General features: G+C 74.8%; 35 protein-coding genes. 16 read left to right on the top strand and 19 right to left on the bottom strand.

Features of this window, described 5'->3' with window-relative positions; translation table 11 throughout:
- Positions 1-21: 21 nt before the first annotated feature.
- From RNC47_RS27425 to RNC47_RS27415, 3 genes are all read right to left on the bottom strand, one after another.
- The gene (locus RNC47_RS27425) at positions 22-1185 is read right to left on the bottom strand and encodes a DUF5685 family protein (protein ID WP_311602484.1); all 1164 of its coding nucleotides are present in this window, start codon (positions 1183-1185) and stop codon (positions 22-24) included.
- A 34-nt stretch (positions 1186-1219) separates the two neighbouring features.
- Entirely contained in the window at positions 1220-3727 is a 2508-nt protein-coding gene (locus RNC47_RS27420; RefSeq protein ID WP_311602482.1) for a TPR repeat region-containing protein, read from the bottom strand.
- Positions 3728-4335: 608 nt separating this feature from the next.
- Positions 4336-5355, bottom strand: coding sequence for a threonine ammonia-lyase (locus RNC47_RS27415; RefSeq protein WP_311602480.1), 1020 nt, complete (start codon positions 5353-5355; stop codon positions 4336-4338).
- 81 nt (positions 5356-5436) lie between these two features.
- Between RNC47_RS27415 and RNC47_RS27410 the strand changes: the two genes are divergently transcribed.
- Complete coding sequence (locus RNC47_RS27410; protein ID WP_311602477.1) at positions 5437-6333, top strand: LysR family transcriptional regulator; 897 nt, start codon at positions 5437-5439, stop codon at positions 6331-6333.
- A gap of 69 nt (positions 6334-6402) precedes the next feature.
- On the opposite strand, the gene RNC47_RS27405 is transcribed toward RNC47_RS27410, so the two are convergent.
- Together RNC47_RS27405 and RNC47_RS27400 are read right to left on the bottom strand one after the other, a co-directional pair.
- Entirely contained in the window at positions 6403-7953 is a 1551-nt protein-coding gene (locus tag RNC47_RS27405; protein WP_311602475.1) for an HtaA domain-containing protein, read from the bottom strand.
- Complete coding sequence (locus RNC47_RS27400) at positions 7950-9434, bottom strand: HtaA domain-containing protein (protein ID WP_394814895.1); 1485 nt, start codon at positions 9432-9434, stop codon at positions 7950-7952. The genes RNC47_RS27405 and RNC47_RS27400 overlap by 4 nt, the downstream gene beginning before the upstream one ends.
- A gap of 105 nt (positions 9435-9539) precedes the next feature.
- On the opposite strand from RNC47_RS27400, the gene RNC47_RS27395 reads away from it, so the two are divergent.
- The 4 genes from RNC47_RS27395 (at position 9540) to RNC47_RS27380 (ending at position 14604) form a co-directional block, all read left to right on the top strand.
- Positions 9540-10559, top strand: coding sequence for a heme/hemin ABC transporter substrate-binding protein (locus RNC47_RS27395; protein WP_311602474.1), 1020 nt, complete (start codon positions 9540-9542; stop codon positions 10557-10559).
- A gap of 491 nt (positions 10560-11050) precedes the next feature.
- Positions 11051-12049, top strand: a complete 999-nt coding sequence (locus RNC47_RS27390; protein WP_311602472.1) for a FecCD family ABC transporter permease — start codon at positions 11051-11053, stop codon at positions 12047-12049.
- On the top strand, positions 12046-12891 hold the full coding sequence (locus tag RNC47_RS27385; RefSeq protein ID WP_394814894.1) for a heme ABC transporter ATP-binding protein: 846 nt from the start codon (positions 12046-12048) through the stop codon (positions 12889-12891). Before RNC47_RS27390 ends, RNC47_RS27385 begins: the two co-directional genes overlap by 4 nt.
- 204 nt (positions 12892-13095) lie before the next feature.
- On the top strand, positions 13096-14604 hold the full coding sequence (locus RNC47_RS27380) for a sugar transferase (RefSeq protein ID WP_311602470.1): 1509 nt from the start codon (positions 13096-13098) through the stop codon (positions 14602-14604).
- Here the strand turns inward: RNC47_RS27380 and RNC47_RS27375 are convergent.
- Entirely contained in the window at positions 14598-15596 is a 999-nt protein-coding gene (locus tag RNC47_RS27375; protein WP_311602469.1) for a GDP-L-fucose synthase family protein, read from the bottom strand. The genes RNC47_RS27380 and RNC47_RS27375 overlap by 7 nt on opposite strands.
- 67 nt (positions 15597-15663) lie before the next feature.
- Here RNC47_RS27375 and gmd point away from each other — a divergent pair, with 67 nt between their 5' ends.
- From gmd to RNC47_RS27350, 5 genes are all read left to right on the top strand, one after another.
- Positions 15664-16686, top strand: coding sequence for a GDP-mannose 4,6-dehydratase (gene gmd / locus RNC47_RS27370; RefSeq protein WP_311602467.1), 1023 nt, complete (start codon positions 15664-15666; stop codon positions 16684-16686).
- Between the two features lie 150 nt (positions 16687-16836).
- Positions 16837-19614 (top strand): CBM96 family carbohydrate-binding protein, encoded by a 2778-nt coding sequence (locus RNC47_RS27365; RefSeq protein WP_311602465.1) that lies wholly within the window; start codon positions 16837-16839, stop codon positions 19612-19614.
- Positions 19614-20102: a hypothetical protein gene (locus RNC47_RS27360; RefSeq protein WP_311602463.1), complete on the top strand. Its 489-nt coding sequence runs from the start codon at positions 19614-19616 to the stop codon at positions 20100-20102. Before RNC47_RS27365 ends, RNC47_RS27360 begins: the two co-directional genes overlap by 1 nt.
- Positions 20103-20121: 19 nt before the next feature.
- On the top strand, positions 20122-20964 hold the full coding sequence (locus RNC47_RS27355) for a glycosyltransferase family 2 protein (RefSeq protein ID WP_311602461.1): 843 nt from the start codon (positions 20122-20124) through the stop codon (positions 20962-20964).
- 55 nt (positions 20965-21019) lie between these two features.
- Complete coding sequence (locus RNC47_RS27350; protein WP_394814893.1) at positions 21020-22393, top strand: glycosyltransferase 87 family protein; 1374 nt, start codon at positions 21020-21022, stop codon at positions 22391-22393.
- Here the strand turns inward: RNC47_RS27350 and RNC47_RS27345 are convergent.
- Genes RNC47_RS27345 through RNC47_RS27315 form a run of 7 tightly spaced genes read right to left on the bottom strand, consistent with a single transcriptional unit; the run spans position 22344 to position 30969 of the window.
- On the bottom strand, positions 22344-23507 hold the full coding sequence (locus tag RNC47_RS27345) for a glycosyltransferase (protein ID WP_311602459.1): 1164 nt from the start codon (positions 23505-23507) through the stop codon (positions 22344-22346). The two genes, RNC47_RS27350 and RNC47_RS27345, sit on opposite strands and share 50 nt — an antisense overlap.
- Before the next feature lie 54 nt (positions 23508-23561).
- Positions 23562-24389, bottom strand: a complete 828-nt coding sequence (locus tag RNC47_RS27340) for an ABC transporter ATP-binding protein (protein WP_311602457.1) — start codon at positions 24387-24389, stop codon at positions 23562-23564.
- A gap of 6 nt (positions 24390-24395) precedes the next feature.
- Positions 24396-25448: a FecCD family ABC transporter permease gene (locus RNC47_RS27335; protein WP_311602455.1), complete on the bottom strand. Its 1053-nt coding sequence runs from the start codon at positions 25446-25448 to the stop codon at positions 24396-24398.
- A 5-nt stretch (positions 25449-25453) separates the two neighbouring features.
- Positions 25454-26476 (bottom strand): FecCD family ABC transporter permease, encoded by a 1023-nt coding sequence (locus RNC47_RS27330; protein ID WP_311602453.1) that lies wholly within the window; start codon positions 26474-26476, stop codon positions 25454-25456.
- Positions 26473-27516, bottom strand: a complete 1044-nt coding sequence (locus tag RNC47_RS27325; RefSeq protein WP_311602451.1) for an iron-siderophore ABC transporter substrate-binding protein — start codon at positions 27514-27516, stop codon at positions 26473-26475. The genes RNC47_RS27330 and RNC47_RS27325 overlap by 4 nt, the downstream gene beginning before the upstream one ends.
- Before the next feature lie 40 nt (positions 27517-27556).
- Positions 27557-29323, bottom strand: coding sequence for an ABC transporter ATP-binding protein (locus RNC47_RS27320; RefSeq protein ID WP_311602449.1), 1767 nt, complete (start codon positions 29321-29323; stop codon positions 27557-27559).
- Positions 29320-30969 carry an ABC transporter ATP-binding protein gene (locus RNC47_RS27315; protein ID WP_311602447.1) on the bottom strand — a complete coding sequence of 550 codons (1650 nt, stop codon included), beginning with the start codon at positions 30967-30969 and terminating at the stop codon, positions 29320-29322. The genes RNC47_RS27320 and RNC47_RS27315 overlap by 4 nt, the downstream gene beginning before the upstream one ends.
- Positions 30970-31202: 233 nt before the next feature.
- Here RNC47_RS27315 and RNC47_RS27310 point away from each other — a divergent pair, with 233 nt between their 5' ends.
- Positions 31203-32624: a hypothetical protein gene (locus RNC47_RS27310; RefSeq protein WP_311602445.1), complete on the top strand. Its 1422-nt coding sequence runs from the start codon at positions 31203-31205 to the stop codon at positions 32622-32624.
- Positions 32621-33784: an ARPP-2 domain-containing protein gene (locus tag RNC47_RS27305; RefSeq protein WP_311602444.1), complete on the top strand. Its 1164-nt coding sequence runs from the start codon at positions 32621-32623 to the stop codon at positions 33782-33784. The genes RNC47_RS27310 and RNC47_RS27305 overlap by 4 nt, the downstream gene beginning before the upstream one ends.
- Here the strand turns inward: RNC47_RS27305 and RNC47_RS27300 are convergent.
- Positions 33774-34247 carry a nucleoside 2-deoxyribosyltransferase domain-containing protein gene (locus RNC47_RS27300; protein ID WP_311602443.1) on the bottom strand — a complete coding sequence of 158 codons (474 nt, stop codon included), beginning with the start codon at positions 34245-34247 and terminating at the stop codon, positions 33774-33776. The genes RNC47_RS27305 and RNC47_RS27300 overlap by 11 nt on opposite strands.
- Positions 34248-34307: 60 nt before the next feature.
- Here RNC47_RS27300 and RNC47_RS27295 point away from each other — a divergent pair, with 60 nt between their 5' ends.
- Entirely contained in the window at positions 34308-35771 is a 1464-nt protein-coding gene (locus tag RNC47_RS27295; RefSeq protein ID WP_394814892.1) for an O-antigen polymerase, read from the top strand.
- Between the two features lie 43 nt (positions 35772-35814).
- Positions 35815-36750: a M28 family peptidase gene (locus RNC47_RS27290; protein ID WP_311602440.1), complete on the top strand. Its 936-nt coding sequence runs from the start codon at positions 35815-35817 to the stop codon at positions 36748-36750.
- Between the two features lie 515 nt (positions 36751-37265).
- Here RNC47_RS27290 and RNC47_RS27285 read toward each other — a convergent pair.
- The 3 genes from RNC47_RS27285 to RNC47_RS27275 are packed head-to-tail and all read right to left on the bottom strand — an operon-like array spanning position 37266 to position 41517.
- Positions 37266-38480: an MATE family efflux transporter gene (locus RNC47_RS27285; protein WP_311602439.1), complete on the bottom strand. Its 1215-nt coding sequence runs from the start codon at positions 38478-38480 to the stop codon at positions 37266-37268.
- 5 nt (positions 38481-38485) lie between these two features.
- The gene (locus tag RNC47_RS27280) at positions 38486-40264 is read right to left on the bottom strand and encodes a lipopolysaccharide biosynthesis protein (protein WP_311602438.1); all 1779 of its coding nucleotides are present in this window, start codon (positions 40262-40264) and stop codon (positions 38486-38488) included.
- Entirely contained in the window at positions 40261-41517 is a 1257-nt protein-coding gene (locus RNC47_RS27275) for a glycosyltransferase (protein WP_311602436.1), read from the bottom strand. Before RNC47_RS27275 ends, RNC47_RS27280 begins: the two co-directional genes overlap by 4 nt.
- A 159-nt stretch (positions 41518-41676) precedes the next feature.
- Here RNC47_RS27275 and RNC47_RS27270 point away from each other — a divergent pair, with 159 nt between their 5' ends.
- Entirely contained in the window at positions 41677-42159 is a 483-nt protein-coding gene (locus RNC47_RS27270) for an adenylyltransferase/cytidyltransferase family protein (RefSeq protein WP_311602435.1), read from the top strand.
- Here the strand turns inward: RNC47_RS27270 and RNC47_RS27265 are convergent.
- The gene (locus tag RNC47_RS27265) at positions 42075-42827 is read right to left on the bottom strand and encodes a CDP-alcohol phosphatidyltransferase family protein (RefSeq protein ID WP_311602433.1); all 753 of its coding nucleotides are present in this window, start codon (positions 42825-42827) and stop codon (positions 42075-42077) included. The two genes, RNC47_RS27270 and RNC47_RS27265, sit on opposite strands and share 85 nt — an antisense overlap.
- A gap of 123 nt (positions 42828-42950) precedes the next feature.
- On the opposite strand from RNC47_RS27265, the gene RNC47_RS27260 reads away from it, so the two are divergent.
- Positions 42951-44003: a hypothetical protein gene (locus RNC47_RS27260; protein ID WP_311602431.1), complete on the top strand. Its 1053-nt coding sequence runs from the start codon at positions 42951-42953 to the stop codon at positions 44001-44003.
- On the opposite strand, the gene RNC47_RS27255 is transcribed toward RNC47_RS27260, so the two are convergent.
- Positions 43990-44715, bottom strand: coding sequence for a bifunctional DNA primase/polymerase (locus tag RNC47_RS27255; RefSeq protein WP_311602429.1), 726 nt, complete (start codon positions 44713-44715; stop codon positions 43990-43992). The genes RNC47_RS27260 and RNC47_RS27255 overlap by 14 nt on opposite strands.
- Positions 44716-44983 lie beyond the last annotated feature (268 nt).

Here is a 44983-nt window from a genome sequence, read left to right as displayed (position 1 = left end):
CGGGTGGGTGGGGAAAATCCCTCACGGACTGCAGTCGCAGCAGCAGCCGTCGCAGCAGCCACCGCCACCGCCCGACCCACCACCACCGCTGCTGCCGCCACCGCCGCCACCACCGCCACCACCACCGCCGCACTGACAGCAGTCGCAACAGTCACAGCAATCGCAGAGGTCGTCGCACTTCCGGCACCAGCCCTCGCGCCGCTTCTTGCCGTTCCACGGGTCCTCGTACTCCTTGCGGCAGCACACCTGGCACGTGCAGAACAGCAGCGTCCACTCCGCGCAGCCGGCCAGCAGGCCACGGCGTCGCGGCAGGCGGCGCGTCATCGGGTCCTCGGCGAAGGCGCGGACCACGGCCCGGTCCAGTTCGTGGACGAGCAGCGCGTGGGTCAGCCGGTCGTCGACGAGGTCGACGTCCCGCAGCGCGAGTCGGACGCCCCGCACCGCGTCGTCGCACAGCCGCCTGACCTCCGGCAGCGGCGTGCCGGTGGCGTCGATCGGGTTCCAGGCGCCGGCAGCGCGGTCGGCGTCCAGGTCCTCGACCGCGTCCAGCAGGTGGGCCACCCGGCCGAAGAGGCGGCCGGCCTCGGCGAGCGGCGCCTCGTTGGCCGGGCGGCCGGCGAGCAGCGCGGTGTGGCCGAACGCGGCGCCCGTCGCGCTCTCGGTCGGTTCGGTGACCGCGAGCAGCGGCGTGCCGGGGCCGGCCAGCGCCTCGACGTCCTGCTGCCGGTCGACGGCCTCCACCAGCACCGCCGTGTCGAAGCCGACACCCGCCGCGCCCCTGGCCCCCGCCCGGTCCCAGACCCGCGCCACCCTGCGGGCCGCGGCGGCGACCGGGCGACGGGCCAACACCCCGTCGCCGTCGGCCACATGGTCGCGGATCTTGGCCGAGGCCAGCACCAGCGAGACGGCCGCGGCGAGTTGGGCGCCGGCGCCGTCCGCGACCGACGCGCTCCGCATGCCGCGCAGCGGGCAGGGCCCGGCCTGCCGCCAGCGGTCGCCGGTGTCCCCCGCCACCTGGGCGTCGTGGAGCACCGATATCAGCAGGCCGTCGTAGTTGGTCGCGGTCCGCGCGGCCTGGCCGTGGACCCGGCGCAACGCCAGGCAGAGTCCGCAGAGATGGCCGAGCCACGCGGCGGCGAGGCCGTCGGGCAGCCGATGCCGGCACGGCCTGATGATTCCGAACACACGCCCTCCCCCGTTGGTGCGCCCATCATGCCCGCTACTTGCCCAGCGCGTCCTCGTACCCGCGGCTGATCCGCTCCTCGGCGCCCGGGTAGCTCTTGGTCTCGATCTCGGAGACGGCGTTCATGAGGTCGCTGTAGACGGTGTCGGGCGAACCGGCCCGCGGCAGGGCGCTGTTGTCCCGGCCGTAGTAACGGTCGAGGTTCTCCTGGGCGTTGCCGTAGTCGGCGGCGAGCGCGGCGTGGGCGACCAGGGCCCTGACGTCCCAGTCGCCGGACTCGATGGCGTCGATCTCGGCCAGTTGCTGCGGCGTCAGCTCCACCGGCCCGAGCGCGCCGCGCACGGCGGCGGTGAGTCCGTAGGCGCCGAGCGCGACCCCGGCGCTCACCGGGTTGCTGGCCCCGGCGAGGGTGGCGACGGCGCCGGCGCCGCTGGTCAGGCCGTTGAGCACGTTGGTCTCGAGCCGGGCGGGCTCGATGCCGTTGTCGATGGCCCGGATGTCGGCGTGCTCCACGAAGCCGGCGACCCGGCCGACCGCCTCCAGCGCGGCGGCCTCGCCGGTGCCGGAGCTGAACGCCTGGTAGGCGGTGAGCGCCTGCCACTCGCCGACGCCGGAGCGGAAGTCGGAACGCACCGTGTCCATGGTGCCGTTCATCAGCTCGAAGAGGCCCTGCCGATCCTCGCGGGAGAGTTGGAATCCGTAGCGGTGGTCCTGGCCGAACAGGTTGGTGAAGCGGCGGGCGTTCGGGTCGTCGGGGTTGCTGGGCTCCAGGAACTGGGAGCCGGCGTCGCCGGGGAACTGGGAGATCATGTTCATGTAGCGCAACGCGGTGTCGCCGATGGCGCGTTGCAGCCCCGAGTGGTCCGAGCGGCCGAGCTCCTCCTGTGGGCTGTGCTCGGGCACCAGGATCCAGTAGTCGTGGTCGTCGACGTCCGACAGCAGGTTGAACGCCGCCTGCACGTACGGCTTCGCGGCGGCGTCGTTGTGGTCCACGCCCTCGGGGATGGTGGTGCCGCTGCGGATCAACTCGCCGACGCCGGTGCTGTCCTCCCACTCCTGGCGGAGCAACAGGTCACGGAAGTCGCCGTCGTTGAGCAGCCCGGCCGAGGCCTCGGTGTTGAGCGAGACGGCCTCAAGCAGCCCGCTGCTGCCGGTGTTGGACACCACCTCGACGCTCATCGGGTGGTACTGGGTGGAGGTGGCGGTCTGGATGTCGACGGCCGCGGTGGCCAGGTCCCTGGCGAACGTGTCGCCCGGCGCGGTGGTCGCGTGCGACATCAGCTCGCCGAAGCCGTTGAACAGGCGCAGTTCCGCGGGGCTGAAGGTGGGCCCGGGGTAGTCGGTGCGGAACATGCCGCCGCCCTCGTAGTCGTAGACGAAGGCACGGATGCTGGCGGGCACCGCGGCCCGCCCGGCCTCGGTGGCGACGTCGAGCCCGCCGCGCTCGGGGTCCGTCAGCACGTTGATGCCGTTGGCGACGGCCTCCTGGGCGCGGCCGACGGCCCGCATCCGCTCGGCGGCCGCGTCGCGCCCAGGGCCGTCCGCCAGGTCGTCGAGGTCGGAGTTGAGCTGGCCGAGCGCGGAGAGCGCCTGGACGTCGAGCCGGCCGTAGAACGTCGTGAGGTAGTCGCGCTCCGCCTCGGTGAGCCCGCGCGGGGCGCCCTCCAGGATCTGGGTGAGCCCCTCGGTGTAGAGGGCGAGCAGCTCCGGGTCGGGGCGCGGCTGGCGCAGCAGTTCGGCGAGGCTCTCGGCGGCGACCTCGGCGACCGTGGGCGAGGTCCACAGGTCGAGCGGGCCGCCGGTGGTGTCGAGGCCGAGCCCTTCGAGGAGCTGGCCCCACTCGGCGAGCTTGCGGGTGTACTGGTCGATGGCCTCGGTGATGTCGTCGTACGCGGCGCCGGCGTCGTCGGCCGCGGCGCGCAGGTGCTTGGCGCGGACCTCGCCCGGCAGGTCGTCCGGCAGGTGGTAGACGAGGTCGCCGCCCTGGAAGGTGGGCCGGGCGAGGACGCCCTTGCCGCCGTGCGTCACCCAGAGGGCGACGGGCGTGCCGAGCGCGGTGCGGGTGGTGCCGTCGCGGTTGGCCTGCGCGACGCGGTCGGTGAGGGCGCCCTGCCAGGCGTTCCACTCGTCGACCGCGGCCTGGACGTGCCGCTGGTACTTCTCTTCGAGCCCGCCGGGCTCGAACACCAGGCCGCGTACCTCGTCGCGGGTGTCGATGGCCTGGTTCATGGCCCTGACCAGGTGGTTCAACACCTGGTCCAGGTCCTCGCCGTTGCCCTGGAGCCCTTCGGCCGTCTCGACGATCCGGCCCTCGGCGTCGACCAGGTGATCGCCGTCGAGCCCGCCGGACTCGGCGGCGACGCGCGTCGCCCGGGCCGCCAACTCACCGGCGCCGTGCGCCTCGTCGGCCGCCCTGGCGTAGCTGGCGGCGGTGTCGGCCATGTCGTCGGGATCGATCTCGGTGCTGAACCGCTCGCATCGCTGCCAGGGCTGCTTCTTCGCCTCCGCCTCGACATCCGCCCGCGTGAACGTCAGGTCAGCCACCGCGTACTCCCCCGAATCGCCGGCCGGTCACCACCCGCCGCCGACCCTAACCCGGGGCCGCCCTCCCCGGCCTGGCCGTGACATGATCCTGCCGCGTCGCCCTGGCGGGCGGAACCGCCCTGGCGGGCTGAGGGCCCTCGAAGGCACCCCTGCCCCGGACGGCGGAGGCCGTCGAAGGGTTCGAGCCGCCCGCGCGGCGAACCCTTCGCCCTGGCGGGCGGGCCGCCCCCGCAGGGGCCCGCCCCCGACAGGCGACGGCCGGGGCGGGACCGCCCTGGCGGGCTGAGGGCCCTCGAAGGCACCCCTGCCCGGGACGGTGGAGGCCGTCGAAGGGTTCGAGCCGCCCGTGCGGCGAACCGCCGCCTTGGCAGGCGGGCCGCCCGTCGAAGGGACCCCAGTCCCGGGCGGCGGAGGCCGTCGGAGGGTTTGAGCCGTTCGCGTGGCGAACCGCCGCTTTGGCGGGGACCCGCGCCCGGTAGGCGACGGGGTGGGAGGGGCGAGGCCCCTCAGACCGCCCTGCGGGTGCCTGAGCCGGGCTCCTCCGAGGCCTGGCCGGTCGTCCGGCCCTCGCGGCCGGTCCCCGCAGTTGTCGGGGCCCTCGGCCGGCCTCAGTTCGTGGGGGCGGAGGTCCCTTCGGGGCCTTGCCCCCGCCAGGGGGTTGCGCGGAGTTCGGACTCGCTCGCGTTCGCGCCCGTGCAGACGATGGCGACGCGGCGGGCGGTGAAATGGGTGGGGTGGGCCAGGAGGCCGGCGAGGGCCGTCGCGCCGGCGCCTTCGGCGAGAGTGTGGGCGTCGCGCATCAGCCGCCACTGGGCGTCGGCGATCGTGTCGTCGTCGACCAGCAGGAAGTCGGTCAGGTGGTCCCGCATGATCCGCTGGGTGAGGTCGAAGCCGGCGCCGGTGGCCAGGCCCTCGACGCGGGTGCGGATGGGGCGGGTGAGGAGGCGGCCGGCGTGCCAGGAGTCGTGCGCGGCGGGCGCGGCCGCGGACTGGACGGCGTAGACGCGACATCGTGGGGCGACCGCGGCCGCCACCAGGCAGGCGGCCGCCGCGCCGCTGCCGCCGCCGACGGGGACGATGAGCGCGTCCAGGTCGGGGGCCTGGTCGAAGATCTCCAGGTAGACGGTCGCGACGCCGGCGATCAGGTCCGGTTCGTCGGCCGCGCTGACCAGCCGCATGCCCCGCTCGGCGGCCACCCGCTCCGCGTGCGCCGCCGCCTCGCCGAGGTCGGCGCCGGCCTCGATCAGTTCGGCGCCGAGCGCCCGCACGGCCCGCGCCTTGGCCGGGTTGGGTTCGACCGGCATGACGATCACGCAGGGCGCCCCGAACCTGGCGGCCGCGTAGGCCAGGGACTGGGCGTGGTTGCCGGTGGAGTAGCCGACGATGCCGCGGGCGCGTTCGGCCGCGTCCATGCCGGCGAGGAGCGTGAGGCCGCCGCGCACCTTGAAGGCGCCGGTCGGCTGGGTGTTCTCGTGCTTGACCAGGACGGTGGTGCCGTGGCCCGCGGCCGCGTCGAGCGCCGGGTAGGACCACATCGGGGTCGGCGGCAGGTGGTCCGCGAGCAGCCGGCGGGCGCGCAGCGCGTCGGTGATGGTGGGTGCCTGGGCGGGCGGGGAGAGAACGGCCATGCGAGCACCGTGGCACGGCGGTGACCGATAGATCCAATGCTTGTTTTCTCTGGAAGTATCGATATTGCCTATGATTTGCCTGTGCTCGACCTGACCCGGCTCCGCGTGCTGGTCGCCGTCGCCCGTGAGGGCTCCGTGACGGCGGCCGCCGAGGCGCTGCACTACGCCCAGCCGTCGGTCAGCCATCACCTGGCCAAGCTGGAGGCCGAGGTCGGCGTGGTGCTGATACGGCGGGCCGGGCGGGGCGTGATCCTCACCGAGGCCGGCCGGCTGCTGGTGGCGCGCGCCGAGGAGATCCTGGGGCAGGTGGAGTCCGCGCGCGCCGAGCTGGCCGCGCACGCCGGCCTGCGCGCCGGGCGGGTGCGGCTGGCCGCGTTCCCTTCGGCGCTGGCCACGCTGGTGCCGGCCGCCGCGGCCCGGCTGGCGGCCGAGCATCCGAGGGTCGAGCTGGCGCTGACCGAGGCCGAGCCGCCCGAGGCGCTGACCGCGCTGCGCAACGCGGACGTGGACGCGGCGTTGATCTTCGAGCACGACGATCCGGTGCGCGGCGACCGGCGGAACACGACGGTGACGCCGCTGCTGGACGAGCCGCTGTATCTGGTCACGGCGCGCGGCCGGCGCTGGCCGGGACCGCGCAGCGAGCTCGGCACGCACGCCGAGCAGAGCTGGATCGCCGGCTGCGAGCGGTGCCGGGAGCACCTGGTGTCGGTGTGCGAGCGGGCCGGGTTCACGCCGCGGATCACCTTCGAGACCGACGACCACGTGGCGGTGCAGGCGCTGGTGGCCGCCGGGCTCGGGGTGAGCGTGCTGCCGGGTCTCGCGCTCCAGGCCCATCGGAACGTGGGCGTGGTGACCGACCGGCTGCCCGGCGACCGGCGGCGGGTGTCGGTGGCGATCTACGGCGCGCCGCCGGCGGCCCGCCCGGTGCGGGCGTTCCTGGACGTGCTGGAGGCCACGGTCCGCGCGGACGGTTGGTGAGGGCCGCGCCGACCGCCCTGGTGGTGGCGATGGTGGCGGGCGGCGCGGCCCCCGGGGAGAGCCGGACCGTCAGCTCTCCGGCGTGAGGCGTCGGCGGGTGGCCCCGTAGGCCAGCGCGCCGATCGCGGTCAGGGCGGCGGCGGTGCCGAGGGCGGCCGGCAGGTCGCCGCTGGCGCCCGTGCTGGCGAGGGCGCCACCGGTGGCGCCGCCGCGGGCGCCGGTCTGGGTGCTCGGCCCGCCAGTGTCGTCGCCGTCGTCGTCGTTCCGGTTGTCGTCGCCGAGGTCGGCGCCCTCGACGAGGGCGACGGTGACGGTGACGGGGTCGAGCTCCTCGCCGGCCGAGTAGAAGCCGCCGAACGCCTCGGCGCCGTCGGCGGTGAGCGTGGCGGGCACCGCGTCGAGCGTGAGGACGTCGTCGACCGGGTTCAACGCGTCGGCGGGGATGTCGAGTTCGGCGACGGTGAGGGCGTCGTACTCGGTGACCTCACCGCTGGTGCGGTCCTTCGACGACACGTCGGCGATCAACTCGCCCTCGGTACCGTCGATCTCGATGGCGAGTTCGCTGAACCGCAGGTCGAGCGCGCCCTCGTGGCCGAGGAAGCGGACGCCGCCGGTGAACTCGGCGTCCAGGGCGGGCGCCTCGGGGTCGAACTCGCCACCGGCGGCCGGGAAGCGGTAGCCGTCGGCGATCTCGGTGGCGCCGCCGGAGAGTTCGACGTCGCCGCCCGCGATCGGGCCGGTCACATAGCTCCGGAAGGACTCCTTGACGCCCCAGTCGAGCCGGCCCTCCTGGACGGTGCCGGAGGTGTCGGGGTCCTGGGTGTCCGGGTCCTGGGTGCCGGGGTCCTCGGGGTTCTCCGGCTCCTCGGGCGCGGGGTTCTGCGGCCCCTCGGGGGCGCCGGGCTGCTCCGGTTCCTGGGGCGTGCCGGGCTGTTCCGGGGTGCCGGGCTCCTCGGGGGCGCCCGGCTCCTCGGGCTCCTCGGGCTCCTCGGCGACCGGGGTCACGGTCAGCGTGGCGGCGTCGAGCGCGGTGCCCGGCTGGTACATCGGGGTGCCGTGGTACTCGAACGCCTCGGCGCCGTCCTCGGTGAGGGTGGCCGGGATGTCCTCGAAGACCATGGCGCCGCCCTCGCCCCGGCCCGGCGCGACGGCCGACAGGTCGAGGCTGGCGAACTCGACGTCCTCGGTGGTGGTGCCGGCGACCGTGACGTCCGCGACGATCGATCCCGTGGTGCCCTCGGTGACGACCCGCAGTTCGGCCAGTTTCAGGTCCAACTCGCCGCCGTGGCCCAGGAAGTGGACGCTGCCGTCGAAGCCGGTGTCCACCGCGTGGGTGGTCGGGTCGTAGGTGCCGGTGCCCTCGGTGAAGCGGTAGCCGCCGTCGTCGTTGGTCTCGGCGCCGTCGGCGACGGTGATGCTGCCGCCGGCGATCGGGCCGCTGATGTAGCGGCGGAAGGACTCCTTGACGCCCCAGTCGAGCGTGCCGTCGGTGAGGCCGATGGCCGAGGTCGTGGGGGCGTCGGTGCCGCCGTCCTCGGCGAGCGCCGGGGCGGCCAGGGAGGTGACGCTCAGCACGGTGGCGGTGGCCGCCGCGAGCAGCAGGGGTCTGGTGGGCCTCATGCGGGGTCTGTCTCCTCGGAAGGGGTGGTGTCGGTCGTTGTCTGCGGCCCTGCGCGGCGGTTGCGGCGCAGGATGCCGAACGCGAGGGCGGCCAGGGCGAGTAGGAGCCCGGCGACGATCGCGAACAGGGTGCGGGTCGAGGTGCCGCCGTCGTCGTCCTCGGCCTGGACGGACTCCTGGTCGGCGTACGGTTCTTCGGTCGCCGGCTCGGCCGCGGCGGTGGGTTCGCTGCCCAGGTCGGGCAGGGCGGGCAGTTCGGCGTCGGGGTCGAGGGCGACGGCGAGGGTGATCGGGTCCATCTCGGTGCCGGGCTGGTAGAGGCCGCCGAAGGCCGCCGCGCCCTCCTCGGTCAGTTGGGCCGGCACCTCGCTCAGCAGGATCAGGCCGTCGCGGGGGGCCAGTCGCTCGGGCTCGGCGGCGAAGGTGACCAGCGGCAGGTCCTCCTCCTGGGCCTGGTCGCTCGCGGTGATGTCGGCGGCCAGGGTGCCGGTGCCGTCCGCGACGGAGACGGTCACGCCGCCGAGGGTGAGGTCGAGGTCGGTGCCGGTGAAGGTGACGGCGCCGTCGAACTCGGCCTGGAGCGTGCCGGCTTCGGGGTCCGCGGTGCCCCGACCCGCCGGGAACCTGAAGAGCGCGCCGCCGTCCTGTGCGCCGTCGGTGAGCGTCCATCCGCCGGCCGCGATCTCGCCGGTGACGTACTCGCGGAAGGTGCGGCGGACGCCCCAGTCGACCACGGCGTCGGCGAACTCGCCCTCGTCATCGCTCGGTTCGGCCGGCTCTTCCGTGGGCTCCTCGGGCTCGGGATCGGTCGGCGCCGGCGCTGGGTCCTCGGTGTCGGCGGTGAGCGTCACGGGGTCGAGGGCGTCGCCCGCCTGGTAGTAGCCGGCGAAGGCGGTCGCGCCCTCGGCGGTGAGGGTGGCGGGGATGGCGGAGACGGCGATCCGGGTGCCGCCGCGCAGGTCGACGCCGGTCAGGTCGAGCGTGGCCAGCGGCACCTGCGTCGACTCGGTGATCTCGCCGCTGCCGCGTGCTTTGCTGCGCATGTCGGCGTAGAGGGTGCCGGAGCTGCCGGCGACGCTGACCGTGGGGTTGCTGATGGTGAGGTCCAACTCGTACGAGCCGTCGTCCTGTTGGTGCCCGACAAAGCGGACGCCGCCCGAGTAGCCGGCGGTGAGGGCGCCGGTCTCCGGGTCGTAGTCGCCGCTCGCCGAGTGGAAGCGGAACTGGCTCTGGCCGACGGTCGCGGCGCCGCCGCTCAGCGTCCAACTGCCGCCGGCGATCGGGCCCGTGACATAGCTCTGGAACGACGAACGGATGCCCCAGTCCAGCCGGCCGCCGGCCACGGCGCGTTCGGCGGCGTGCGCGACGCCGGAGAGCGGCGCGAGCGACAGCGCGAGCGGCGCGAGCAGCAGCGGCACGAGCGTGGCGAGCGACAACAGGGCGCGTGGGCGCGGATGTCCGGGCAGCATCCTGGACAGCATCGAAGGGACCCTCCCGACAACCAGGGGCGACGACTGAGGTTAGGCTAACCTAAGTCTCGGCGACAGATGGCCACGCCCGGAAGAAGCAGGGAGAGGTGCGGAGACATGAAGCGAGCTGGTCCCCTGACGGCCGTTCTCGGCGTGCTGCTCCTGCTGCCGGCGCTGGCCGCCTGCGGCGGCTCGGCCGCCGCCCCGGGGGGCGACGGACCGTCCGCCACCGTGGTGGAGACCGTCGTCGACCAGGTGGAGCCGCTGTCCGGGCCGCCGCCCACGCCTCAGCTCCCGGTGACGGTCGACTCGGCGGACGGCGAGCGGGTGACCGTGGAGTCCGCCGAGCGCATCGTGCCGCTCTCCGGCTCGATCTCCGAGATCGTCTTCACGCTCGGGCTCGGCGAGCGGGTGATGGCCCGCGACGTCACGGCCACGTTCGAGCAGGCGGCGGAGTTGCCGGTGGTCACCAGGGGCCACGATGTCTCGGCCGAGAGCGTGCTGTCGCTGCGGCCCGACGTGGTGCTGGCCGAGTCGACGAGCGGGCCCGCAGAGGCCGTCGACCAGATCCGCTCCGCCGGCGTACCGGTGGTGGTGCTCGACGCGGCGCTCGACCTGGACTCCGTGGCGACCAGGATCGAAGCGGTGGCCGCGGCGCTCGGCGTGCCGGCCGCCGGCGCGGAGCTCAACTCCCGCACGGCGGACCGGATCGCGGCCGTCCAGCGCGACCTCCCGGCGGACGGCGACCGGCCGCGCGTGGCCTTCCTCTACCTGCGCGGCTCGGCCTCCGTCTACCTGATCGGCGGCGCCGAGTCCGGCGCGACCTCGCTGATCGAGGCCGCCGGCGGCATCGACGCGGGCGCGGACTCGGGCCTCGACCGGGACTTCACCCCCATCACGAGCGAGGCGCTGGTCGCCGCGGCACCGGACGTGATCCTGGTGATGACCAAGGGCCTCGAATCGGTCGGCGGCGTCGACGGCCTCCTCGAACTCCCCGGCGTCGCCCAGACCCCCGCCGGCATGGACCGCCGCGTCGCCAGCGTCGAGGACGGCATGCTCCTCAACTACGGCCCCCGCACGGACCAGGTGCTGGCCTCCCTCACCACCCAGATCCACGAGACGGGCTCCGCCCGATGAGACGTCCTCGGCCCGGACAGGCCATGCGCGCCGAAGGCGCGCGGGAAACCACGCCCCGCGCCGCAGGCGCGGAGGCGGCCGCCGGGCCCGCCGCCGGTGCGGCGAGCGCCGAAGGCGCGGGGGTGCGGCCGGCCGGCGCCCAGGGGCCGGCGGAGCCGGGCGCCTTGGCGGCGCAGCCGTCCGACCCTGCCGCGGAAGGCGAAGGAACCGCTCGGCCGGCGTCGCCTAACTTCGCACGAGCGACCGGCAAAGCGGAACCTCTCCGGGGCGGCACGGGCGACGCCCGCCGAGCAGCCCGCGAAGCCGGCACGGATGCACGGCCGCACGTCGCCGAAGCCGACAGCGTCGGTTGGCCGGCCGGTGCGGCAGGTGCCGCCAGCGCGGCTACGCCGGGGCACCCGCCCCGCTCCGCACGGGCGACCGGCGAAGCGGAAGCCCCCGCCGGCTCCGCCGGGGGCGCGCCGGCGCGGAGGGGTGGGTGGGGGGGGGCGGTGCTGCTCGTCGCGCTCGTCGCGGTCGCGACGCTGGCCGCGGCGGTCGGGGCGTACGAGATCCCGCTCGGTGAGCTGGTCGGGTCGGTCCGGCACCGGCTGCACCTCGGTGGGCAGCCGCTCGACCGGATCGGGGAGAGCGTGCTGTGGGACGTCCGGCTGCCCCGCGTCGTGCTGGCGATGCTCGTCGGCGCCTCGCTCGGCTGCGCCGGCGCGCTGATGCAGGGCGTCTTCGGCAACCCGCTCGCCGAACCCGGCGTGATCGGCGTGTCGACGGGTGCCGCCGTCGGCGCGGTCGCCGCGATCGCGTTCGGCATCGACGTCCTCGGCAACTGGACGGTCACCGTCTTCGCGTTCGTGACCGGTCTGTTCACGGTGGGGCTGGTGTACGCGCTCTCCAGGTCCGGCGGTCGGAGCGAGGTGGTGACGCTCATCCTCACCGGCATCGCCGTCAACGCCTTCGCCATGTCGCTCGTCGGCCTGTTCATCTTCTTCGCCGACAACGCCCAGGTCTCGCAGATCACCTTCTGGCAGCTCGGCTCGCTCTCCCAGGCCACCTGGCCCAAGGTGCTCGCGGTGCTGCCGTGCGCCGCCCTCGGGCTGCTGGTCGCGCCCGTCTACGCCCGGCGCCTCGACCTGCTCGCGCTCGGTGAGCGCCCCGCGCGTCATCTCGGCGTGGACGTCGAGCGGTTGCGGGTCTCGCTGATCCTGGTGGTCGCGCTCCTCACCGCCGCGGCCGTGGCGGTGGCCGGCGTCATCGGCTTCGTCGGGCTGGTGGTGCCGCACCTGCTGCGCATGGTCGCCGGTCCCGGGCACCGCTTCCTGGTGCCGGGCAGCGCCCTCGCCGGGGCGCTGGTGCTGCTCGCGGCCGACCTCGTCGCCCGCACCGTCGCCGAGCCGGCCGAGCTGCCGCTCGGCGTGATCACCGGGCTGATCGGCAGCCCGTTCTTCTTCTGGCTGCTCCGCAGGACCCGTGGCCGGCAGGGGGGTTGGGCGTGATCGGCCGGCTGCTGCGCGCCAGGGCGCCCGAGCCGCCGGCCAGGCCCGCGCCGGGCGAGCCGCTGGCCGAGGCCGTCTCGCTCGGCGTCGACCTCGGCGGCCGCGCCGTGCTGACCGGTGTCGACCTCACCGTGCGCGCCGGCGAGCTGCTGGCCCTGGTGGGCCCCAACGGCGCCGGCAAGTCCACGCTGTTGGCGGCGCTCGCCGCCGACCTGCCGCCCGCGGCGGGGACGTTGACCATCGCCGGCCGCCCGCCGGGCGCCTGGGGCGCGCGCGGACTCGCGCTGCGCCGCGCCCTGTTGCCCCAGTCCGCGACGCTGGCCTTCCCGTTCACCGTCGCCGAGGTGGTGCGGATGGGGCGCGCGCCGTGGGCCGGGACGCCGGCCGAGGACGAGGACGAGGCGGCGGTCGCCGAGGCGATGGCCGCCACCGAGGTCACCCCGTTCGCGGCGCGGCCCTTCTCGGCGCTCTCCGGCGGCGAACGCGCCCGGGTGGCGCTGGCCAGGGTGCTGGCCCAACGGGCTCCGCTGCTGCTGCTCGACGAGCCGACGGCCGCCCTCGACCTGCGCCACCAGGAGCTGGTGCTCGGCGTCTGCCGGGCGCGCGCCGCGGCGGGCGACGCCGTGGTCGTGGTGCTGCACGACCTCGGCCTGGCCGCCGCCCACGCGGACCGGGCGGCCGTGCTGCACGGCGGCCGGGTCGCGGCCGACGGGCCGCCGGAGGCGGTCTTCACCGAGGAGTCGCTGAGCCGGGTCTACCAGCACCCGGTGGAGGTGCTGCCGCATCCGGAGACGGGGGTGCGCCTCGTGGTGCCCCGGCGCGTGGCGCGATCCGGCCGGTGAACCCCACAAGCAGGGAAAGTTATAGCCAACGCACGCCAAACGGTAGTTGGATGCCCTAGCCTTTTCTGCGCCCCGGCGCGAACTCAGGGGGAGACGAGGACGCGCCGTTCTTCTTCGTATCTTTGCCTCATCAACGCAGTACCGTTGCACTCCTGCCGCAACGGCTTCACCGCTCTCGTGTTGTCGCATCACCTTGGGGGGTCCATGCGTCATCATCAGCCCGACAACTCGGCGACCGGGCTCGTTCGAAGACCAACGGCGGCGCCGCGGCCCATCGGCCGCCGTGAGACCTCCCGCTGGTATCCGCCACTCGCCGTCGCCGCCGACGTGTCGGGCGTCTTCGTCCCCGTCCTCACCGTCTACGGCCTGGCGGCCGAGCCCCGCCCGCTGGCCGCCGCCGCCGTCGCGACCGTCTCCTGGGTCACCGTCCGGGTGATCCACCACCGCTACCGTCCCCGCTCGCTGGGCGAGACCCGCGGTCTGCTGCCCACCGTCCACGACTGGCTGATCTTCCTCGGCCTGTTGGCCGGCCTGCGCGCCGTCACCGGCGAACAGTCCGCCGTCGCCTCGGCGTTAGCCGCCCTCCTGCCCTCCCTGCTGATCACCGCGACGACGGGCGCGCTGATCCACCGGCACCTGCTCGCGCAGCGGCACCGGGCGCAGGCCGTGCGCCGGGTGCTGGTGGTGGGGGAGCCGGGGCCGGTCGACGAGGTCACCGCGCAGCTGGCCGCCCGCACCGACCACGCCTATGTCGTCATCGGCACCGTGCTGGTCGGCGACGCGGGCGAACTCACCTCGGGCGTCCCGGAGATGGGACGGCTCCCGGCGGCCGTCGACCGCTCCCCCGCCATACCGGACCTGATACCCGAGGGCCCGGACGGCTCCACGGTGCTGGCCGCGGCCCGCCGACAGGACGCGGACCTGGTGCTGGTCGCGCCCGGCTGCCTGCTCACCGGCGAGCGGCTGCGCCGCGTCTGCTGGGCCGTCCAGGACGCCGGCCTGCGACTCGCCGTCGCCTCGGGCCTGTCGGAGGTGGCGCTGCGTCGGCTGACGGTCTCCACCGCCGCCGGGCTCAACCTGCTGCACATCGCCCCGCCGCTGCGCAACGGCCCGCAGCCGGCCCTGAAGTCGGTCCTCGACCGGGTGGCGGCCGGCGTGGCGCTCGTGGCGCTCTCCCCGCTGCTGCTCACCCTGGCGCTGGCCGTCAGCCTGGACTCGCGTGGGCCGGCGCTCTACCGGCAGACCAGGATCGGCTACCGGGGCACCCCGTTCACGCTGTGGAAGTTCCGCACCATGGTCGCGGACGCCGAGTCGCGGCGGCCCGAACTCGAGGGGCTCAACGAACACTTGAGCGGCCCACTGTTCAAGATCCGCCGCGATCCCCGGGTGACCAGGCTCGGCCGTTTCCTGCGCCGCACCTCGCTGGACGAACTCCCCCAGCTCGTCAACGTGTTACGCGGCCAGATGTCACTGGTGGGGCCGCGGCCGCCGCTGCCGGAGGAGGTGGCGCGCTACGGCGCGGTGGAGCTGCGCCGGCTCGGCGTCAAGCCGGGGATCACCGGCCCCTGGCAGGTCAGCGGCCGCTCTGACCTGTCGTGGGACGAGGGCCTGGCGCTCGATCTCTTCTACACCGACAACTGGTCGGTGACCGGCGACCTGGACGTCCTGGCCCGCACCTTCCGCGCGGTCGTCGACGGCCGGGGCGCCTACTGATGGCCCGTTCGGGCCGGCGCGGGCACGGTGGCGTAGTGGCGGGGGCGCTCACCGGCCGCGCCCTCACCCAGCCACCACTCGTAGGTCTCCCGGACGCCGCGCGGCAGCGGCGTCCGGGGTGTGAAGCCGAGCGCGGCGAGCCGGGAGACGTCGAGCAGCTTGCGGGGGGTGCCGTCCGGCTTGCTCGGGTCCCAGGCGATCCGGCCGGTGAAGCCGACGGCCTCCGCGATGACCGCCGCCAGCTCGGCGATCGTCAGGTCCTCGCCGACGCCGACGTTGACCGGCGAGTCGCCGTCGTACTCGCGCAGCAGGGTGACGCAGGCGCGGCCGAGGTCGTCGCTGTGCAGGAACTCGCGGCGCGGCGTGCCGGTGCCCCACAGCGTCACCTCCTCGCGCCCGTCCCGCTTGGCCTCGTGGAAGCGGCGGATCAACGCGGGCAGCACGTGCGAGTTCTCCGGGTCGAAGGTGTCGCCCGGGCCGTAGAGGTTGGTGGGCAGGGCCACCACGTAGGAGCGCCCGAACTGCCGCCGGTAGGACCTGACCTGGGAGATGCCGGCGATCTTGGCCAGCGCGTAGGGCTCGTTGGTCGGCTCCAACGGGCCGGTCAGCAGCGCGTCCTCGGTGATCGGCTGCGGCGCGTGCTTGGGGTAGATGCACGAGGAGCCGAGGAACAGCAGCCGGTCGACGCCGGCCGCGTGCGCGCCGGCGATCACGCTGAGCTGGATGCGCAGGTTGTCCTCCAGGAACGGCACCGGGTAGCGGTCGTTGGCCAGGATCCCGCCGACCGTCGCGGCGGCGAGGACCACCGCGTCGGGCCGGGTGTCGCGCAGGAAACGCAGGGTCGCGTCGGCGTCCCGCAGGTCGAGCTCCGCGCGGGTCCTGGTCAGCACCTCGTAGCCCTGTTCGGTGAGTTGGCGGGCGATGGCGCTTCCGGCCAGGCCGCGGTGCCCCGCGACGAAGATCCGCGCGTCGGGCGGCAGCAGTGTCGTCATGGCAACGGATTGTTGCATAACCACACATATCTCTCTGTTCTTCCCGAAGAGAAAGGCTGGGGCCGCGATGAGTGGCGGTAACAGGACGGCGTTGATCACCGGCGTCACCGGACAGGACGGCTCGTACCTCGCCGAACTGCTGCTGGCCAAGGGCTACACGGTGCACGGCCTGCTGCGGCGGTCCTCCTCGTTCAACACCGAGCGGATCGACCACGTCTACCAGGGGCCGCAGGAGCCGTCCCGGACGCTGGTGCTGCACCACGCCGACCTCTCGGACGGCGTGGCCCTGGTGAACCTGCTGCGCGAGCTGAGACCGGACGAGGTCTACAACCTGGGCGCCCAGTCGCACGTCCGGGTCTCGTTCGACGTCCCGATGTACACCGGGGACGTGACCGGGCTCGGCACACTGCGGCTGCTGGAGGCGATCCGCGCCAGCGGCATCGACACCCGCATCTACCAGGCGTCCTCGTCCGAGATGTTCGGCGCGACGCCGCCGCCGCAGAACGAGAAGACGCCGTTCCACCCGCGCAGCCCGTACGGCTGTGCCAAGGTCTACGGCTACTGGTCCACCGTTAACTACCGCGAGGCGTACGGCCTCTACGCGGTCAACGGGATCCTGTTCAACCACGAGTCGCCACGCCGGGGCGAGACGTTCGTGACCCGCAAGATCACCCGGGCCGTGGCCAGGATCAGGGCCGGGCTCCAGGACCGGCTCTACATGGGCAACCTGGACGCGGTGCGCGACTGGGGCTACGCGCCGGAGTACGTCGAGGCGATGTGGCGGATGCTCCAGCAGGACGAGCCCGGCGACTACGTGGTGGCCACCGGGGTGGCGGCCACGGTCCGGGACTTCCTGGAGGCCGCCTTCGCGGCCGGCGGGCTCGACTGGACGGAGTACGTGCGGTTCGACCCCAAGTACGAGCGGCCGAGCGAGGTGGACGCGCTGATCGGGGACGCGTCCAAGGCGCGCGAGGTGCTGGGCTGGAAGGCGGAGACGCGCTGGCGCGAGCTGGCCGAGCTGATGGTGGCCGCCGACATCGAGACGCTGGACGCCGAGTTGAGCGGCCGGCGGGTCCGGATCGATCGTTGACGACGCGCGCCCGCGCGCGCGGGGCGGCCACCACGCGCCCCGGATTCACCATCGTTCGCGCACAACCTGACGGGCCGTTGGTTGGTCCTAGTTGCGCCGGATGGCGGCACAGTGCGGATCGGTAAGGCTGGTTGGGTAGTGGGTGAGGCGATGAGAGCCAGGGGCTTGCGGCGGTTCCTTGCGCGGCGGACACGGCTGGGCGGGATCGGGGCCGGGGTCGTGGTGGCGTTGGCGGGTGGGTTGTTGGCCGGGCCCGCCGCGCCGGCGGCGGTCGCGGTGACGGAGCCGGTCGGGATGACCGCCGACGAACTGCCGACCTGGCAGACCAACGGCATCGTGTACGCCCTCGCCGAGGCCGACGGCGTCGTCTTCGTCGGCGGCACCTTCTCCGCCGTCCGGCCGCCCGGGGCCGAGGCCGGCACACAGGAGCGCCCCGCGGGCAACTTCGTCGCCCTGGACGCCGCCACCGGCGAACCCGTCGACTGCGACCTGTCGTTCTCGGTGGGCTCGGGCACCGCCACCGTGCGGGCGCTGGCCGTCTCCCCCGACGGGCGCACCCTGTACGTCGGCGGCACCTTCGGCTCGGTCAACGGCGTCGGCGCCAGCAGCGTCGCCGCCTTCGACATACCGAGCTGCACCCGCAGGCCCTTCCCGCCGGCCGCCAACGGCATGGTGCGGGACATCGCCGCCACCGCCGACCGCGTCTACCTGGCCGGCGACTTCACCCAGATCGGCGGCACGGCCCGCGGCCGGTTCGCGGCCGTCACCACCGACGGCGCCGTGGTGCCCGGCTGGGTGGCCAACGCCGACGAGCTCGGCAAGGCCGTCGAGGTCACGCCCGACGGGCGCAACGTGCTGCTCGGCGGCGACTTCTACACCATGAACGGCGCCAACTCCCACGCGCTGGCCGTGGTCAGCGCCAGCACCGGCGCCAACGTCCGCACCTACCCGCTCGGGTTCATCGACGACGGCTCCACCGTGCAGGACATCGCGGTCGACGCCACCGGCTTCTACACCGCCAACGAGGGCACCGGCGGCGGCGTGTTCGACGGCCGCATCGCGCTCGACCTGGCCACCTTCAACGAGCGCTGGCGCGACACCTGCCTGGGCGCCACCCAGGACGTCGCGGTGCACGGCTCCGTGGTCTACAGCGCGCACCACGCCCACGACTGCTCCAGCATGGGCGAGTTCCCCGACCAGGAGCGCTACCACCTGTTCGCGCAGGCCGTGGACACCGGCGAGAAGCTGGGCTGGTTCCCCAACACCAACGACGGCCTGGGCGAGGCGCTCGGCCCGCGCACCCTGCTGGCCGTCACCGACCACCCCACCGACGACCGGGACTTCATGTGGGTGGGCGGCGGCTTCACCACCGTCAACGGCGCCCCGCAGTGGGGCCTCACCCGCTTCGCCACCTCGCCCGACGTCGGCGCCCCGTCCGTCCCCGAGGCGCACGCCGCCAGCACCACGCCGGGACGCGTCGACGTGACCTGGCGCCCCAGCCTCGACCTGGACGACAGCCGGCTCACCTACCGGGTCTACCGGGACGGCGCCAGCCAGCCGATCCACACCGTGCAGGCGTCCTCGGTCCCCTGGCGGCGCGCGCAGCTCAGCTTCGCCGACACCGGCATGTCGGCCGGCGAGAGCCACAGTTACCGGATCACCGCCACCGACGGCGCCGGCAACACCAGCGCGCTCTCCGCCCCCGTGACGGCGACGGCGGCCGGCGGCACCCAGCCGTACGTGACCGCCGTGCTGGCCGACAGCCCGCTGCTGTACTGGCGTTACGACGAGACCGCCAACAACTTCGCCTCCGACGCCTCGGGCAACGGCAACAACGGGGTGCACCGGGGCGGCCCGCAGCGCGGCGTGACGCCGGGCGCCGTGCCAGGACCCGAGGCGACCGCCCTCGGCCACGACGGCGTCGACTCCTACACCTACAGCGACCGCTCCTTCTCCGGCCTGCAACGCTTCACCGTGGAGACGTGGTTCAGGACCACGACCACCTCGGGCGGCAAGCTGATCGGCCTCGGCAACCGCACCCTGCAGCCGAGCACCGCCCGCGACAACAACCTCTACATGCTCAACGACGGCCGGCTCTCGTTCGGCATCGTCAACAACGGCAACCGGGTCATCACCAGCTCCGGCCGCTACAACGACGGGCGTTGGCACCACGTCGCGGCGTCCGTCGGCACGAACGGCATGCGGCTCTACGTGGACGGCCAGCAGGTGGCCAGCAACCTCTTCTACACGACCGCCCGCAACGTGACCGGCTACTGGCGGGCCGGCGGCGACTCCCTGGTCAACTGGGCCAACCGGCCGGCCAGCGACCTCTTCGCCGGCCAGCTCGACGAGACCGCCGTCTACCCCGCCCAGCTGTCCGCCGCCCGGGTCTCGGCGCACTACCAGGCGGCCTCGCAGCCGACCGACACCGTGACGACCGTGACGCCGACGGCCGACACCTATGTCAACGGCGCGGCGGCGACCACCAACTACGGCGGCCACCAGCAGCTGGCGGTGCGCGGCAGCAGCGCCTACGAGAGCTACCTCGGCTTCCGGCTGCCGGCCGCCCCGGCCGGGCAGGTGTTGAAGAGCGCCGCGCTGCGGGTGCGGGTCTCCGACGACTCGGTGGCGGGCTCGGTCGACGACTTCCAGGTGGTGCCGATCGACGGCGCCTGGGACGAGGCCACCACCACCTACGCCACCCGGCCCGCGCTCTCACCCACGACAGTCGGCACGCTGAGCGCCCCCGAGGCGCCCGGCGGCGTCCACTCGGTGCCGCTCGACCTGGCGACTGTGCGGGCCGCGCTCGGCGGCGACTTCGACGTGGCGCTGCGCGGCGCGGGCACGGACAGCCTGTGGCTGTGGGCCAGGGAGGCCGCCCACAGCGGCTACCGGCCGCAGCTGGTGCTGACCTTCGGGGCGCCCTGATGAGGGCCGGCGCCCTGGCCTGCGGAGTGCTCCTGGCCGCCGTCGTCTCGCTGACCGCCTGCGGCGGCAGCGGTGACGACGGCGAGGACGGCGGCGCGGCCGGGGCCGAACGGCCCGCCGTGGAGGTGACGGCCTCACCGGAGTCGCCGGCGACCCAGGGCGCGGAGAACTCGCCGGAGGCGGAAGGGATTCCGGACGAGACCGTGCCCGAGGAGGAACTCACGCCCGCCGAGGGAGAGTTCGACGATCAGGAGCGGGAGTACCTGACCGACCGGGTGCCGGTGGGCGCCGACCCGGCCGCCATCCTGGAGATGGGCGACGAGGCGTGCTACCGCATCGGCTACCTGGAGCGGCACGACCGGGCGGGCGCGGTGCGGGCGTTGCGCGAGGGCGAGATCCCGGACGCGGCGGCCGCCGTCGAGCACCTGTGCCCGGAGTACGCCGAGCTGCTGGCCGAGGCGGAGTCCGAGGCGGCGGCCGAAGAGTGACAGCGCGACAGGGAGAAGAGTGACCCGACTACCGATCGTGGTGGCGATCCCCACCAAGAACGAGGCGGCCAACATCACCGGCGCGGTGCGTTCCGTCATCGACCACTTCGCGGCCGTGGTGGTCGTGGACTCCGACAGCACGGACGACACCCGCGCCCTGGCCAAGGCGGAGGGCGCGGAGGTCGTCCCCTACACCTGGGACGGCCGCTACCCGAAGAAGAAGCAGTGGTGTCTGGAGAACGTCCACCCGGAGACGGACTGGATGCTCTTCCTCGACGGGGACGAGACGCCGAGCGGCGAGCTGATCGCCGAGCTGCGGCGGATCTTCCACGACGGCCGCCCGGTCCGCCCGGCGGCCTTCGACATCCCGCTCGGGTACTGGTTCGCGGGGCGGCGACTGCGGCACGGCTACACCATCGTGAAGCGGGCGCTGCTCGACCGCACCCGGGCCAGGTTCCCGGAGCCCGACGATCTGGCCGCGCCCGGCATGGGCGAGCAGGAGGGTCACTACCAGCCGCTGGCGGAGCCCGTGCACCGGCTGCGGGCCCCCATCGAGCACCGGGACCTCGACCCGGTGCGGACCTGGTTCGACCGGCACAACCGGTACTCGGACTGGGAGGCGTGGCTGGAGCGCCACCCCGAGGTGCGGGAGCAGATCCGCACGGCGAAGACCCGGCAGGGGCAGATCTTCCACCGGGCGCCGTTCAAGCCGCTGTTGTCGTTCGGGTACTCCTACGTGTACCGGCGGGGTTTCCTCGACGGCCGGGCCGGTTTCGACTACGCGCTGGCCATGAGCTTCTACCGCTGGCAGATCGGGGTGAAGGCGCGGGAGGCGGCCGCCGCCGAGCGGCCGACCGACTGACCGGACGGGCGCGGGGTCCGCCGCCCCGCTGATGCGACGACCGGGTGGCAAACATATGTTTGCTTCCGTGAGCAGCAGTGGATCCAGTCAGTGGACTGTCGAAGCCCCGGCCCCCGTCCGGCTGCCCCCGGCGGCCGGGCGGCGGGTCACGCTGGTCGCGGGGGGCGTCTGCCTGGTGTCCTTCGTGGCCTTCTTCGTGGCGCAGCGGATGGCCGGCGTCACCTGGTTGGACCTGGACGTGTACCGGGCCGAGGGCTGGGCGATCCGCACCGGCGACAGCCTCTACGACCTGCGGGTCACCGAGCACGGGCTGCCGGCCACCTATCCCCCGTTCGCGGCGCTGCTCTTCGTCCCCCTGACCTGGGTCGGCGTGGAGACCATGCGGGTGGCGGCGACGGTGGGCAACCTGCTCCTGCTGCTGGCGCTGGTGTACCTGTCGCTGCGGCTGATCGGCCGGCGGCCCCGGGGGCTGCCGCTCCCGGCGGCGGCGTGCGCGGTGGCCGCCGTGGCCGTCTGGTGCGAGCCGGTGTGGACCACGCTGCGGTACGGCCAGATCAACCTGCTGCTCGCCGTCCTGGTGCTGTGGGACCTGACCCGCAGGACCGGCCACCGCTGGGCCGGCGCCGGCATCGGCGTCGCGGCCGGCATCAAGCTCACCCCGGCGCTGTTCGCCGTGCTGCTCGCGGTGGCCGGCGGCGTGCTCGCGGTCCGGCGGCTGCGGCGCGGCGCGCCGGCGTGGAACGAGCAGCTGCGGCGGGCGGCGGTGGCGGCTGGCGCGTTCTGCGCCACGGTGGCGATCGGGGCGCTGGCCGCGCCCGGCGACTCCCGCCGCTTCTGGACCGAGGTGGTCTTCGACAAGAACCGGGCCGGCCGGATCGAGGGCACGGCCAACCAGTCGCTGCGCGGGGTCATGGCCCGCGCCCTGCACACCGTCGACCCGGGCGGGGCGTGGCTGCTGCCGGCCCTGCTGGTGTGCCTCGTCGGGCTGGCCACGGCGGTGGCGGCGCTGCTGGCCGGGGACCGGCTGCCGCACGCCCGCGCCTGGGCCGCCGTCAGCTGCGGGGTCACCGCGCTGGTGGTCAGCCCCATCTCCTGGTCGCACCACTGGGTCTGGGCGGTGCCGCTGGTGCTGCTGCTGGCCGCCGAGGCGGCGCGCCGCCGGCACCGGTGGTGGGTGGCGGGGGCGGCCGTCACCGGGGTGCTGTTCTTCACCTTCGCGCTGTGGTGGGTGCCGCACTTCAGGGACGACCATCCGGAGCTGCGGCAGTCCCCGGGCCAGATGCTGCTCTCCGGGATCTACCCGGGGATCGGCCTGGCCTTCCTGACGCTGGCGGCGGTGGTGGTCGCCAGGGCCTGGCTGCGCCGCCCGCCGGGACCGCTCATACCCGCGGTGGACCGGCCGCGCCGGTTACTCGCCCGTACACCGTGAGCAGCTCGTCCAGCACCGCGTCGATGGTGAAGTGCTCCTCGACCAGCCGGAAGGCGGCCCTGGAGGCCCGTTCGTTGGCCTCGGGCGCCAGCAGGTCGAGGATCGCCCCGCCGAGCCGGGGCCCGTTGTCCTCGTCCGCCCGGGAGGCCACCACCCGCCCGGCGCCGGCCCGCGCCACGTCGGGGGCGAGCCCGGTGGTCTCGGTGACCACGACGGGCGTGCCCACCGACATGGCCTCCAGCGCCGAGACGGAGAAGGCGTCCTGGACGGACGGCAGCACGAACACGTCGGCACGCCGCAGCCACGCCATCACCTCGGCCCGGTCGAGCGCCCCGACCCGGTCGAGCGAGCCGCGCACGCCGAGCGACTCGGCGCGGGCCAGCGTGTCGGCGAGCGCGCCGGTGTCGGGCCCGGCAAGCACGAAGCGGGCGTCGGGGTGGCGGGCCAGCACGGTGGGCATGGCGGCCACGAAGTCCTCCGGCCGCTTGCCGGCCTGCACCCGGGCCAGGTAGAGCACGGTCGGCGGTCCCGACGTCTTGCGCCGCGACTCCTGCGCCGGCACGCCGTTGACCAGCCGGTACTGCGGCGCGATGGGCTCCGGCGCGACCACGGCGGCGGTCTCGGCCCGCTCCCGCTCGGTCAGGTGGAGCACGGCGTCGGCCCGGCGCAGCACCCGGCGCACGCCGAGCGCGTCCACCAGCCTGGCCACCCGCTTCTCGGTCGGGTCCACCATGCCGTGGGTCTGCAGCACCAGCGGGGTGCCGGCCTGGAGCGCGAGCAGCGCGACCGGCAGGGTGATCAGGTCGCGCATCAGGTGCACGTGGACGAGGTCGGCGGACCTGACGTAGGACCAGGCGCGGGCCAGCAGGGTCGGGGAGGTGATGCCGCTGACCTCGAACCTGGGCAGCACGTGCCGGGCCTGGAAGAGCCGGACGTGGGCGCCCTCCACCTCGCGCGGCAGCTCCGCGCCCGCCCCGAAGCCGTCCCCCAGGGCGGCGAGCACCGCCCGGTGCCCGCGCTCGCGCAGCCCCCGGCACTGGCTCAGCGCGACCCTGGTGGGGCCGCCGAACTCGTGCGTGGGCGTGTGCAGGGTCACCACGTGCAACACCTTCATGCCACGAACTCCCTCCCCCCACCACATCGTTGGCCGATCGGTGGACGTCCCAGGCTACTGGTCGTGGCCGGCCGCCGGGGGTCGGCCCGGGTGGTGGCGGCCGAGGGGCAGCACCATCGGGGTGTCGCTGACCGGGTCGACGGTGACGCGGCAGCGCAGCGCGAACACGTCGGTGACCGTCTCCTCGGTGATGACCTCGGCCGGGGTGCCCTCGGCGACGATCCGGCCGGCCTTCATGGCGACGACGTGGTCGGCGTAGCGGCAGGCCTGGTTGAGGTCGTGGAGCACCATCACGACGGTCCGTTTCCGGTCCCGGTTGAGGTCGGTGACGAGGTCCAGGACGTCGATCTGGTGGGTGAGGTCCAGGTAGGTGGTGGGCTCGTCGAGCAGCAGCACCGGGGTGTCCTGGGCGACGGCCATGGCGAGCCAGGCGCGTTGCCGCTGTCCGCCGGAGAGTTCGTCGACGGTGCGGTCGGCGTGTTCGGTCATGCCGGTGGCGTCGAGGGCGTCGCGGACGGCTCGTTCGTCGGTGGTCGACCACTGGCGCCACCAGGTCTGGTGCGGGGCGCGGCCGCGGCTGACCAGGTCGACGACGGTCAGGCCCTCGGGGGCGACCGGGGACTGCGGCAGGATGCCGAGGTGCTGGGCCAACTCCCTGGTGGGCAGGGAGTGCAGGGCCCGTCCTTCGAGGTGGACGGCGCCGTGGCGCGGCGCGAGGAGCCGGGCCAGGGCGCGCAGCAGCGTGGACTTGCCGCAGGCGTTGGCGCCGACGATGGCGGTGATGCGGCCCGGCGGCACGGTCAGGTCGAGGTCGGCGACCACGGTGCGGTCCCCGTAGGCCAACGTGAGGCCGGTGGCGCGGAGTTCGGGATGGGACGGCACGGCGGGTCAGCCTCCTTGGCCCGAGCGGTTGACCCGGGCGAGCAGCCAGAGCAGGAAGGGGGCGCCGAGGGCGCCGGTGACGACGCCGACGGGGAGTTCGACGTCGGTGAGCAGCCGGCGGGCGGCGAGGTCGGCGGCGAGGACGACGAGGGCGCCGGTGAGCGCCGAGGCGACCAGCGGCGGCCAGGCGGTGCGCGCGAGCCGCTGGGCGATCTGCGGCGCGGCCAGGGCGACGAAGGCGACGGGGCCGGCGGCGGCGGTGGCGAAGGCGACGAGGCCGACGCCGGTGAACATCAGCCCGAGGCGCACGCGGTGGACCGGGGTGCCGAGCCCGGTGGCGACGTCGTCGCCGAGTTGGAGGATCCGGAGGTGGCGGGCGAGCAGCAGGGCGGCGGGGACCAGCGCCGCCGACGCCCAGGCGAGCGGGGCGACATGGACCCAGTCGCGGCCGTTGAGGTTGCCCACCAGCCAGCCGAGGGCCGCCTGGGCCTGGAACTGGCCGCCGCGCGCCAGGAGGTAGTCGGTGACGCTGGCGCAGACCCAGGAGACGCCGACGCCGACCAGCACGATCCGGTAGCCGGTGGTGCCGCGCCGCCAGGCCAGGGCGTGCACGAGCAGCGCGGTGGCGAGGGCGCCGAGCAGGCCGAGGGTCTGGGTGCCGAGGCCGGTGCCGAAGCCGAGCACGAGGCCGGCGACGACGGCGGTGCCGGCGCCCTGGGTGATGCCGATCAGGTCGGGGCTGGCCAGCGGGTTGCGGGTCATGGTCTGGAAGATCGCGCCCGACATGCCGAAGGCGAGGCCGGCGAGGAGCCCGACGAGGGCGCGGGGCAGCCGGAACTCCCGTACCACCAGGGCGGTTCCCGGGTCGGCGGTGCCGGTGAGGGCGGCGACCACGTCGCCGAGCGGGATCGGGATGTCGCCGACCGCGAGCCCCCAGCAGAAGAGGAGCAGCACGGCGCCGAGGAGGGCGAGGCAGACGGCGAGTTGGCGGGGCCGCAGCACGCCGGAGACGGGTGGGGTGGCGAGCCGGAAGTGGGCGGGCCCGGAGTGGCTGGTCATGGCGGTCACACCTCGGTCAGGCGCTGGCGGCGCACCAGGGCGACGAAGAACGGGCCGCCGACGAAGGCGACCAGGACGCCGGCCTGGATCTCGACGGGCCTGGCGACCAGCCGGCCCGCCACGTCGGCGAGGAGCAGCAGGCAGGGCGCCAGGGCGGCCGAGATCGGCAGCAGCCAGCGGTGGTCGGGGCCGATGCCGGCCCGCTGGGCGAGGACCCTGGCCAGGTGCGGCACGACGAGGCCGACGAAGACGACCGGGCCGATCAGGGCGACGGAGCCGCCGGTCAGCAGGGTCACGGCGACCACCCCCTGGGCCCGGACCAGGCCGACGCGGCGGCCGAGCGAGGTGGCCACGTCCTCGCCGAGCGCCAGGCTGTTGAGGGCGGGCGCGCAGGCCAGCGCGAGCAGCGCGCCGAGCGCCAGGAACGGCAGCACCCGGGTCAGCCCGTCGCCGTTCTGGCCGGCGAGCGAGCCGGCGGCCCAGAACCGGTAGCGGTTGAGGGCGTCCGGGTCGGTCAGCACGATGCCGCTGGTGAGGGAGGACAGCAGCGCGGTGACGGCGACGCCGGCGAGCGCGAGCTTGACCGGGGTGAGCCCGGAGGCGCCGAGCCGGCCGAGGAGGTAGACGGTGACGCCGGCGACCAGCGCCCCGGCGAGCGCGAACCAGATCCGGCCGGTGAGGGTGGCGAGGCCGAGCACCCCGGCGGCCAGCACGACGCCGAAGGCGGCGCCGGCGCTGATGCCGAGGATGCCCGGGTCGGCGAGCGGGTTGCGGGTGAGGGCCTGGAGCAGCGCGCCGGCCAGGCCGAGCGCCACGCCGACGGACAGGCCGAGGGCGGTGCGCGGCACCCGGGAGGACCAGATGACGTCGTCCACCCGGGCGTCGGGGGCGTCGCCGAGCAGGGTGCGCACCACCTGGCCGGGTGGCACGCTCAGCGCCCCGAAGGCGATGGACAGCAGGCTGACCACCGCGAGGGCGCCGAGCAGCCCGGCCACCAGGGCGACGCGCCCGCGCACCGCACCGCTCACCGCGCGGCCGGGACTTCGGTGGCCGGGTCGCCGTCGACGGCGGCGGCGAGTTGCGGCACCAGTTGGTCGAGGACGTAGGGCAGGCTCAGCACGCTGGAGAAGCCGTAGGCGACGCCGAAGTCGCTGTTCTCCTCGACGAAGACCTCGCGGCCCTCGGCGACCACGGCCAGGTCACCGTAGAGCGGGTCCTGGTGCAGCTGCTCGGCGCCCTCCTCGGGGTCGGGCACGCTCCACACGACGGTGCCCTGGTCGAGGAGGTCGGTGCGCTCCTCGCTGATGTTGGCGCCGAACTCCTCGCCGATGACGGCGTCGACGTCGGCCGGGTAGGTGAAGCCGAGGTCGGTGAGCATGCGGGAGCGCGGGTCCTCGGCGCCGAAGACCCAGTAACCCTCGTAGGGGGACGCGGGGATGGCGGTGGCCTCGGCGAACTCCGGGTGCTCGGCGCGGGCTTCGGCGAACCGGGCGTCGACGTCCGCGATCAGTTGCTCGGCCTCGTCGGCCCGGCCCAGGATCCGGCCGATGGTCTCGGTCTGCTGCCGCCAGGGCACGCCGTAGTCGACGTACTCGCCGGGCTGGGCCACCACGGGGGCGATCTCGGAGAGGCTGTCGTACTGCTCCTGGGTGATGCCCGCGTACTGGGCGATGATCACGTCCGGCTGGAGCAGGGCTATCTCCTCCAGCTGGGGCCCGGTGCCGGTGTCGGTGAGCAGGGTGGGGAGTTCGGCGTCGCCGAGCAGGTCGGTGGCCCAGGGGCCGATGGCGGCCTCGTGGGTGCCGTACCAGTCGGTGGTGCCGACGGGGACGGTGCCGAGGGCGAGCACGGCGTCGTGGTCGGTGAGGCCCACGGTGACGACGCGTTCGGGTGCGGCGTCGATGGTGGTGGAGCCGTACTTGTGGTCGATGGTGACCGGGAAGGCGCCGCCGGCGGCGTCGGAGTCGCCGGGCGCCTCCGAGCCCTCGGAGTCGGAGCCGCAGGCGGTGAGCGGGAGCAGGGCGGCGGCCAGGGCGACGGCGGCCAGCCGTCTGGGTGAGCGGTGCATCGTTCGGGTTCCTTCTGGAGCGGACGGGTCGGGGTCGGGGTCAGTGGGCGGTGCGGTGGTCGGACCAGGCGTCCCAGAGCGCGGCGTACCGCCCGCCGGCCGCGCGGAGTTCGTCGTGGGTGCCGCTCTCGACGATCCGGCCCTCGGCCATCACGACGATCCGGTCGGCGGTGGCGGCCTGGGTGAGCCGGTGGGCGACGACGAGGGCGGTGCGGCCGTCGAGCGCGCGGTCGGCGGCGCGCTCCAGCGAGCGGGCGCCCGTGCTGCCGGCCTCGGCGGTCGCCTCGTCCAGCACGGCGATCGCCGGGTCGGCCAACACCAGCCGGGCCAGGGCGAGTTGCTGGGCCTGGGCGGCGGTGAGCCGGTGGCCGCCGGCGCCGACGACGGTGTCGAGTCCGCCGGGCAGCGCCTCGGCCCAGTCGAGGGCGCCGACCAGGTCGAGGGCGGCGCGCAGCTCGGTCTCGGTGGCGTCGGGCCTGGCGAGCCGCAGGTCCTCGGCGAGCGGTCCGGCGAAGACGTGCACCTCCTGGCTGACGAGCCCGACGGCGCCGCCCCTGCCGATCCGTCCCGCGGTCGGCCGGTGGACGCCGGCGATCAGCTTGGCCAGCGTGGACTTGCCCGCGCCGCTCGCGCCGACCAGCGCCACCCGTTCCTTGGGGCGCAGCGCGAGGTCCACCTCGTGCAGCACGGTCCTGCCCGGCTCGTAGGCGTGGTCGAGCGCGGTGACGGTGACCCGGCCGGGGTCCTCGGTCGGGGCGGCGGGCCCCGCGTCGGCGGCGGGCTCGGGCTGGGGGTCCCTCCCCGGATGGTGGGCGACGCCGACGATGCGGGCGAGGCCGGCCTGGGCGCTCTGCGCGTCGTCCATCAGCACCAGCGCGGCGTTGATGGGCGTGAACAGGCTGTGGAAGTAGAGGGCGGCGGCGGTGGCGGTGCCGACGGAGGCCGAGCCGTCGCGCACCAGCAGGTAGCCGGTGACCAGCACGGCGGCGAGGCCGGCGAACTCGGCCAGGTGCAGCCGGGAGTAGAAGCTGATGACCAGCCGCACCTCGCGCATGGTGAGGTCGAGGGCGGCCAGCGAGCCGCGTTCGACCCGCTCGGTGTGGCGCGCCTCGTGGCGGAACGCGCGGACGGTGCGGGCGCCGCCGAGGGTCTCGAGCAGCCGCTGCTGCACCCCGGCGACGGCGACGCGTTGGCGGGCGTAGAGCGGCACGGCGTGGCGCAGGTACCAGCGGGCGGTGTGGGCCTGGACGGGGACGCCGACGAGCGCGGCGAGCAGGAAGCGCCAGTCGAGCAGGGCGAGGGCGCCCAGGGTGAGGACGATGGCCAGCGCGGAGCGGGCCAGCGCGGGCAGGGCGTTGCGGACGGCCTGGGCGACGAGCGTGACGTCGCCGGTGACGCGGGCCGTCAGGTCGCCGGAGCCGGCGCGCTCCAGCTGGTCGAGCGGGAGGGTGAGGGCGCGGTCGACGAAGCGCTCGCGGAGCCGGGCCAGGGTGGTCTCGCCGAGCCGGGAGACCAGCGCCAGGCCGTACGCCAGGGCGCCGCCCTGCACGAGGGCGACGGCGACCAGCAGCAGGGCGAGTTCGGTGAGGTCGCCGGCCGGGCGGCCCTCGGCGACGAGGTCGACGGCGCGGCCGAGCAGCGGCTGGGTGAGCAGCCCGACGGCGGTGGCCGCGGTGAGCACGGCGGCCGCGGCCAGGGCCAGGCCGCGGCGGGGGCGCAGGAGTTCGCGGACGGCGGCGCGCAGTTCGGCCGGGGTGGCGACCGGCAGCCCGGTGGTCTGGGGCGGGGCTTGCGGGAACTCGGTCATGACAGCACCAGTCGCTGGTAGTCGGGGTGGTCGCGCAGCAGGTCGGCGTGGCCGCCCTCGGCCGCGACGCGCCCCGACCGGTCGAGGAGCACCACCCGGTCCGCGACGGCGAGCAGGGTGGGGCTGGTGCTGAGCAGGACGGTGGTGCGTCCGTGCCGCAGCTCGCGAAGCCCGGCGGCGATCCTGGCCTCGGTGACGGCGTCCACGGCGGTGGTGGGGTCGTGCAGCAGGAGCACCGGCGGGTCGGCGGCCAACGCGCGGGCCAGCGCGACGCGTTGCCGCTGGCCGCCGGAGAGCGCGCGGCCGCCCTCGCCGGCCTCGGTGTCGGTGCCGAGCGCGTCGGCGCCGGCGGCGGCCAGCGCCGCGGCCTGGGCGGCGCCCGGCACGTTGTCGGCGACGGTGCCGGAGAACAGGTGCGCGTCGTGCGGCGCGGCCAGCACGGCGGTGCGCAGCCGGGCCGGGTCCAGGTCGGTGAGCGGGGCGCCGTCGAGCAGCACCGTGCCGCCGGCCGGGTCGGCCTCGCGGCCCAGGCAGCGCAACAGCGCCTCGGCGTGGGCCGGTTCGGCGACGGCGACGCCGAGCAGTTCGCCGGCGCCCACGGTCAGGCGCAGGCCGTCGAGCCCCTCGTGGGTCAGGTCGCGCACCTCGATCTCGCCGCGCGCCGGGCGGGCCGGCTCGGCGCCGCCCGGCGTCACCGCCCAGGGGGTGGTGAGCACGTCGGCGACGCGGGCGGCGGAGGCGCGGCCCTGGGCGAGTTCGGTGTTGACCCAGGCGAGGGTCTGGAAGGGGGTGAGCAGGAACAGGGCGAGGCCGAGGGCGGAGACCAGCTCGCCGAGGCTGATGTCGCCGCTGGCCGCGAACCGGCCGCCGACCAGGGCGATCAGGGCGACGAAGAGGCCGGTGACGGCCAGCGTGACGCCCTGCTGGCCGGCCTCGGCGCGGGCCGCGCGCAGGGTGGCGGCGAGCGAGTCCTGGCTGATGCGGCGGTAGCGTTCGACGGCCGCCCGCTCGGCGCCGAGGCCCTTGAGCACCCGCAGCCCGTCGACGAGGTCGGCGGCGACGCCGGAGGCCCGGGCGGCGGCCTCCTGCTCGGTGGCGCTGCGGCGTTCGAGCGGCTTGCTCAGCAGGTGGCCGAGCCAGAGCAGCACGGGGGTCCCGAGCAGCACGAGCAGCCCGAGCGGCAGCGAGGTCCGCAGCAGCGCGACGGCCCCGACCAGCAGCCCCGTCAGGGCGGCGAAGCCGAGGCCGAGGGCCATCAGGCTGGCGCCGACGCGGCGGGCGTCCTCGGTGGCGACGCTGGCCAGGGCGCCGGGCAGCCGGCCGCGTTCGGCGCCGCCGGCCGGGTGCAGGACCCGGCGCACCAGGTCGAGGCGGAGTTCGTGGGCGGCGGTCTCGGCGGCGCGCTCGCCGAGTCGGGCGCCGAACCGGAAGCTGAAGGAGAGCATGAGGTAGACGCCGCCGAGCGCGGCCAGCAGCAGGAGCAGCGCGCCGGCGTTCTGCCCGGCGATGGCCCGGTCCACGGTGACGCCGATCAGCAGCGGGGTCAGCGCCTCGCCGGCCTGGTGGCCGGCGCCGAGCAGCGCGCTCACCACCAGCCGCCGCCGCTGGCCGAGCACCGCGCGCCGCAGCACGTCCCGACCGGTCACCGCGCCCTCCCGCTTTCCGTTCACCGAGCCGCCCAACGAAGACTTCGGTAAGGCTAACCTAAGCTCTGGCCGGGAAATACGGGGGACCGCCCACCGCTCCCGGTGCTACCTTCGGCTCGCCGGCCGTGGGACTTCGGCGCGACTTCCGGAAACCGTCTGTTCAACGCGTCATTCGCTGCTCGTGCCCCCATTCCCCGGCCGGCCCGCGAGCCAGGGGGAAACGGGGAGGGGCCATGGCCAGCCAGGGCGACGCCGTCGCCGCCGAGGACGTGCTGCTGTTCGTCAACGCGGCCATCACCGCGACCGGCCAGCGCGAGTTCCACTCCGACGGGGAGCGGCAGCGGCTCTCCCTCGACTTCCTCCACGCGTACATGCTGGTCAACTACCGCGACCTGTACGCCGCGACGCTGGCGCTCGGCATCAACCACCACAACACCGCGCTGATCGCGCGCCGTCTGCTGGAGACCTCCGCCGACGCCGGCACGGCGGAACGGCGGCGCGCCGAGGGCCGGTTGATCGGGCGGGCGCTGCGCACGCTGCCGCCGCAGCGGGTGTACCGGCTGTTCGCCGCGCTGCGGGCCGCGGGCGTCAACAACCGGCGCACCCGGGCGATCGTCCGGGACTGGCTGGCCGCCCGCCCCGACCTGGCCTTCGACGCGGTCAAGTACCGGGGCCCGCTGAAGGCCGCCCTGCGCCACGCGCACCTCCGCCTGGACGAGGACAGCGAGTTGGGCGCCTTCCTGTTCGCGCCGCACGACCGGCGGACCTTCACGACCCCGCTCTTCGAGACCTGGCGGCGGGCGCACTACGACCGCTCCCTGGTGTTCGAGCTGCCCTACACCGTCGCCGAGGGCCTGGCCGCCCGGCACGGCATGGACCGGGCGGCGTTCCTCGCCGGGATCGAGCCCCGGATGACCCGGCTCGAACGACTGCGGCTGCGCGAGGCCACCGGGGACCGGGACCAGGCGTCGCTCGCCGGCGCGTCGCTGACCCGCATCGCGAGCTACGCGCTCGCCCTCCCGCTGGACGAACGGGCGGCCCGGCGCGCCGAGTTGACCGACGCGCTGCGCGCCGCCGCGCGCCGGGCGGCCGGCCCCCGCGCCGGGAGCTGGGGACGCGTGGTGGCGGTCCTCGACGACAGCTACTCCGCGCTCGGCTCGGGCGAGAAGCGGCGCCGGCCGCTCGCCGTGGCGCTGGCCGCCCACTTCCTGCTGGCGGCGCTGGCCGGCGACGGCTACACGGGCCTGTGGACCTCGGGCCGCACCGACCCGCTGCTCGTCCGTCCGCTGGGGCCCACGCCACTGGGCGAGCGAATCCTGGACGGGCTCGAACTCGCCCCGGAGCGGCTGCTGATCGTCTCGGACGGCTGGGACAACGCGCCGCCCGGGCTCGCCGCCGAGGTGCTGCGGGTGTGGTCGGCGCGGTTCGACCCGACCGGCCGCACGGAGATCGTCCACCTCAACCCGGTGTACAACGCCGACGACTTCACCGTGCGCGCGCTGGCGCCCGCGGTGCCCACGGTGGGCGTCAGGGACGCCGAGGACCTGCCGGCGCTGGTCGAGTTGGCGCGCTTCGCGCAGGGCCGCACCGGGCTGGCCCCGCTCCGTGCCCATCTCGCGGCCCGCGTCGCCGAGTTCCTCGGGGAGGACACGTGACCACCCACTCGCCCGCCGGGATCGACCTCGCGGGCCTCACCACAGGACCGCCCCAGGTGTGGGGCGGGGTGCGCCTGGTGCCGCTGCTGCGCGCGGCACCCATCGTCGACCTGCGGCTGCACCCGCGCGCCTACGGGGAGTCGATCGGCGTGGTGGACGTGGACCGGCGCTCGGTGTACGCCGCCTATGTGCCGCACGGCTACGTGGCGAACTGGACCAGGGACGGCGCGCCCGCCGCCGCCTACGGCACCCGGCTGAGCGACGGCCGCACCGCGGGGACCGACCGGGCGGCGCCCGTCGAGCACCTGCGGCTGCACTTCCACCGGCGGATGGCCCGCCGGGAGGCCAGGAACCGGCTGCGCTTCCTGCCCCTGCACCTGGCCCTGGAGGGCTATCTGGCGCTGCACTTCGGCGGCCCGACGATCGTCTGGGAGGAGTGGGCCAGGCGCGCGGTGAACCGCGGCCTCTCGCCGCGCGCCGAGCGGGCGTACGTCGGCGCCGAGGTGCCGGGGCTCGCGGACGCGCTGCGGGTCTTCGAGATCCACCCGGGCCAGTGCGGGGCGCTGCTCTACGTCGCGGACGCGCTGGCCGGCGCGCTGGTGGTGCCGCACCCCGACGACTACCGCGTGCTGCACCCGACCCTCCTCAAGGACCTCTACGGCGAGCTGGTCCACCAGTACGCGCTGCTCTCGGCACCGGTCCAGGAGTTCCGGGCCCGCCTCGACGACTCCGCCGTGCGGACGCCGGCCGACCTGCGCGCGGCGGTGCGGCGCCAGCGGGACGAGTGGGCGGCCTTCCACGACGGCACGATGGCCGGCGGGCTGCTCGGCGCCGAGTACTCCTTCCAACGGGTGTACCGGCTGGGCCGGTTCAGCCTGTGGCGGTTCCTGCCGACCTTCCACCGGCACGTCGAGAACCACATCGGCGAGTGCGTCCTGGACAGTTCGGGGCGGCTGGCCTACCTGAAGACGTTCCGGCTGTCCGAGGCCCAGGTGAGGCGCGGCCACCTGCTGTCCTCGCTGGCCGCCCAGGACTGGCACCCGGCCCGCACGGCGGCGGCGCTCGGCATCACCACCGAACAGCTGTCGCTCCGCGTCGAACACGCCGGCTTCGGCCAGCTGCTCGTCCACCACCACCGGCGGGCCGCGTTCACCCGTTGAGCGCCGCCCTGGCCGCCGCCACCGTGGTGGGCAGGGTGTCGTGCACCGACAAGTCCGGCCTGACCAGCGCGAGCTGGCAGCGCACGTCGGTCGCGCGCGGATAGCCGGGGTCGACGCCCACGGCGATCAGCCGGTCGGGGGTCGCGGCGGCGGCGCCGAGTTCGTAGAGGGTGATGGGCTGCGTGGTGACGGCGGGGTCGCTGGCCGGGAACCAGAACAGCGTGACGTCGGCCAGCCGCAGGTGGTGGAACTCCCAGGCGATCTGGGCCTCGCTCGCCGCCGGGTCCGACAGGTCGAAGCCCGCCCGGCGCGGGTTGAACACCACCAGGTCCCGCAGCGCCTCGGCGGCCTTCCGCTGCCAGTCGGGGCAGTCGCTGATCCCGCCGGCCAGGAACACCGACGGCGGATCGCCCGGCTCGGGAGAGTACCGGCGCGGGGCCTCGACGTAGTGGCTGACCGTCATGCCCACCATCCTGCCCCACGGCCGCCAGGTCCTAGACTGAGCCACCGATTCGAGGGGTGGGTGCCGGTGGCGGTCGAGGTCACGGGGCGGGCACGTGGGGTGCCGAGTCGCGCGGTGTTGTCACGGCCGCTCTCCGTGCCGTTGATCGGCGGCCTGGTGGGGATACTGCCGCTCGCGGTGGCCGCGCAGCCGGGCGAGGGGGTCAGGGACACCACGTTCTGGCTCCAGCTGGTGGTGGCCTGCTACGCCGGCGTGCGGCTCTCGGCCATGGTGCTGTCCGGCCGGCGGCGGCTGGTGCAGGGCGCGTTCTGGCTGTTCTGCTACCTGGCGATGGGCATCGCGCCGCTCGCCCAGTCGGTGCTCGGCCGCGACCCCACGCCGGTGCTCGGGCCGCGCGGCGACACGCAGTTGGCCACCATGCTGGTGCTGTGCGGGATGGTCGCCTTCGACGTCGGCGCGCTGCTCGCCAGGCACCGCCCGGCCACCCGCGGCGCGCGACGCCCGCCGGCCACCGTGCACCGCACCCGGCTCTACGTGCTGGTGGCCTTCGCCTACCTCGCCAGCGCGCTGCTGATCGTCCAACTCGGCGGCCCCGCCGTGTTCTTCGCCAGCCGGCAGGAGATCAGTGCCACCCTCAGCGAGGCCACCGGCGCCGAGGCGAGCGGCGGCGAGGCGGGCAACGCGCTGCTGCGCGGCTTCGGCACGGTGCCGGCGATGCTGGCGCTGCTGTTCCTCACCCGCTGGATGGTGACCTCGCGGCGGGCCCGCCGCCAGCCGTCCGTCGTGCTGCCGTGGGCCGGCCTCGTCGTCATCAACGCCATCGTCAACAACCCGATCTCCAACCCGCGTTACTGGTTCCTGACGGTGCTGTTCGCGCTGCTGTTCACCGTCTTCCCGCGCAGCACCGTGATGTACCGGGCGGCGCTCGCGCTGGGCGTGGTGATCGCCCTGCTGGTGTTCCCGTTCACCGACCGCTTCCGCTACGACGAGAACGGGCGGCAGCCGGTCGAGGCGCAGTCGTTCATGGAGCCGCTGGTCATCAAGGACTACGACCAGGTCGGCATGTTCGCCAACACCATCACCTACGCGGCCGACGGCAACGGGCACACCTACGGCCGGCAGGTGACCGGCGCGGCGCTGTTCTTCGTGCCGCGCGACATGTGGCCGGCCAAGCCACAGGACACCGGCTTCCTGGTGGGCGGCTGGATGGGCACCAACAGCGCCAACCTCTCCTCCCCGCTGTGGGCCGAACTCTGGCTGGACTTCGGCCCGTTGGGCATGACCGCCGGCTTCCTCGGCATCGGCTACCTGGCGGCGCGCACCGACCGGGGCTATGTGCGGCGCACCCTGGACGACCCCTCCCCCGGCAACGTGCTGGCCGTGGTGGCGCCGGTGCTGGCCGGCTACAGCTTCATCCTGCTGCGCGGCTCCCTGCTCCAGGCCTCGGGCCGGATCGGGATCGCCGTGCTGTGCCTGCTGCTGGTCACGACGTTGCGCCCCGGGCCGCGGAGCCGGCTGTACTGACGCGCCATTGCCGCACTCGCCATGCTCACGACACGATGGGCGGATGCCTCGTACCCTGCGCGCCCTGGGCGCGACCCTCGCCTGCGTCGCCGTCACCACCGCCCTCACCGGCGCCCGCTCCGCTCCCCCGACGGCCACCGCGGCGCCCGACATACCCGTGGCCGAAGTCCGCGCCCACCTCGATGAGTTGGCGGCCATCGCCGCCGCCAACGGCGGCAACAGGGCCCACGGCCGCCCCGGCTACACCGCCTCCCTCGCGTACGTCGAGGAACAGCTGGCGGCCGCCGGCTATGTGACGGAGCGCCAGCCCTTCGACTACGGCGGCACCATCGGCTACAACCTGCTCGCCGAGTGGCCGGACGCCCGCACCGACGAGGTGCTGATGGCCGGCGCCCACCTCGACTCCGTCGGCGCGGGCGCCGGCATCAACGACAACGGCTCGGGCTCCGCGGCGCTCCTCGCCACGGCCCTCGCCGTCGCCGAGTCCGGCACCGCCCCCGAGCGCACCCTGCGCTTCGCCTGGTGGGGCGCCGAGGAACTCGGCCTGATCGGCTCCCGCGCCTACGTCGACGACCTGAACGACCTCGAACTCACCGCCATCGCCGGCTACCTGAACGTCGACATGATCGGCTCCCCCAACGCGGGCTACTTCGTCTACGACGACGACCCGGCGATCGAGACGGTCTTCACCGACTGGTTCGACGCCCGCGGCATCCCCACCGCCCCGGCCACCGAGGCGGACGGCCGCTCCGACCACGCCCCGTTCGCGGCGGCCGGCGTCCCCGTCGGCGGCCTCTTCACCGGCGCCGGCAGCGTGAAGACCGCCGCCCAGGCCGCCGTCTGGGGCGGCACGGCAGGCCGGGCCTTCGACCCCTGCTACCACCGCGCCTGCGACTCCACCACCAACATCAACGCCACCGCCCTCGACCGCAACACGGACGCGCTGGCCCACGGCGTGTGGGAGTTGGCAGGCTTATGACGGACCGGCCGGCCGGCCTGAGCGGCTCGAAGGGACCGCACCCCGGCCTGCCGGCCTGAGCGGCTCGAAGGGACCGCACCCCGGCGTAGCCGGCAACGGCCGGGCATGCGTCATCGGTTTCGCCGAGCCGGCGCGAGCCGCGGCCCCGAAGGGGCCCGGACAGCCGGCCGCAGCCGCGAGCAGCGCCAACCGGCTGAACGGTGTACGGCCCCCCCCCGGGGCCGGACCGACCCGGCACAGCCGGGAGACCGACCCTTCGGGCCGAGGCCGCCGTCACCCAACGCCCCTCCGAACCACCGGCCGCCAGGCCGAGCCGGGGGGCCGGACCGGCCCAACGCAACCGTAGGCCGGCCCTCCGGACCAACGTCGCCTCACCCAACGTCCCTTCGAACCAGCGGCCGGCAGGCCAAGCCGGCACCGGGCCGGACCGACCCGGCACAGCCGTATGCCGGCCCTCCGGGCCGAGGAGGCCGTCGTTACCCAACGTCCCTTCGAGCCGGCGGCCGGCAGGCCGGTTAGCGGGCTACCAGGCGGAGTTCGAACGCGGCGCGGAGCCAGCTCGCGGTGGCCTTCGCCGCCGAGCCGGCGGCGAGGCCCCAGGCCGCGCCGAGGATGCCGCCGAGGGCGTAGCCGAGCAGCAGGCACAGGACGGAGAAGAGCGAGAAGGTCAGCTGGACCGGGAGCGTGGCGCGCGGGCTGAGGACCCGGAGCAGGAGCAGGCCGCACGTGCCGAGGGCCATCACCGCGTACTGGGCGCCGGTGGCGGGGAGCAGCGAGACGGCCGCGTCCCAGGTGTCGCCGAGCAGGGCGCGGCCCGCCGCGTCAGGGAGGAGGGCGAGCGTCACCGCCCAGCAGGCCGCGACGCCGGCCAGCGCGCAGCCGGCGGTGCCCGCGGCGCGGGCCTGGCCCTGCGCGCCCGGCCGGCGGCCGAGCAGCGGCGGACCGAAGCCGGTGGCCGCGTTGAAGAGCACGTTCATCGGCCCGAAGAGCGTGCTCGCGCCCCGCAACGCGCCCACGGCGAGCGGGTTGGCGAGCAGGCCGAGGAGGACGATCGCCAGCTGCGAGGCCGCGTTGCCGACGCCGAACTCGACGACGAAGCGGCGGCCGAGGTGGCGCCGGTCAAGCAGGGTGCGGGGGTGGACGGGCGTGGCGCCCCGGGTGAGGGCCAGGAGCAGCGCGGCGCCGAGCAGCAGCGCCGGCAGCGAGGAGAGGCCCCAGACCAGCACCATCCGGCCGGGTCCTGTGCCGTACGGCTGGAGCGCCAGCGCGGACACGGCGACGGCGAGGCGCAGCGCGTCGGTGGTCAGGGCGAGGTGCGGCCGGCCGAGGAGCGAGAACGCGTAGCGCAGCCCGTCCTGGGTGAGGACCAGCGGCAGCACGAGGCCGAGCGCGGTGAGGCCGTCCGCGATGGAGCCGGGGACGGCGAGCGTGACCAGCGCGGTGGCCGCGCCCAGCGCCGTCGCGGCGCCGAGCGTGAAGAGCGCCGCGGCCCGGCAGTGGCCGTGCAGGTCGGCGGCGGTGCCGCGGCGCAGCACCAGCGCCTGCCCGACGTAGGCGGTGGCCGCGCCGAGCAGCAGCGCGAACACCGTGTAGACGACGGCGAACGAGGCGAAGTCCGCCGCCGTCGACTGCCGCGCGGCGCACACCACGACGGCGATGTTGGTCAGCGCGGCCACGCCCTGGTCCGCTATGGCGGCGACCGTGGCGCGCCGCGCGGATGGTTCGCTCACTTCACTCACTGCCGTGGGGAACCGTCTTCCAGATCGGCGGGGTCGAGGACGCGCAGGCCCAGGGTCTCGGAGCCCACGTCGCGGTGCTCGGGCGGCACCGGCTGCCGGGTGGTGGGCGGCCGCTGGAGCCGCGGCCTGACCTGCGCCGGCGGCTGGGGCCTGGGCAGCGGCTCCGCCGGGACCGGCTCGTCGCCCTCGGCGAGGGCGGCCCGGTCCGAGTCGCTGCCGCCGCCCCAGGAGTGCAGCACCGCGCCCAGCAGGATGCCGCCGGCGCCGACCACCAACTCCCGGACCCTGGCCAGGTCGTCGCGCCGCACCTGGCTCGGGTCGCAGACCACCAGCACGCCGTCGACCCGGTCGGTGAGCGCGATCGCGTCGGCGTAGGAGAGGACGGAGGGGGCGAGCACCACCACGACGGCGCCCTTGGTGTCGGCGTGCCCGATCAGCTTGGTGGCGGCCGGCGAGGTCAGGGCCCGTGGCACGTTGCGCACCCGGCGCCCCGGCACGAGGTCGAAGATGCCGGACTCGCCGCCGTCGATGGGCACCCGGGCGCCGGGCCAGCCGCTGTCCTGGCCGCGCCCGCCGCCGCTGCCCGCCCAGCCGGGGCGGGCGCCGTCGGCGTGCCTGAGCTGTTCCGAGAGGGTCGGGGTGCGCAGGTCGGCCTCGACGAGCAGCGCGTCCATGCCCATCTCGGCGAAGGCCGCGGTGAGGTTGACGGAGGTGGCGAGCGGCGTCTCGATGCTGCCGCGCGGGGCGACCACCAGCAGCCGGCGGCGCTGCGCGAACGTCTCGTCGTAGGCGAGGCGGAACGCGACGGAGCGGTACTCCTCGGCCAGCCGGCCCTCGGCGAGCAGTTGGTCGGGGTGGCCGCGCCCAGTGCGCGGCAGCACGCCGAGCACGGGCGCGCGCAGGGCGCGGGTGACGTCGCCGGCGGAGCGCACGGTCGGGTCGAAGACGAGCCTGACCCAGGCGGCGAGCAGCCCGAGGCCGATGCCGACGACGTAGCCGAGGCCGAGCAGCAGCGGGAGCCCGGGGCCCGACGGGCTGGTGGGCACGCTGGCCTCGGTGATCACCCGGCCGCCGCTGGTGTCGAGGGCCTGGAGGCCGGAGATGCTGGAGGTCAGCTCGGAGAGCTCGGCGGTGACGGTGGACAGGTCGGCGACCGCGTTGTCGTAGGCGGTGGTGCCCTCGATCAGGTTCTGGTCCAGGTCGAGTTGGATCTGGTCGCGGCGCTCCAGCAGCGGGGCGCGCTGCTCCTCCAGGGCGGCGACGTTGTGGGCGATGGTCTCGTCGGCGTCGGCCTGCCGGTGCGCGAGGTAGGCGTCGACGAAGGCGTTGGCCCGCTCAGCGGCGACCCGCGGGTCGTCGGCCGAGTAGGCGAAGCGCAGCACCTCGGTGTTGGGCGGGTTGGTGACGGTGAGGCCGCGCTTGAGCGAGCCAGCGGCGCTCGGCCGGCCGAGGGCCTCGGCGGCGCGCTGGGCGACGACGTCGCTGACGGCGGTGCGGCGCTCGGAGCCCATCACGACGCGGTCGACGGCGGTGGGCGCGAACGGGTCGGCGGTGGGCACCCGCACGGTGATCTCGCTGGTGGCGATGTACGTCTCGTTGCTGGAGAGCCCGAGCCAGGCGCCGCCGGCGAGGCCGAGCAGGATGCCGCAGACGATCAGCAGTCGGTAGCGCAGCAGTTGGCGGAACTGGTCGCGCAGCAGGTCGGGTTCGTCGTACGGGTGGTGGCCCGGGAGCCCGCCCGGGTTCCCGCGCCCGTCCTCGCGCACTGCGCTCATGCGGAACTTCCTCTCGGGTGGACGGCGCGGGCCTCGTCGAGCAGCGCGGTGACGCGGCCGAGCCCGGCGGCACGGGACAGGTGGGTGCGGGCGTAGTCCGCGCCGCGGGCGCCCATGGCGTCGGCGGCGGCCGGGTCGGCGGCCAGCTCGCGCGCCGCCGCGGCGAGCGCGGCCGGGTCCTCGGGCGGGACCAGCGTGCCGGCCTTCGACCTGCGGATCTCCTGGGCCGTGCCGCCCTGGGCCGCGACCGAGGCGATCACCGGGCGGCCGGCGACGAAGTACGAGGTGAGCTTGGACGGCAGGCTCATGTCGAGGACGCTGGCGCGCTGGGTGACGACCAGGGCGTCGGCGGCGGCCAGCACGTCGGGGAACTCGTCGTCGGACGCCGGCGGCAGGAAGTCGACGTTGGGCAGCCCGGCGGCCAGCTCGACGAGGCGGCCGCGCTGGCTGCCGTCGCCCATCAGCACGACGCGCAGCTCGGGGGCGTGCCGGGCGGTCTCGACCAGCACCTCGAGGCCCTGCTTGAGGCCCATGTTGCCGGAGTGCAGCAGCACCGGCCGCCCCTCGGGCCAGCCGAGCCGCGCCCTGGTCTCCCGGCGCGGGGCCGAAGGGCCGGCGACATGCGACCAGTTGGGCACCAGGCGGATGCGGTCCTCGGGCACGCCGAGGGCGGTGACCCGGTCGCGGAAGCTGTCGTGGATGATGCCGACGAGCGTGGCGTCGCGCAGCATCCGGCGCTCGACGGCGGCCGCCGCGCCGGCCGCCCGGCCGCCGCCGCTGATGCCGCTCTGCTCGGCGGCCGCGCCCATCAGGTCCTGGACGATGGGCAGGTAGGGCACGCCGTGGCGCTTGGCGAGCCGGGCGGCGAGCAGCCCGCCGGCCAGGCTGGGCACCTGGGCGAGCACGAGGTCGGGGCGGCCCATCCGGGGCGGGGCCAGCACGCCGTGCGCGAGGATGGTCGCCTCGTAGAGGGCGCGGCGCGCGGCGGTCTGCCGCGGCGGCACGGTGTGCCGCCTGCGGTGTATCAGGACTCCCGCCCGACTGTCCACGCTGCGCCACTTCCCGCGATAGGCCGGATCGACGCGCCAGGAGGGATAGTGCGGCATGCCGGCCAGCACGTGCACCTCCGCCTGTCGCTCGGCCGCCCAGTGTTCGGCGAGCTGCGCGGCGTAGGGACCGATGCCGGCCTGCTCCGGCGCGTAGTTGGTCGACACGAGCAGCAGCCGCTCGTGCGCCACCACACCCTCACTCATGATAGTTCCCTCCCCGGTGGCACCTCCCCCGTGCGTGACGGGTGCTCAGCCTATCCCCAAAGTTTGCACACCATGTCAGCATCCGGACCTGTTCTGTGAGGAGTTGGGGCTAGAGTGGGGGATCCTCTTTCGCGACGGGCCAGTGGGGGGTTCGGGCGTATGCAGCATGCCGTTCGCCATACCGTGGGGTACGCGCCCGGGGTCTACGACCTCTTCCATGTGGGGCACCTCAACCTCCTCCGGCACGCCAGGAGCCGCTGCGACTACCTCGTCGCCGGTGTCGTGTCGGACGAGATGGCGCTGCTGGCCAAGGGCCGCCCGCCGGTGATCCCGCTGATGGAGCGGCTGGAGATCGTGCGCAGCATCCGGTTCGTGGACGCGGCGTTCGTGGAGACCGTGCCGGACAAGCTGGAGACCTGGCAACAGGTGCGGTTCGACGTGCTGTTCAAGGGCGACGACTGGCGCGGCACGCCGCGCGGCGACAAGTTGGAGCGGGACTTCGCCACGGTCGGCGTCGAGGTCGTCTACTTCCCCTACACGGTGCACACGTCGAGCACTCAGCTGCGGGCCGCGCTCTCGGCGTTGACGGCGGACAGTTCGCGGAACCACTTGACGGAGAACGCGGCGCAGAACGCGACGTAGGCGCAGCACAGGGCGGCGTAGCCGAGGCGGAACGCCCGCTCGTCGCCGAGCAGCAGGAAGACCGCGCACATCACCCCGTAGTCGACGGGCAGCAGCGCCACGGCGCGCAGCCGGGACGGCGGGGCCTGCGGGGCAGCGGCGGCGGGCGCCGCGGCGGGGCGCGGCCTGAGCTTGTCGGTCAGCAGGCCGCCGAAGAAGACGAGCACGGCGGCGAGTTGGAAGACCAGCGGCAGCAGCAGCCAGCCCTCGCTGGGCAGGTGGAAGTGGCGGTAGAAGGCGATCAGCACCGCGCCGTGCAGCGCGGTGATCTTGGCGCAGTCCACGGTGTGGTCGAGCCACTCCCCGGCCGGGCTCGACCGGCCGCGCAGCCGGGCGAGTTGGCCGTCGGCCGAGTCCAGCGCGAAGCCCAGCACCAGCGCCGCGTACACGCCCACGGCCAGGGGCCAGGACGGCGGCACGGCCGCCACCGCGGCCACCCCGGCGAAGCTGAACACCGCGCTGACCACCGTGACCTGGTTGGGCGTCAGGCCCAGCCGGTAGGCGGCGGCCGCCAGCCGGCGGCCCAGCGGGCGGTTGACGTACCGCGAGTAGAGCGACACCCCCTTGGCGGTCTTCTGTGCCCCCCGCAGCCGTTCGAGCGCCGCTCCGTAGCTCAGCTCAGCCACCATCCATCACCTGGTCCCCACCTGCTCACACACCGGATCCGGCTCCCCCGCGATGCGTGGCATCATCGCATGGGCGGATAGCATGCGGGGGCCACAGCGCCCATGGGACGACGGGGAGGACCGACGATGCGGCTGCGAGCACGGCTGTCGACGACCGTGGCTGGGCTGACCGCGGTCCTGACGCTCACGGCGACCCTGTCGGGGTGTATGACGGTGCACGGCGAGGAGGCCATCGTGCCGGCCGCCGACACCGAGGAGGCGCAGGACGTCCTCGAGCACTACGTCGAGGTCTACAACGAGGCCAAGCCGGCCAACGACTCGGAGCTGAACGCGACGATCGAGGTCGGCGGCCTCGGCGCCATCAACGGCGCCGTGCTCGACGCGCGGGCCGGCGCCATCGCCGACGCCGAGGAGCAGGGCGACCAGCGGATCATCGACCAGATCAACGAGGCGTACGGCCCGGAGGCGTTCACGCCCCTGGAGCTGGAGGACGTCCGGTACCACATACCGGAACAAGCCGGGTGGCCCAAGTTCTTCGTCGCCGACGCGCAGTCGAACCTGACGGAGAACCGCTGGCTGCTGGTCTTCACGCGGAACGCGATCGACGAGGACTGGCGCGCCTCCTACCTGGGCCAGGTGCCCACCGCCCAGCTGCCGGAGTTCGCCGAGGAGGAGAACGGTAACGGCGCCCTGGTGGACATCCCGCTCACCGGGACAGACGGGGACGACCTCGCGGTGGCGCCCGGCGAGCTGAGCGCGGCCTACGCCGACTACCTGACGGCCGGCGGCGTCGACCCGACGTTCACCGCCGGCCCGTACACCACCGAGGCGCTGGCCAACCGGGAGGCGGCCAACAGCAACGCGGCCTTCCGCACCGACTACATCGACGAGCCGGCCGAGGGCGCGGAGTACGCGCCGGTCGCGATCCGCACGGCGGACGGCGGGGCGCTGGTCTTCTTCACCACCGTGCACAACAGCAAGCAGACGGTGGCCGAGGGCGAGGACCCGGTCGAGGTGCTGGACCTCGACCCGGCGTCGCTGGCGCTGATGGACGGGGAGGCGCGGCGCGCCGTCACCTGGCAACGCGTCGCCTACCAGGTCGCCTACGTGCCGGCGGGCGAGGGCCAGGTGGAGATCCTCGGCCAGAGCCGGGGCGCGACGTCCGTCACCGGCGAGTAGGCCAGGCGGAGGTGCCGGCCGGCTCCTCCTCGTCCTCGGCCGGCAGCCCGGCGGAGGCGTCGGTCAGCGCCTCGAGCAGCGACAGCGGCTCGGGCAGCGGCCGCTCGGGGCCGTACAACCAGCGCACCCCGGTCGCCGCTGTGGCGCCCGGGGTGCGGGATGGCGGCACGAGCACGTAGCTGCCGCGGCAGTGCCAGCGGAGGCCCGGGTGCTCGTCCAGGGTCTCGGGATGACAGTCGAGCTCGCACGGCCACCACTCGTCCTCGTCGTCCGGGGTGCCGCGGGTGGCCGTGAAGAACAGCATCCGGTCGTCGACGACGGCGACCGGACCCACCTCGGTGCCCTCGGCCGCGAGCCGCTCCAGGGCCGCCCGGCCGGCGGTGGCCGGCACGTCGAGCACGTCGTGGGCGCGGCCGGTCGCGGTGACGAAGTTCGCCTCCGGCGCGCCGTGCAGCCAGCGGAGCACCTGGTCGCGGTCGGTGGTGGCCTGCGTCTGCCAGGCGAGGGACACGGGGTGCCGACCGGGCGTGGGACAGCCGATGCGCTCGCAGGAACAGCCGTAGTCGTCGGGGTGCGCGGCGGGCGCCAACGGGAAGCCGGCCTCGGCGGCGGCGAGCAGCAGCTCCTCCCTGACCCTGGCCGCGGCCGCCCCGGCGGCGGCCTCCCGAGCTCCGCGACGCAACCACCGAGGGAGTCTGCTCTCGCGTTCCATGGTCCCCCTACCGCCTCACTAGCCGTTTCCCGAATCGTGCAGCGCGGGAGGCGCGGTGCTTTATTCCGTGGAAACGTCTCAGCTGTCACTCGGTTGTAAGTTGTAACGAACCATCCTGCCCTGCGATGGCCTCCGATGGGTAATCGGGAGAAACCCACCCCTCGGTGACGGCCGGCACCGCCGCGCACACGCCATCTCCCCACGACCGCACGCCACGGCGCTGCCGCGCGGCGGAGTCGCCACCCAGCGCGCGGAGCGCGGAAGGGGT

It is taken from the genome of Streptomyces millisiae (assembly GCF_031845425.1).
Lineage (GTDB): Bacteria > Actinomycetota > Actinomycetes > Streptomycetales > Streptomycetaceae > Streptomyces > Streptomyces millisiae.
Note: the sequence above shows the minus strand (reverse complement) of the source record. Positions and strands in the feature narration are given on the sequence as shown.

What these genes read in the sequence shown, in the direction of transcription:
- RNC47_RS27415 (WP_311602480.1), bottom strand. Translation starts at nt 5,355, where the DNA reads ATGGCCGTTCTCTCCCCGCCCGCCCAGGCACCCACCATCACCGACGCG.
- RNC47_RS27405 (WP_311602475.1), bottom strand. Translation starts at nt 7,953, where the DNA reads ATGAGGCCCACCAGACCCCTGCTGCTCGCGGCGGCCACCGCCACCGTG.
- RNC47_RS27400 (WP_394814895.1), bottom strand. Translation starts at nt 9,434, where the DNA reads ATGCTGTCCAGGATGCTGCCCGGACATCCGCGCCCACGCGCCCTGTTG.
- RNC47_RS27395 (WP_311602474.1), top strand. Translation starts at nt 9,540, where the DNA reads ATGAAGCGAGCTGGTCCCCTGACGGCCGTTCTCGGCGTGCTGCTCCTG.
- RNC47_RS27380 (WP_311602470.1), top strand. Translation starts at nt 13,096, where the DNA reads ATGCGTCATCATCAGCCCGACAACTCGGCGACCGGGCTCGTTCGAAGA.
- RNC47_RS27375 (WP_311602469.1), bottom strand. Translation starts at nt 15,596, where the DNA reads ATGACGACACTGCTGCCGCCCGACGCGCGGATCTTCGTCGCGGGGCAC.
- gmd (WP_311602467.1), top strand. Translation starts at nt 15,664, where the DNA reads ATGAGTGGCGGTAACAGGACGGCGTTGATCACCGGCGTCACCGGACAG.
- RNC47_RS27365 (WP_311602465.1), top strand. Translation starts at nt 16,837, where the DNA reads ATGAGAGCCAGGGGCTTGCGGCGGTTCCTTGCGCGGCGGACACGGCTG.
- RNC47_RS27360 (WP_311602463.1), top strand. Translation starts at nt 19,614, where the DNA reads ATGAGGGCCGGCGCCCTGGCCTGCGGAGTGCTCCTGGCCGCCGTCGTC.
- RNC47_RS27350 (WP_394814893.1), top strand. Translation starts at nt 21,020, where the DNA reads ATGTTTGCTTCCGTGAGCAGCAGTGGATCCAGTCAGTGGACTGTCGAA.
- RNC47_RS27345 (WP_311602459.1), bottom strand. Translation starts at nt 23,507, where the DNA reads ATGAAGGTGTTGCACGTGGTGACCCTGCACACGCCCACGCACGAGTTC.
- RNC47_RS27335 (WP_311602455.1), bottom strand. Translation starts at nt 25,448, where the DNA reads ATGACCAGCCACTCCGGGCCCGCCCACTTCCGGCTCGCCACCCCACCC.
- RNC47_RS27325 (WP_311602451.1), bottom strand. Translation starts at nt 27,516, where the DNA reads ATGCACCGCTCACCCAGACGGCTGGCCGCCGTCGCCCTGGCCGCCGCC.
- RNC47_RS27320 (WP_311602449.1), bottom strand. Translation starts at nt 29,323, where the DNA reads ATGACCGAGTTCCCGCAAGCCCCGCCCCAGACCACCGGGCTGCCGGTC.
- RNC47_RS27310 (WP_311602445.1), top strand. Translation starts at nt 31,203, where the DNA reads ATGGCCAGCCAGGGCGACGCCGTCGCCGCCGAGGACGTGCTGCTGTTC.
- RNC47_RS27300 (WP_311602443.1), bottom strand. Translation starts at nt 34,247, where the DNA reads ATGACGGTCAGCCACTACGTCGAGGCCCCGCGCCGGTACTCTCCCGAG.
- RNC47_RS27290 (WP_311602440.1), top strand. Translation starts at nt 35,815, where the DNA reads ATGCCTCGTACCCTGCGCGCCCTGGGCGCGACCCTCGCCTGCGTCGCC.
- RNC47_RS27280 (WP_311602438.1), bottom strand. Translation starts at nt 40,264, where the DNA reads ATGAGCGCAGTGCGCGAGGACGGGCGCGGGAACCCGGGCGGGCTCCCG.
- RNC47_RS27275 (WP_311602436.1), bottom strand. Translation starts at nt 41,517, where the DNA reads ATGAGTGAGGGTGTGGTGGCGCACGAGCGGCTGCTGCTCGTGTCGACC.
- RNC47_RS27270 (WP_311602435.1), top strand. Translation starts at nt 41,677, where the DNA reads ATGCAGCATGCCGTTCGCCATACCGTGGGGTACGCGCCCGGGGTCTAC.
- RNC47_RS27265 (WP_311602433.1), bottom strand. Translation starts at nt 42,827, where the DNA reads ATGGTGGCTGAGCTGAGCTACGGAGCGGCGCTCGAACGGCTGCGGGGG.
- RNC47_RS27260 (WP_311602431.1), top strand. Translation starts at nt 42,951, where the DNA reads ATGCGGCTGCGAGCACGGCTGTCGACGACCGTGGCTGGGCTGACCGCG.
- RNC47_RS27255 (WP_311602429.1), bottom strand. Translation starts at nt 44,715, where the DNA reads ATGGAACGCGAGAGCAGACTCCCTCGGTGGTTGCGTCGCGGAGCTCGG.